Origin of the sequence: Acrocarpospora macrocephala (assembly GCF_009687865.1) — a bacterium.
Classification (GTDB): Bacteria; Actinomycetota; Actinomycetes; order Streptosporangiales; family Streptosporangiaceae; genus Acrocarpospora; species Acrocarpospora macrocephala.
Genome location: NZ_BLAE01000019.1, coordinates 1 through 55,539, shown reverse-complemented (window position 1 = coordinate 55,539; position 55,539 = coordinate 1). Strand labels below are relative to the sequence as shown.

At 67.9% G+C, this 55,539-nt stretch carries 58 protein-coding genes and 1 tRNA gene (1 of these 59 only partly in view); 27 read left to right on the top strand and 32 right to left on the bottom strand.

Annotated elements, in window-relative coordinates; all coding sequences use genetic code 11:
• The 6 genes from Amac_RS18200 to Amac_RS18170 form a co-directional block, all read left to right on the top strand.
• On the top strand, positions 1 to 1,230 hold the 3' portion of the coding sequence (locus tag Amac_RS18200) for a hypothetical protein (RefSeq protein ID WP_155355576.1). The gene continues 684 nt to the left of window position 1, outside the view; 1,230 of the gene's 1,914 nt are visible here — the last part of the coding sequence; its start codon lies beyond the left edge, outside the window; the stop codon is at positions 1,228 to 1,230.
• A gap of 89 nt (positions 1,231 to 1,319) precedes the next feature.
• Positions 1,320 to 4,364 (top strand): ATP-binding protein, encoded by a 3,045-nt coding sequence (locus tag Amac_RS18195; protein ID WP_155355575.1) that lies wholly within the window; start codon positions 1,320 to 1,322, stop codon positions 4,362 to 4,364.
• Positions 4,365 to 4,419: 55 nt separating this feature from the next.
• Complete coding sequence (locus Amac_RS18190) at positions 4,420 to 5,649, top strand: MurT ligase domain-containing protein (protein WP_155343227.1); 1,230 nt, start codon at positions 4,420 to 4,422, stop codon at positions 5,647 to 5,649.
• Entirely contained in the window at positions 5,639 to 6,343 is a 705-nt protein-coding gene (locus Amac_RS18185; protein ID WP_155355574.1) for a type 1 glutamine amidotransferase, read from the top strand. Before Amac_RS18190 ends, Amac_RS18185 begins: the two co-directional genes overlap by 11 nt.
• 92 nt (positions 6,344 to 6,435) lie before the next feature.
• A complete protein-coding gene (locus Amac_RS54905; protein WP_218041148.1) occupies positions 6,436 to 6,765 on the top strand; it encodes a hypothetical protein in 330 nt (109 codons plus the stop codon).
• A 209-nt stretch (positions 6,766 to 6,974) separates the two neighbouring features.
• A complete protein-coding gene (locus Amac_RS18170) occupies positions 6,975 to 7,403 on the top strand; it encodes a hypothetical protein (protein WP_155355573.1) in 429 nt (142 codons plus the stop codon).
• 248 nt (positions 7,404 to 7,651) lie between these two features.
• Here Amac_RS18170 and Amac_RS18165 read toward each other — a convergent pair whose 3' ends face one another.
• The 5 genes from Amac_RS18165 to Amac_RS18140 form a co-directional block, all read right to left on the bottom strand.
• On the bottom strand, positions 7,652 to 8,278 hold the full coding sequence (locus Amac_RS18165; RefSeq protein WP_155355572.1) for a dihydrofolate reductase family protein: 627 nt from the start codon (positions 8,276 to 8,278) through the stop codon (positions 7,652 to 7,654).
• The gene (locus tag Amac_RS18160; protein WP_155355571.1) at positions 8,275 to 8,751 is read right to left on the bottom strand and encodes an SRPBCC domain-containing protein; all 477 of its coding nucleotides are present in this window, start codon (positions 8,749 to 8,751) and stop codon (positions 8,275 to 8,277) included. Before Amac_RS18160 ends, Amac_RS18165 begins: the two co-directional genes overlap by 4 nt.
• Positions 8,752 to 8,778: 27 nt before the next feature.
• Complete coding sequence (iscB, locus tag Amac_RS18155) at positions 8,779 to 10,131, bottom strand: RNA-guided endonuclease IscB (protein WP_155355570.1); 1,353 nt, start codon at positions 10,129 to 10,131, stop codon at positions 8,779 to 8,781.
• 337 nt (positions 10,132 to 10,468) lie between these two features.
• Positions 10,469 to 10,822: an ArsR/SmtB family transcription factor gene (locus Amac_RS18150; RefSeq protein ID WP_155355569.1), complete on the bottom strand. Its 354-nt coding sequence runs from the start codon at positions 10,820 to 10,822 to the stop codon at positions 10,469 to 10,471.
• A gap of 329 nt (positions 10,823 to 11,151) precedes the next feature.
• Entirely contained in the window at positions 11,152 to 11,514 is a 363-nt protein-coding gene (locus Amac_RS18140; RefSeq protein WP_155355568.1) for a DsrE family protein, read from the bottom strand.
• Positions 11,515 to 11,551: 37 nt separating this feature from the next.
• On the opposite strand from Amac_RS18140, the gene Amac_RS18135 reads away from it, so the two are divergent.
• Entirely contained in the window at positions 11,552 to 12,049 is a 498-nt protein-coding gene (locus Amac_RS18135) for a heme-binding beta-barrel domain-containing protein (protein ID WP_155355567.1), read from the top strand.
• A gap of 22 nt (positions 12,050 to 12,071) precedes the next feature.
• Positions 12,072 to 12,365 (top strand): DUF2470 domain-containing protein, encoded by a 294-nt coding sequence (locus Amac_RS18130; RefSeq protein ID WP_155355566.1) that lies wholly within the window; start codon positions 12,072 to 12,074, stop codon positions 12,363 to 12,365.
• 352 nt (positions 12,366 to 12,717) lie between these two features.
• On the opposite strand, the gene Amac_RS54900 is transcribed toward Amac_RS18130, so the two are convergent.
• Positions 12,718 to 15,633, bottom strand: a complete 2,916-nt coding sequence (locus Amac_RS54900; protein WP_218041147.1) for a poly(A) polymerase — start codon at positions 15,631 to 15,633, stop codon at positions 12,718 to 12,720.
• A 2-nt stretch (positions 15,634 to 15,635) separates the two neighbouring features.
• Entirely contained in the window at positions 15,636 to 17,336 is a 1,701-nt protein-coding gene (locus Amac_RS18120) for an RNA ligase family protein (RefSeq protein WP_155355565.1), read from the bottom strand.
• Between the two features lie 349 nt (positions 17,337 to 17,685).
• Here Amac_RS18120 and Amac_RS18115 point away from each other — a divergent pair, with 349 nt between their 5' ends.
• Positions 17,686 to 18,096 (top strand): Fur family transcriptional regulator, encoded by a 411-nt coding sequence (locus Amac_RS18115; protein ID WP_155355564.1) that lies wholly within the window; start codon positions 17,686 to 17,688, stop codon positions 18,094 to 18,096.
• A gap of 55 nt (positions 18,097 to 18,151) precedes the next feature.
• Here the strand turns inward: Amac_RS18115 and Amac_RS18110 are convergent, their stop codons facing one another.
• Positions 18,152 to 18,562, bottom strand: a complete 411-nt coding sequence (locus tag Amac_RS18110) for a VOC family protein (protein WP_155355563.1) — start codon at positions 18,560 to 18,562, stop codon at positions 18,152 to 18,154.
• Positions 18,563 to 18,793: 231 nt separating this feature from the next.
• Here Amac_RS18110 and ygfZ point away from each other — a divergent pair, with 231 nt between their 5' ends.
• Positions 18,794 to 19,999: a CAF17-like 4Fe-4S cluster assembly/insertion protein YgfZ gene (gene ygfZ, locus Amac_RS18105; RefSeq protein WP_155355562.1), complete on the top strand. Its 1,206-nt coding sequence runs from the start codon at positions 18,794 to 18,796 to the stop codon at positions 19,997 to 19,999.
• A gap of 106 nt (positions 20,000 to 20,105) precedes the next feature.
• On the opposite strand, the gene Amac_RS18100 is transcribed toward ygfZ, so the two are convergent.
• Complete coding sequence (locus Amac_RS18100) at positions 20,106 to 20,375, bottom strand: hypothetical protein (protein ID WP_155355561.1); 270 nt, start codon at positions 20,373 to 20,375, stop codon at positions 20,106 to 20,108.
• Between the two features lie 259 nt (positions 20,376 to 20,634).
• Positions 20,635 to 21,060, bottom strand: a complete 426-nt coding sequence (gene dtd / locus Amac_RS18095) for a D-aminoacyl-tRNA deacylase (RefSeq protein WP_155355560.1) — start codon at positions 21,058 to 21,060, stop codon at positions 20,635 to 20,637.
• Positions 21,061 to 21,162: 102 nt separating this feature from the next.
• On the opposite strand from dtd, the gene Amac_RS18090 reads away from it, so the two are divergent.
• Positions 21,163 to 22,077: an asparaginase gene (locus tag Amac_RS18090; RefSeq protein ID WP_155355559.1), complete on the top strand. Its 915-nt coding sequence runs from the start codon at positions 21,163 to 21,165 to the stop codon at positions 22,075 to 22,077.
• Here Amac_RS18090 and Amac_RS18085 read toward each other — a convergent pair.
• The gene (locus Amac_RS18085) at positions 22,064 to 23,650 is read right to left on the bottom strand and encodes a DUF2207 domain-containing protein (protein WP_246268440.1); all 1,587 of its coding nucleotides are present in this window, start codon (positions 23,648 to 23,650) and stop codon (positions 22,064 to 22,066) included. The genes Amac_RS18090 and Amac_RS18085 overlap by 14 nt on opposite strands.
• Positions 23,651 to 23,706: 56 nt before the next feature.
• Here Amac_RS18085 and Amac_RS18080 point away from each other — a divergent pair, with 56 nt between their 5' ends.
• A complete protein-coding gene (locus Amac_RS18080) occupies positions 23,707 to 24,693 on the top strand; it encodes a magnesium transporter CorA family protein (RefSeq protein WP_155355558.1) in 987 nt (328 codons plus the stop codon).
• Between the two features lie 41 nt (positions 24,694 to 24,734).
• Positions 24,735 to 25,445: an SGNH/GDSL hydrolase family protein gene (locus Amac_RS18075; protein ID WP_155355557.1), complete on the top strand. Its 711-nt coding sequence runs from the start codon at positions 24,735 to 24,737 to the stop codon at positions 25,443 to 25,445.
• Here Amac_RS18075 and Amac_RS18070 read toward each other — a convergent pair.
• The 7 genes from Amac_RS18070 to Amac_RS18040 form a co-directional block, all read right to left on the bottom strand.
• On the bottom strand, positions 25,430 to 25,786 hold the full coding sequence (locus Amac_RS18070) for a DUF2516 family protein (protein ID WP_155355556.1): 357 nt from the start codon (positions 25,784 to 25,786) through the stop codon (positions 25,430 to 25,432). The two genes, Amac_RS18075 and Amac_RS18070, sit on opposite strands and share 16 nt — an antisense overlap.
• Positions 25,787 to 25,946: 160 nt before the next feature.
• On the bottom strand, positions 25,947 to 26,345 hold the full coding sequence (locus Amac_RS18065; RefSeq protein ID WP_155355555.1) for a hypothetical protein: 399 nt from the start codon (positions 26,343 to 26,345) through the stop codon (positions 25,947 to 25,949).
• An 8-nt stretch (positions 26,346 to 26,353) separates the two neighbouring features.
• On the bottom strand, positions 26,354 to 26,776 hold the full coding sequence (locus tag Amac_RS18060) for a helix-turn-helix domain-containing protein (protein WP_155355554.1): 423 nt from the start codon (positions 26,774 to 26,776) through the stop codon (positions 26,354 to 26,356).
• Between the two features lie 60 nt (positions 26,777 to 26,836).
• Entirely contained in the window at positions 26,837 to 27,739 is a 903-nt protein-coding gene (locus tag Amac_RS18055; RefSeq protein ID WP_155355553.1) for a M56 family metallopeptidase, read from the bottom strand.
• Positions 27,739 to 28,092, bottom strand: a complete 354-nt coding sequence (locus Amac_RS18050) for a BlaI/MecI/CopY family transcriptional regulator (protein ID WP_155355552.1) — start codon at positions 28,090 to 28,092, stop codon at positions 27,739 to 27,741. The genes Amac_RS18055 and Amac_RS18050 overlap by 1 nt, the downstream gene beginning before the upstream one ends.
• Positions 28,093 to 28,167: 75 nt before the next feature.
• Complete coding sequence (locus Amac_RS18045; RefSeq protein WP_155355551.1) at positions 28,168 to 28,953, bottom strand: class I SAM-dependent methyltransferase; 786 nt, start codon at positions 28,951 to 28,953, stop codon at positions 28,168 to 28,170.
• Positions 28,950 to 29,687, bottom strand: a complete 738-nt coding sequence (locus Amac_RS18040) for an SDR family NAD(P)-dependent oxidoreductase (protein WP_174900184.1) — start codon at positions 29,685 to 29,687, stop codon at positions 28,950 to 28,952. The genes Amac_RS18045 and Amac_RS18040 overlap by 4 nt, the downstream gene beginning before the upstream one ends.
• 69 nt (positions 29,688 to 29,756) lie before the next feature.
• Between Amac_RS18040 and mshA the strand changes: the two genes are divergently transcribed.
• The 3 genes from mshA to Amac_RS18025 all read left to right on the top strand — a co-directional run bounded on the left by mshA (position 29,757) and on the right by Amac_RS18025 (position 32,350).
• The gene (gene mshA, locus Amac_RS18035; RefSeq protein ID WP_155355549.1) at positions 29,757 to 31,040 is read left to right on the top strand and encodes a D-inositol-3-phosphate glycosyltransferase; all 1,284 of its coding nucleotides are present in this window, start codon (positions 29,757 to 29,759) and stop codon (positions 31,038 to 31,040) included.
• Positions 31,037 to 31,525, top strand: coding sequence for a type III secretion system chaperone family protein (locus tag Amac_RS18030; RefSeq protein ID WP_155355548.1), 489 nt, complete (start codon positions 31,037 to 31,039; stop codon positions 31,523 to 31,525). The genes mshA and Amac_RS18030 overlap by 4 nt, the downstream gene beginning before the upstream one ends.
• 87 nt (positions 31,526 to 31,612) lie before the next feature.
• Positions 31,613 to 32,350, top strand: a complete 738-nt coding sequence (locus tag Amac_RS18025) for a phosphoglyceromutase (RefSeq protein ID WP_155355547.1) — start codon at positions 31,613 to 31,615, stop codon at positions 32,348 to 32,350.
• A 75-nt stretch (positions 32,351 to 32,425) separates the two neighbouring features.
• On the opposite strand, the gene phoU is transcribed toward Amac_RS18025, so the two are convergent.
• Complete coding sequence (gene phoU / locus Amac_RS18020; protein WP_155355546.1) at positions 32,426 to 33,073, bottom strand: phosphate signaling complex protein PhoU; 648 nt, start codon at positions 33,071 to 33,073, stop codon at positions 32,426 to 32,428.
• A gap of 184 nt (positions 33,074 to 33,257) precedes the next feature.
• Between phoU and Amac_RS18015 the strand changes: the two genes are divergently transcribed.
• Positions 33,258 to 34,370 (top strand): sensor histidine kinase, encoded by a 1,113-nt coding sequence (locus Amac_RS18015; RefSeq protein WP_246268457.1) that lies wholly within the window; start codon positions 33,258 to 33,260, stop codon positions 34,368 to 34,370.
• On the top strand, positions 34,367 to 35,059 hold the full coding sequence (locus tag Amac_RS18010; RefSeq protein ID WP_155355545.1) for a response regulator: 693 nt from the start codon (positions 34,367 to 34,369) through the stop codon (positions 35,057 to 35,059). Before Amac_RS18015 ends, Amac_RS18010 begins: the two co-directional genes overlap by 4 nt.
• 357 nt (positions 35,060 to 35,416) lie before the next feature.
• Here the strand turns inward: Amac_RS18010 and Amac_RS18005 are convergent, their stop codons facing one another.
• Positions 35,417 to 36,010: a copper chaperone PCu(A)C domain-containing protein gene (locus tag Amac_RS18005; RefSeq protein WP_246268438.1), complete on the bottom strand. Its 594-nt coding sequence runs from the start codon at positions 36,008 to 36,010 to the stop codon at positions 35,417 to 35,419.
• A 253-nt stretch (positions 36,011 to 36,263) separates the two neighbouring features.
• Between Amac_RS18005 and Amac_RS18000 the strand changes: the two genes are divergently transcribed.
• Positions 36,264 to 36,746 carry a CarD family transcriptional regulator gene (locus Amac_RS18000; RefSeq protein ID WP_030451583.1) on the top strand — a complete coding sequence of 161 codons (483 nt, stop codon included), beginning with the start codon at positions 36,264 to 36,266 and terminating at the stop codon, positions 36,744 to 36,746.
• 17 nt (positions 36,747 to 36,763) lie between these two features.
• Positions 36,764 to 37,252: a 2-C-methyl-D-erythritol 2,4-cyclodiphosphate synthase gene (gene ispF / locus Amac_RS17995; protein WP_155355544.1), complete on the top strand. Its 489-nt coding sequence runs from the start codon at positions 36,764 to 36,766 to the stop codon at positions 37,250 to 37,252.
• Positions 37,253 to 37,384: 132 nt separating this feature from the next.
• Here ispF and Amac_RS17990 read toward each other — a convergent pair whose 3' ends face one another.
• The gene (locus Amac_RS17990) at positions 37,385 to 38,035 is read right to left on the bottom strand and encodes a class I SAM-dependent methyltransferase (protein ID WP_155355543.1); all 651 of its coding nucleotides are present in this window, start codon (positions 38,033 to 38,035) and stop codon (positions 37,385 to 37,387) included.
• 282 nt (positions 38,036 to 38,317) lie between these two features.
• Between Amac_RS17990 and Amac_RS57705 the strand changes: the two genes are divergently transcribed.
• On the top strand, positions 38,318 to 38,866 hold the full coding sequence (locus tag Amac_RS57705; RefSeq protein WP_307729732.1) for a GlsB/YeaQ/YmgE family stress response membrane protein: 549 nt from the start codon (positions 38,318 to 38,320) through the stop codon (positions 38,864 to 38,866).
• A gap of 92 nt (positions 38,867 to 38,958) precedes the next feature.
• A complete protein-coding gene (locus tag Amac_RS17980) occupies positions 38,959 to 39,228 on the top strand; it encodes a GlsB/YeaQ/YmgE family stress response membrane protein (RefSeq protein ID WP_155355542.1) in 270 nt (89 codons plus the stop codon).
• Between the two features lie 6 nt (positions 39,229 to 39,234).
• On the opposite strand, the gene Amac_RS17975 is transcribed toward Amac_RS17980, so the two are convergent.
• Together Amac_RS17975 and Amac_RS17970 are read right to left on the bottom strand one after the other, a co-directional pair.
• Positions 39,235 to 40,410 (bottom strand): fumarylacetoacetate hydrolase family protein, encoded by a 1,176-nt coding sequence (locus Amac_RS17975; protein ID WP_155355541.1) that lies wholly within the window; start codon positions 40,408 to 40,410, stop codon positions 39,235 to 39,237.
• Positions 40,411 to 40,781: 371 nt separating this feature from the next.
• Entirely contained in the window at positions 40,782 to 42,329 is a 1,548-nt protein-coding gene (locus Amac_RS17970; RefSeq protein WP_155355540.1) for a DUF2637 domain-containing protein, read from the bottom strand.
• A 71-nt stretch (positions 42,330 to 42,400) separates the two neighbouring features.
• Here Amac_RS17970 and Amac_RS17965 point away from each other — a divergent pair, with 71 nt between their 5' ends.
• The 4 genes from Amac_RS17965 to Amac_RS17950 all read left to right on the top strand — a co-directional run bounded on the left by Amac_RS17965 (position 42,401) and on the right by Amac_RS17950 (position 45,447).
• The gene (locus Amac_RS17965; protein ID WP_155355539.1) at positions 42,401 to 42,796 is read left to right on the top strand and encodes a PPOX class F420-dependent oxidoreductase; all 396 of its coding nucleotides are present in this window, start codon (positions 42,401 to 42,403) and stop codon (positions 42,794 to 42,796) included.
• 86 nt (positions 42,797 to 42,882) lie between these two features.
• A complete protein-coding gene (gene cysS, locus Amac_RS17960) occupies positions 42,883 to 44,277 on the top strand; it encodes a cysteine--tRNA ligase (RefSeq protein ID WP_155355538.1) in 1,395 nt (464 codons plus the stop codon).
• A 90-nt stretch (positions 44,278 to 44,367) separates the two neighbouring features.
• Positions 44,368 to 45,333, top strand: a complete 966-nt coding sequence (gene rlmB, locus Amac_RS17955) for a 23S rRNA (guanosine(2251)-2'-O)-methyltransferase RlmB (RefSeq protein WP_155355537.1) — start codon at positions 44,368 to 44,370, stop codon at positions 45,331 to 45,333.
• Positions 45,334 to 45,374: 41 nt separating this feature from the next.
• Positions 45,375 to 45,447 (top strand) — tRNA-Thr (locus Amac_RS17950).
• Between the two features lie 733 nt (positions 45,448 to 46,180).
• Here Amac_RS17950 and Amac_RS17945 read toward each other — a convergent pair.
• The 8 genes from Amac_RS17945 to Amac_RS17910 form a co-directional block, all read right to left on the bottom strand.
• On the bottom strand, positions 46,181 to 47,038 hold the full coding sequence (locus Amac_RS17945; RefSeq protein ID WP_507762645.1) for a PI-PLC domain-containing protein: 858 nt from the start codon (positions 47,036 to 47,038) through the stop codon (positions 46,181 to 46,183).
• A 343-nt stretch (positions 47,039 to 47,381) separates the two neighbouring features.
• The gene (locus tag Amac_RS17940) at positions 47,382 to 47,714 is read right to left on the bottom strand and encodes a hypothetical protein (RefSeq protein ID WP_155355535.1); all 333 of its coding nucleotides are present in this window, start codon (positions 47,712 to 47,714) and stop codon (positions 47,382 to 47,384) included.
• A 56-nt stretch (positions 47,715 to 47,770) separates the two neighbouring features.
• Positions 47,771 to 48,454: an HAD family hydrolase gene (locus Amac_RS17935; RefSeq protein WP_155355534.1), complete on the bottom strand. Its 684-nt coding sequence runs from the start codon at positions 48,452 to 48,454 to the stop codon at positions 47,771 to 47,773.
• Positions 48,451 to 49,536 carry an ABC transporter ATP-binding protein gene (locus Amac_RS17930; RefSeq protein ID WP_155355533.1) on the bottom strand — a complete coding sequence of 362 codons (1,086 nt, stop codon included), beginning with the start codon at positions 49,534 to 49,536 and terminating at the stop codon, positions 48,451 to 48,453. Before Amac_RS17930 ends, Amac_RS17935 begins: the two co-directional genes overlap by 4 nt.
• A 2-nt stretch (positions 49,537 to 49,538) precedes the next feature.
• Positions 49,539 to 50,840 (bottom strand): extracellular solute-binding protein, encoded by a 1,302-nt coding sequence (locus Amac_RS17925; protein WP_170322544.1) that lies wholly within the window; start codon positions 50,838 to 50,840, stop codon positions 49,539 to 49,541.
• Between the two features lie 65 nt (positions 50,841 to 50,905).
• Positions 50,906 to 51,727, bottom strand: coding sequence for a carbohydrate ABC transporter permease (locus Amac_RS17920; protein ID WP_218041145.1), 822 nt, complete (start codon positions 51,725 to 51,727; stop codon positions 50,906 to 50,908).
• Positions 51,724 to 52,623 carry a carbohydrate ABC transporter permease gene (locus tag Amac_RS17915; RefSeq protein WP_218041144.1) on the bottom strand — a complete coding sequence of 300 codons (900 nt, stop codon included), beginning with the start codon at positions 52,621 to 52,623 and terminating at the stop codon, positions 51,724 to 51,726. Before Amac_RS17915 ends, Amac_RS17920 begins: the two co-directional genes overlap by 4 nt.
• A gap of 14 nt (positions 52,624 to 52,637) precedes the next feature.
• Positions 52,638 to 53,513 carry a MurR/RpiR family transcriptional regulator gene (locus tag Amac_RS17910; protein ID WP_155343442.1) on the bottom strand — a complete coding sequence of 292 codons (876 nt, stop codon included), beginning with the start codon at positions 53,511 to 53,513 and terminating at the stop codon, positions 52,638 to 52,640.
• 147 nt (positions 53,514 to 53,660) lie between these two features.
• Here Amac_RS17910 and Amac_RS17905 point away from each other — a divergent pair, with 147 nt between their 5' ends.
• Positions 53,661 to 54,800, top strand: coding sequence for a CehA/McbA family metallohydrolase domain-containing protein (locus Amac_RS17905; RefSeq protein WP_155355530.1), 1,140 nt, complete (start codon positions 53,661 to 53,663; stop codon positions 54,798 to 54,800).
• A 522-nt stretch (positions 54,801 to 55,322) separates the two neighbouring features.
• Here Amac_RS17905 and Amac_RS17900 read toward each other — a convergent pair.
• Positions 55,323 to 55,539, bottom strand: a 217-nt coding sequence (locus tag Amac_RS17900; protein WP_155355529.1) for a tyrosine-type recombinase/integrase, incomplete at its 5' end; no start/stop codon positions are given.

The following is a 55,539-nucleotide window of genomic DNA, read 5'->3' as shown; positions in this document are numbered from 1 at the left end:
GGCGACGACCCGCTCGTCTGGGTGCTCCCCTCCGACCTGCCCAAGCTGGACCTCGGCGCCACGCTCAAGCCGGAGGCGTTCGCGGACGTGCTCGCGCACGTGGTCAGCGTCAGCGAGGAGACCAGCCGCGACATCGGCTTCGACAACGCCATCCTGGAACGTGTCCTGGAGGTCCTCGGCGACACCGCCACGATCAGCCAGGTGACGGCCGCGCTGCGGGCGCTGGCCCAGGTCGGGGATCCGCGCGACGACCTCAGGTTCGGGCTGCTCACCGCCACCCAGCTGGAACGGATCGGCACCCTGTTCGGCCGGGGCGTGGCCGACCGGGTGGTGATAGAGCGCGCCTGGGCGCTGGAGTCCCAGTTACGCAAGCTGGAGACGCTCGGCACCGAAGCCGTCCGGCTGCCGCCCGCCCGGCTCCGGGTGGTCAGCATGGACCGGCAGGCGGGCGTGTTCGGCAACCGGGTGCTCGGCACGTACGTGGCGACCGCGCTCACCCACATCCTGCGGCAGTCCCCGGCTTCGGAGCGGCCCTGGTATCACACGATCATCGTGGCCGGGGCGGACAAGCTCCGCGGCGACGTGCTCGACCGGCTGATGGACGCCTGCGAGACCTCGCAGACCGGGCTCGTGCTGACCTATCGCAGCCTCACGGCGACGGTCAGGGAGCGGCTCGGGCGGGGGCACGCGGCGGTGGCGTTCATGCGATTAGGCAATGCCGAGGACGCCCGGGTGGCGAGCGAGCATGTGGGGACCGAGCATCGGCTGGAGCTGGCCCAGCTCACCGAGTCGGTGAGTTCTGCGGTCAATGGGGGTAGCGGGGTCTACACCTCGACTGTGGGCGCGAGCCGTACCGAATCGGAGCCGAAGGACCGGGGGGACCTGCGGGCCGGGATCACCGAATCCACTGAATGGGGGCGCAATGCGGGAACGGTCACGGAAGGGGTTATGCATCGTTCCAGGGAGTTCCTGGTCGAACCCCACCAGTTGCAGCAGCTGCCGACCACGTCGGTGATCGTCACGCACGCGACCGCGGACGGCAGGGAGGTCCGGCTCGCTGACGCGAATCCGGCGATCCTCACCTTTCCCAAGACGACGTTGCAGGAGGTTCGGGCGATCCGGCCGTCCACGACGACGCTGCCACCGGTGGAGGCGCTGGATGAGGACGCGCCGCCGCCCAATCTGGGGCCGCCGCCTCCTCGGCTGGATTGGCGCAAGCCGGGGCGCTGATCGTCTATAGGCACGGTAACGGGTTCGCCAACATGGGCGTGGGACCATGATCAGCAAAGCACCTTGAGAGCCTGTGAGAGAGGGGTCTCATGCAACCGTTCCCCCTGAGCGGGCCGTGGTACCGAATTCAGGCGATCACCGCACCGTCGCGTACGTCGTCGGCGGAGTGGGACTTCGTCAACGTCCTGCCGGCGGTTCTCTCCGCCGCGCAGCGGGACCGGCCGTTCGTGATCGGCTGGCTGTCCCGGGGTTCCGGGGCGCCGCTCGAACTGATCACCAACGCCGGGCCGCTGACGCCGCCACGCCCGCCGCGCCGGGCCGCCACCACGATCGAGGTCGTGCCCACCGGGCCGCAGCCGCTGCTGTTCCCCGGCGGCGCCCGCGGCGTGGAGATCGGCGACGACTGGCTGGCCGACCTCGCCGACCTGGTCTGGACACCCTGCCCCGGCCGCCAGGCGCCGCCGCTGGCCGGCCGCCGTGAACCCGAACCCGACGACTCCAAGCAGCCGACGCTGTTCGAGTCCACCCTGACCACGCTGATGTCCCGCCCGTTCGGCTGGGTGGTCGTGGCCGAGCCCACCGACCTGCTCGACGCCGAGGTCGCCCACCTGCGCACCCAGCTGAACGTGCTCCGCCAGTACGGCGACGCCTCCGAACGTTCCCGCTACGACGCCGAGCGCGCCGAGCGCCGCATGCAGGAGCTGGACGCCTTCCGCGAGGCCGGGCTGTGGAATGTCCGGGTTCTGGCGGGAGCGGCAGGCCCCGAGGAACTCCGGCAGATCGCTCCGGTTCTGGTGGGGTCGGTGGAGATGAGCCACCATCCGTACCGGCTGCGCAGCGCCATGGCGGGCCCGGCCCGGCCGAATGCCGTCGAGCCCGTCTACGGCTTCAGCGAAGCCCTCAACGTCAACTTCCAGGACCCCACCGACAGCGCCGCCGCGCCCTTCGCCGCCACGGCGGGCGCGCTCGCCGCCCTGGCCGGGCTGCCCCGGCGCGAGGTCCCCGGCGTACGGGTGCTGGACACCGGCTTCTTCGACGTCACCAGCGAAGCCGACAGCACCACCGGCGAGATGATCGACCTGGGTGCGATCATGGACGGCCAGGAACGCGCGGTCGGCACCTTCCGCGTCCCCCTGGCCACCCTGAACCGTCACGCCTTCGTCACCGGCGCGACCGGCTCCGGCAAATCCCAGACCGTACGGCACCTGCTCGAACAGCTCACCAGAGCCGGAATCCCCTGGCTGGCCATCGAACCCGCCAAATCCGAATACTCCGCCATGGCCGGCCGCGTCGAGCAGTACGCTCCGCTGACCGTGATCAACCCCTCGTCCCCCGACAACGTGCCGTTCAGCGTCAACCCACTCGCCCCCGAGCCCGGCTACCCCGTGCAGGCCCACATCGACATGGTCCGCGCCCTGTTCATGGCCGCCTTCGACGCCGAGGAGCCGTTCCCGCAGATCATGTCGCTGGCCCTGCAGCGCGTCTACGAGGCCAACGGCTGGGACGTCGTCACCGGCGGCGGCATCCCCGGCGCGGCCGTGCAGCCCGCCATCCCGACCCTGGAACAGCTCCAGCAACACGCCCTGGAGGTCATCCAGGAGATCGGGTACGGCAACGAGGTCCAGGCCGACGTGGAAGGCTTCATCACCCTGCGGCTGCGCTCGCTGCGGGTCGGCTCCGCCGGGCGGTTCTTCGAGGGCGGTCACCCGGCCGACATCGGCGGCCTGCTCCAGCGCAACGTGGTGCTCGCCATCGAGGACGTCGCCAACGACGAGGACAAGGCGTTCCTGATGGGCACGCTGATCATCCGGATCGTGGAGCACCTGCGCATGCGGGCCCGCCAGGAGAAGTCCAGCGGCCTGCAGCACGTGATCGTGATCGAGGAGGCGCACCGGCTGCTCCGCGACCGGGGCGCCCAGCGCGCCTCCACCCACGCCGTCGAACTGCTGGCCGGCATGCTGGCCGAGAGTCGCGCGTACGGCGAGGGCATCATCGTGGCCGAGCAGATCCCCACCAAGCTGGTCTCCGACGTGGTCAAGAACACCGCGCTGAAGGTCATGCACCGGCTGCCCGCCGAGGACGACCGGCAGCTGGTGGGCGCGGCCATGAACCTGAGCGAGGAACAGTCCCGGCAGGTCGTCTCGCTGCAGCCGGGGTTCGCCGCCGTGTTCGCCGACGGGATGGACCGGCCGCTGCGGGTCCAGGTGCCGCTGGGAGAGGACCGGGAGCAGGTGCTGCTCGGGCCCACCCCGCCGATCTGCGGGCGGCGGTCGGCGGCGTGCGGGCGCGAATGCCGTACGGGGAAGGCGTGCACGCTGTTCGAGGTGCGCGAGGCCGACCTGCTGGCCGGGGCGCCGGAATGGGCGTGGCTGCGGATCTGGACGGACACGGTGCTGCTGTCGTTCGTGGCCAACCGTTCGCTGCCGGGGGTGCCGCGCATCCTCGCCGACATCTGGGCGGAGCTGCCGCCGCGGCGGCGGGAGTGCCTGCTGGCCACGCTGGTGGAGCGGAGCGTGGCGCGGCGGGCGTGGTCGCTGCGCACCTGGTTCGACCCGACGCTGCTGACCGAGAAGGCCGCCGAGGTGGCCGCCGGGCTGCTCGGGGCCGCGACCGAGACGCCGCCGATGGCCGCCGGGGACCGGCCGGGGCCCGCCTGGGTGATCCCGCAGATCCGGTGGCTGCACGAGGTCGACCGGCTGTTCCCGTTCGGGCATCCGGCGCCGAACCTGCGCAGCCCCGCGCCGACCATGGAGTACGCGCTGTTCGGGACGGACGCGTCGGGCCGGCCGTACGCGCATCAGGGGGTGAACGGCGGGATGGAGACCTCGGGGCGGACCGAGCTGCTCGGGCATCGGGCCAAGGCGTTGCGGCACCATCCGCTGTCCATGGAGGTGGACCGGAACCGGGCGCTGGCCTGGCGGGTCATCCTCGGCGACGACGAGCACGAGGGCATCCAGAAGGACATCGTCACGGTCGCCATCGGGGTCGAACCCCGGGAGCGGATCCGGCACGTCGCCCAGACGATGGGGGCGGGCTGGCTGGAGACGGTGCTGTCCTGGCCGCGCCGGTTCGTGCTGCCGTTCGACGGGGACACCCCCGCCGAGCTGTCCTTCGCCGAGGCACCCGTTTCTTGACCTTCTGGCGCGGCTAAGATCTCGGCATGAGCCAGCGCGATGAGGAGAGGGCCCCGTGAGCCAGTTGCCGCTGCGGGCGCAGCTCGCCAGTGCCCTCGGGCGGACGGCCGCGACCCTGTCCCGGGCCACCGGGCGCGGCGACGGATCGGTGATCGGGGGCCGGGTGGGGCTGCTGCTCGAACCCGACCTGCTGCGGAAGCTGGCCGCCGACCGGCGGCTGGCCCTGGTCAGCGCCACCAACGGGAAGACCACCACCACCCGGCTGATCACCGCCGCCCTGCGCGAGCTGGGCGATGTGGCCAGCAACGCCTTCGGGGCCAACATGCCCGCCGGGCACGTGTCCGCGTTGTCGTCGAACAAGGCGGCGCCGTATGCGGTGCTGGAGGTGGACGAGAAGTACCTGCCGGAGGTGCTCGACACGACCGAGGCCGGGGTCGTGGTGCTGATGAACCTGAGCAGGGACCAGATGGACCGGGCGGCCGAGATCTGGCTGCTGGCGCAGAAGTGGCGGCGGGCGCTGGACGGGAAACCGGCGCATGTGATCGCCAACTGCGACGATCCGCTGGTGACCTGGGGGGCGTCCACGGCGGCCCGGGTGACCTGGGTGGCCGGGGGGCAGCGGTGGCGGGAGGACTCCTGGTGCTGTCCCGAATGTGGCGGGCCGCTGGATCGTAAGGCGGCGGACTGGGCCTGCCGGGAGTGCACGTTCCACCGGCCGGAGCCCAACTGGGTGCTCGACGACGAGGACGTGATCGATCCCCGGGGGGAGCGCTGGCGGCTCAACCTGAAGCTGCCCGGGTTGGCCAACCGGTCCAACGCGGCCATCGCGCTGGCGACCGCGGAAGCCTTCGGGCTCGCGCCGCATCAGGCGCTGCCCCGGCTGCGGGAGGTCACCTCGGTGGCCGGGCGGTACACGACGGTGGAGCGGGACGGGCGGTCGTTGCGGCTGCTGCTGGCCAAGAATCCGGCCGGGTGGCTGGAGGCCTTCGACGTGTCCAGCGCGGCGCGGCCGATCATCCTGTCGGTCAACGCGCAGGGGCCTGACGGGCGGGACACGTCGTGGTTGTGGGATGTGGACTATCGCATCCTGAACGGGCGTCCGGTGCAGGTGACCGGGGAGCGGCGGCTGGATCTGGCGCTCCGGCTTGACGTGGCCGAGGTGCCGTTCACTCTTCGTGACTCCTTTACCCAGGCGGTCGACGCGTTGCCGCCGGGGGAGATTGACGTCATCGCCAACTACACCGCCTTCCAGGCGATCCGGACGGAGTTCGGCCGTGCAGAGTAGCTTGCGAATTGTCTGGATTTATCCAGATTTGTTGAGTACTTATGGGGATCAGGGGAATGTGCTGGTGCTGGAGCAGCGGGCTCGGCGGCGGGGGATCCCCGTTGAGACCGTGCACGTGCGCTCCTCCGACCAGGTGCCCGAGCAGGGCGACATCTACCTGATCGGCGGCGGCGAGGACCGGCCGCAGATCCTGGGCGCCGAACGCCTGCGCCGCGACGGCGGCCTGCACCGCGCCATCGAGCGCGGCGCCGCCCTGCTCGCCGTCTGCGCCGGCTACCAGATCATGGGGTCGGTCTTCGGCGGCGAGGAAGGCCAGCCCGTGCCCGGCATCGGCCTCCTCGACATCAGCTCCAGCCGGGGCGAGCGCCGTTCCGTCGGCGAACTCGCCGCCGACGTCGACCCCGAACTCGGCGTCCCCACCCTGACCGGCTTCGAGAACCACATGGGCGTCACCCATCTCGGCCCCGGTGTGAAACCCCTCTCCAAGACCATCGTCGGCACCGGCAACGGCGACGGCACTGAGGGCTGCCACGCAGGCAAAATCATCGGCACCTACCTCCACGGCCCCGCCCTCGCCCGCAACCCCGGCCTCGCCGACCTCCTCCTCCGCTGGGCCGTCGGCCCCCTCCCCACCATGGACGACACTTGGTACGACCGCCTCCGCCAGGAACGCCTCTCAGCGGTCCTGCCCTAACAGACGCGGCTTTGCCCCACTAGTGCGGTGACTTTGATGCCTGCCTTCACTGTCGGTACCGGCCCGATCGGTACCGACACATGGAGGAGCGCATGGCTGAGCCCGTCAGAGCCCGGCGATTAACCGACGCCGGAGGACAGGCGCTGCAACGCCTGGTTCGGCGAGGTAACCATGACCAGGATTCCAACGAGCCGCGTCGCATCCTGTCATTGGGCGAGGCCAAGTGGGGCGAGGTGATGGGACACGGTCATCTCCAGCGGCTGGCCCGGGCACGCGACCTTCTCGCGGTCAAAGGCTTCGACACTCGGGACACCGTTCTCGCGTGTCGTTCCAGAGCGGGATTCACCGAGGAGCTCCGCGTCGACGTCCGGACCGGTGTGGCCCTGATCGGGCTGGACCAGCTCTACCCCGGCAGGTGCTAGCGGCCTGCGGTTTTCCGCCCACTAATGCAACTCCCGAGGATTGCGCAACCTGGCTCCCTTCGAATCCAGGACGGTTTCAGCGTCACTTCAGAGCCGCTTCAGCCAGCTTTCGTGTAATGGGCATGTCCAACGGTGCGACCAAATGACGACTGTTGGCGAAACGTCCCAAAGGGGCGCTCAACCAAAGCGCAAGACAAACAAGGGGAGTCATGAAAAGAACTAAGCTCTTTGGGCTGTTCATGGGCGCGGCTCTGGGCATCACGGCGATGTCCGTGCCCGCGATTCCGGCGCACGCGGACACCACCATCACCTACCGGCAACTCTGGGAGAACGGGGGGAGGGGAACTCTCGCCGGTTCGGGGGTGACGGCCGTGTATGCCGTAGACGACAGCAGGACGATGTCCGCTGAAGAATTCGCCAGGCGGGTCATGAGGGGGGAATTCGGCGACTACGACGGGGAAGGCGCCTTCGAGGTGACACACACGCTCGACGCCTTTCTCTCCAGTATATACACGGTCTACATTGGCCCAGATTTCAAAGTCGGGGTGGAGGTAAACGGTAACGGCACCTACACGGTCACAACCTGCGTGAACAATAACGGCTCATGGAGCTGCACGTCAGAGACCCGCCCCGCCTAATACGTCAGTCGCCAATCGCTACAGTAGGTGGACTCCTTCCAGGTGCGGGTCCGCTGGAAGGAGATCTTGCCGCGGCGCAGGATCTGCCTGTCCTTCGGCGTCGGTTAATCGCCGGGCTCTGACGGGCTCAGCCATGCGCTCCTCCATGTGTCGGTACCGATCGGGCCGGTACCGACAGGGAAGGCAGGCATCAAACAGCGCAGGCCATACGGCCTGCAATGACCCGGTGAACCTAAGTAGTCACCGCACTAGACAAAGGCCGTGACGCCCTCGTATTCCCCCACCGGGGCGGCGCCGACGGTCTCGTACTGGAGCAGCAGCAGGCCATTCGCCGTCACTTCGTGGCGGACGAGTTGGAGGCCGACGGGTCCGCTCGGGTGGTCGAGCAGGCGCCGCCCGGAACCGATCACGGTTGGGGCGACGACGAGCCGGAGCGTGTCGACGAGGCCCGCCGCCAGCAGGGCGTTGCCGAGTCGCGCGCTCCCGTGGATCTGGAGTTCCCGTCCTGGCCGCGCCTTGAGTTCCCCGACGGTCTGGATCGGGTCGCCGCGGAGCACGGTCGTCGGGTGCCAGCTCCCCTCGGTGAGGGTGTTGGTCACCACGTATTTCGGTAGTGAGTTCATCCGCTTGGTGAACGGGTCGTCCGGGTCGGTGATCTGCGGCCAGTCCCGGGCGAACGCCTCGTAGGTTCGCCGCCCATGCAGCAGACCGTCGGCGAGATCCAGCCACTCCGAGGTCCGCCGGACGAAGAGTTCGTCCAGGTAGGGAACGAGCCAGCCGCCCCGAGTGAAGCCGTCGCTCGTATCCTCGGTCGGCGAGCCGGGGCCCTGGCAGACCCCGTCGAGGGTGACGAACTCCATGAGAGAGATCTTCATCGCACGGCCTGGCTCTCCGCGACCCCGGCGAGTTGCTTGGTGACCGAGCCCCAGCCTTCGGCGAAGCCGAGTTCCTCGTGGCGGGCGCGGGCGGCCGGGTCGCCGTGCCGGACGATGACCCGGTAGTCCGTTCCGTCCGGGTGATCGCTCAGCGTGATCTCAGCAGTCATGGGGACCGGCGCGGGATTCGCGGGGCGCCAGGCGCTGTCGATCGCGTTCGTGAACACGATCCGCTCCAGTTCGTCGACGACGAGGAAGCTCGCGTTCATGTGCGGAACGAACTCCCTCCCGTCCTCGCTCAGCCGCGTCACGAACGCACCGCCGGGCCGGACGTCCAGCCGGTCCACGCGGCACACGGCCGGAGCAGGGACCCACCACTTCTCAAAGCGGGACGGATCTGTCCACGCGCCCCACACAACGGCCCGCGGGGCGCGGATGACCCGCTCCAGGGCCAGATCAAGATCAGGGTTCATCAGAACCTCTCGTGGATACTCCGGGCTTCAGCCTGGGGAGGAAACGGGAGCGGGAGGGCCTTCAAGGCCCGAGCGTCCAGTGGCATGCGTCTCCCCTTGGCTTGTGTAGGCGTAGCCGTCTGCTCGCTGAAGCAGGCGAACGTGGCGGTGATGGGTGCCCTGGCGGGTGCCGTGGGCGGTAGTGATGTTGAACTTGCCGGTGGAGCGAACCGCGACCCGTCCGACGTGTGTTCCGGCGTTCTTGCCAGACGGCACGACAGCGCGGACCAGGTCCCCGGTGGCGTAGCCGTGGACCTGCTTGACGCGCGGCAGGCGCAGCCGGGGGAACCCGTACTTGTCGGTGCGGGTCCGGCAGTAGGTGCCGCGCCCAGTTGCCTTCACCACCAGGACCACGCTCGGCCAGCCGGTCACCGCGTCCAGGTGGCCGACGTGCAGCGCGTCCAAGGTGTGCGACTTCGGGGCACCGGTGCGGGACCGGTTCCATTTCGTCCGCCCGCCTGAGCTGGTGGCCACCGGCAGCCCGGTCGCGGCGAGGGTCCGCCACAGCGCCCACCTGGTGGCGTTGACCGCCGCCGCGTCCCGCAACGGCGCCTTGGCGTGCTTGAGAAGCTTCGCCAGGAGTGCGGGTTTGCTCTTGAGGAATTCCTCGATCGGGGTGGCGTTCTTGGTCTGGTTGCAGGGGATGCAGGCCAAGGTGAGGTTGCCAACCCGGTCGGAGCCGCCGCGGCTGCGCGGGTGGATGTGGTCGATGTTCAGCGGCACACCGGTCGCGCCGCAGTACGCGCACGTGCGCCCCCACTTGGCCAGTAGGTACTCCCGCACCTCGTACCCGGCGAGGGTGCCCTGCTGGTACTCCACCCCTTGCAGTGGCCGTCCGGCCGTCAGGGTGTGCGTGTCGAACGCGACCCGCTCCACGTGGACGGCGCGGACGGGCGCCCAGCGGGACAGCCGGGTCACCCACGACATGGTGGTGTCGACGCGGTGCCGCAGGGACGGCGCAAGCCACCCCTTCGGCTTGGTGCGGTTGTTGAAGCGGGGGGCGCGGTAGCGCAGTGTCCGGGAACGGCGCCCCCCGCGCAGCGCGGCCCGTGCGGTGAGCTTGTCGCGGATCTGTCCGCCCCGGTGATCGAGTTGGATGCTGTACTTCCCGGCGCGATCCTCGCCGCGTTCGGTGAAGACGGCGATGCCGGTGTGCTTGCTGCCGGGGTCGATACCGACCTGCACGCCCTGCACGGTGGAGTCAGCGGCCACCCGGTCGCGCAGCCGGATGACGAACGGGGTATGGCGGACCACCACCGCCTGCCCTGCCGCCAGCAGGCGGCGGGCGCGGGCCGGGTGGCACGGGTCAAGCGGGTGGCCGTGCTTGTCCAAGACGAACACGACCGGATGTGTGGCGCCCTTACGGGCTGCTCCCTTACCGTCCGAAGACGGCTCGGGGTGACGCCGGAGCAGACGGGTGCCGCCCGATCCGATCTCCCCTCGCCCATGTTCCACGCCAGCGCCCGGCAACGTCGGGAGTCGGTAAGCCGTTTCGTCCCCACCCTCGGGGTTGTCTGCTCCCACCGATTCCAGAGCAAGCCGCTGAGGAAGCACGGCTTGGTGGGTCTGCTCACTTACGTGAAACGTAGTCAATCGAATGCACCTCCTTCTAGGTGATCGACTAGGGCTGGTCGACGCGGGGCTTCAAGGCGCATCGCTGCACCTCAAGCCCTCTCCTTCAGGAGGGGGTCGTTGACTGGTGCTTCTCCTTCGGATCGGTGACGAGGCGTTCGAGCCGGTCGGTTCGTTCCTCCCAGATCCGGCGCTGCTCCCCGAGCCAGTCGTCCACGAGAGCGAGACGGTCGCGGTTGAGCACGCAAGTGCGCACCCGGCCGACCTTGACCGTGCGGATCAGGCCGTTCGCCTCGAGTGTCCGCACATGCTTCATGAAGGAGGGAAGGGTCATCGGGAACTCGCGGGCGAGATCGCCCACGCTCGTCGGGCCGCGGCCAAGACACCGGATGACGCCACGCCGAGTCGGGTCAGCAAGGGCGACGAACACACCGTCGATCTCCGCCGAATACTGTGCCATACGGCTAAGTATAGCCCGCCAAAACACTTAGCACAAAGGCAAAGTATTGAGGCGGCCCAAAGGCGCCCGCCATGTCCCTGGACGGGTTCGTGGCCGGGCCGAACCACGAGATGGACTGGATGATGACCGGGATCTCGCCCAAGCCGGGCCTGATCGAGGGGTACGTCGCGACTACCGGCGCGGTCCTGGGCGGCTGGCGCGGCTGGGACCACTTCCCGGATCCCCGCATCGTGTACGGCGGCGCCGATACGGCGAGAACCGTCACCCTGCGTGAACGGCGCCGGATAACGGCGAGTAACTCGGCGGCCTGCTCATTCTGCTGGGCGCTCTCAGTACACGAGTGCTTGTGCGCCTTCGTGGAGGACTTCTTCCACGAAGGTGGGCGCGCCGGCGATTCGGACGCCGGGTAGGACGTCGTCCGGGGTGATGCCGCGGCGGGCGGCGCATTGGGTGCAGAGGGTCACCTGGCCGCCGGCCAAGACCGCGTTGAGCAGGTCCTCGAGTGGGGCCGCCTCGGGCAGGTCGAACTCTTTGGCCCGGCCCGGCAGGGCGAACCAGGCTGACTCGCCCGTCAGCCAGAGCGATACCGGAACCCCGCTGACCAGGGCCGCGGTCGCGACCGTGAACGCCTGGTTGCACCGCTCGGGTGCGTCGGTGCCCGCTGTAACCTTGATCACCAGTTGGCGTGTCATGGGGAGAGCCTACGCCCGGGCACTACGCTTGACTTCCATGGACGTACATCCCGATCTCGAACCGATAGCCTTCCTGCTGGGCCGCTGGGAGGGCGCGGGCGTCATCGGCTATCCGACGATCGAGAGCGCGAACTTCGGCCAGGAAATCCTTTTCGGCCACAACGGCAAGCCGTTCCTGACGTACGAGAGCCGGAGCTGGCTGCTCGACGCCGACGGCAACAAGGTCCGGCCGCTGTCCCGGGAGGCCGGGTTCTGGCGCATCCAGCCCGAACGGCAGCTCGAAGTCTGCCTGGCCCACCCCACCGGCATCGTCGAGATCTACGTCGGCGAGGTCGTCTTCCACAAGATCGAACTCCAGACCGACGTGGTCGCCAGAACCGCCTCCGCCAAGGAATACTCGGCCGGCCGCCGCCTCTACGGCCTGGTCAACGGCAGCCTTATGTACGCATACGACATGGCCGCCGTCGGTCAGCCACTCCAATCCCACGCCTCGGCCGAACTCAAGAAGGCAGCCGAGTTCACCGGCGAACCGTGACGGAAATTTTAGGATCTGCCACATGAGCAACCCCTTCACCGACGAGGCCATCGCGGCGATCAAACGCCACATGAACGACGACCACGCCGCCGACGCCCTCCTGATCGTCCGCGCCCTGGGCGGCCGCCCGAACGCCACCAAAGCGATCACCACCAACGTGGATGGCGAAGCAATCTACTTCGAAGCGGACGGCGACGAAATCCGAGTCCCCTGGAGCACAACCCTGACCGAACGCGCCCAGGTCCGCGCCGAGGTGGTCAAACTTTACGAACAGGCCTGCGCAACCCTTGGAGTACCCGCCCGGGAGGCTCACTGATCCGGTCCTGGCGGCCCCGATCAGCGGGATCGATGCTGACCGGCTTTGGTGCCAGAACACCTGACAGGATGCCGCTGCCATTCTTGGCGCCGGTGCGGCGAGGACCACTGCCAGCGTGAACGGCGCCGAATAACGTTTCGCGGCCATCCTCGACGCCCTCGAACGCGCCGGACTGATGGAATTGGCCGCAGCACGATATTCCGGTTCGAACCAGTCAGGTGCGATGCCCACGACAGTAGGCGATGCCCATGACCGCTGCTTGGCCAGATGCCCGCGTTCCGAGGGTGAGCGGCTCGGCGACCTGGTCATCTGTTGGGTGCGCCTAGTCGGGTCTATGGGCTTCTTGGCTGGGTCAGTTGAGTGTGGGGACTTCACCGCATTCTGCGCGGTTGACGGTGACGCCGGGTAGGCCCTCGGTCCAGCGGGCTGTGATCTCGGTCAGGGTGGTGGCGTTTGGTGGCGTGTGGCCGAGGCCTATCGCGAAGCGGGTCGGTTTGGGTTCGGTTTCGAATGGGCGGGGCCAGGCGTGTACGTCTGAGGCTCCTGCGCGTTCGAGGGCGGCGATGAGGGCTCGCATTCGGCCTCGGGCTTTGCCCATCTCGCCCTTGATTGTCACGATTGCCCAGGCTGTGTGGCGTCGGTGCATGGGTGGTGGCGAGAGTAGCTCGTCGGTGCCGGTCGTTTCCCAGGCGCGATAGAGCTCCTGGGTCAGGAGGTCGCGTCCGCCTATGGTCACCTGATCGCTGCATGGGCGTACGGGGGCGGTTGGGGTCATGATCTGCACGGGTGCGTCGGAGAAGGCAACTGGGCCGAGGGTGATTGGCTCGCGCCAGTCCCATGCGGCCCAGGTGGCGAAGAATGTGCGCAGCAGGTCGTCCGATGGGAGGTTGGGCGTCTCGCGTACCGTCTGGGCCGCAAGGATGGTCCAGGCCAACCCGGAGAGCCCACCAAAGGGCGCTGAGTCCAGTCCTTTGGCCCGTGCCCACGCCTTCACCTGGCGAGCTAGCCCGACAAATCCGGATTGATTCCCATCGACCGCAGCAAGGATCGCGTCTGCGTCACTAACCGCACTCAATGCGATCGCGGAACCCGCATCCAACTCGCCACGACGAGAAACCGCCTCCTCGGGAGCGATATCCCCGACTCCGACAACAACCAGATCGATCTCCAAATCTTCCACTCGCATCCGCAGTCCCGGCACGCGCGCACCTACTACCCGCCGCATCCCCTTCACCTGGGGAAACGCCTCCACCACACGCTCCTCCACCCGTCCAAGATCGACCACCCCAGGCAGCACCGCGACCAGATCCAGATCCGCCCCAGCTAGCTCACACCTCAACCGCCGCGACCCGACAACATGAACGACCCCTTCACCCAGACAATCCCGAAGCCGTGTCACCGCCTCCTCAACCGGCAGTTCCCGATGGATGTCCGGCATAGGTGGCTCATTGATCCACCGGAGTTCGCTGGTACCCAAAGCGATGGTCGCGCGGGGCCGCATGGGTTCTCCGGCTCGGCGGGAAAGCAGGACGATTTCACCGACTCGGGCGGTCATCGGGCTAAGGCGAGCTTGGCATTCCGCCACCAGAACCTCTGGCAGTCTGCCGCTGCCTTTGGCCAAGGTCAGATGCGGGGTGAAGGTCTCGTGGTGGGCTTGGTGGGTGGGGAAGGTGTGTTTGAGGGCGTGGTGGAGGGAGGCCCATGATTCGGGGGCGCCTGGGTTGAGCCAGATTGTGGTGTTGTCGCGGTGATGGAAGGTGTGGATGCCGTGGAGGGGGGCGGTAAAGGGGGTGATGGTGGAGGCAGCGGTCGTAAGGAGAGGAGCGGCTGCTTCGAATGAGGATTCTGGGATAAATCCTGAAATCAGGGTGACGTGGGGTGGCCAGCGGTCGACTTGTGGATCATGTTTCTTGCGGATTTCCTGGATGGGGGGCCAGAGTTCCTTCGGAGGGATCCAGACGACCGCCGTTCGGGCGGTTGACGGCGCAGCTGGGGTGGCCTGGCCAGCGGTGATATGTGTCCATGTGAGCGCTCCAGTAGTGGCTTTTGCCCTTGCGTGCGCTTTGGTGGTGATGCCTGCTTGTGCGTGCGCTTCGGGGGTGATACGTGCCTGTGCGTGCGCTTCGGAGGTGATATCTAGCCGTCTGTGCGCTCCGGATGGGGTGTTCCCCAGGGTGTCCTGGTCGACAGTGATTTCTACGGCGAGGCCGTAATGGTCGGAGATGAACAAGTTGTCGTTGGTTGCGGGGGAGTCGCCTAGGAGGGTGGCGGTGGTTGGGTTTAGGGCGGGGGAGCGGAGTAGTACGCGGTCTATTCGGGCGGGGCGGCCGCCGAGGGACTGGATGGCGGCCAGGGGGTTCTTGGTGGGGTCGAAGGTTGGGGTTTTGTCGGAAGGGCCGTGGACTTCGGTCCAGGCGTCGCGCATGGTGAGGGTTTTTTCGGGGTGGCCGTCGTCGTTGAAGTCGCCGATCAGGATCAGGTCGGCGTCCACGGGGAGTAGGCCTTCGGCGATGGTGGCGAGTTCTGATTCGCGTTTGGTGGGGCCGTTCTGGGCGTAGTCGCTGGTCAGGTGGGTGGTGGCGAGCACGACGCGGCCGGTGGCGAGTTCGAGGGTGATGGCGGAGAGGGCCTTGTAGGGGCCGTAGGCGTGGATGCCCGCTTCGCGGACCGGTAGGCGGCTGAGCAGGAGAAGTTTGTTCTTGGCGATGTTGTCGGCGCAGAGGGTGTAGCTGTCACGGATCCATGGGGTGCTCTGGATGAGGTCGAGTAGTTCGGGTTCGACCTCCTGGAGCGCGATGACGTCGGCGTCGGCTTGTTCCAGGGCGTCCACCAGGAGCGGTCTGCGGCGGGCTGTTTCGATCCGGTCGCTGAAATACCGATCCCAGAGGGTGTTCCAGGTCAGAACGCGCAGTGTCGTCGGTGGCCAGGTGACCGTGACGGGTTCCGCTGGAGTCCAGCCGAGGTTCGCATCCCAGGTGAGCGGTGTCGCCGCCGTGAAGAACGGCGCGTTCAGCTTGCGGGGATCCTGGGCGCGGCCGGCCGGGGAAGTGTTGACCACATCCAGCCCGCTCGCCCGATCCCATACCGTTTCGCCGTCCGCTTCGACGAATATGACCCGATGCCATGGGATGTCTCCGCCAGGGACGAAAGCGGGCAATGGCACCCGTTTAGGGGCGGCTCCGCGCACGTTCACCCCGAGCACGAAACGCGCCGGGTCGAACCGCGGATCCCAGCGGATCTGGTGGTAGATCTCCTCGCTTGTGCGCATGGTCAATCCTCCCCGTCGAGGGTTCCGGCTGTGTCGAGTACGGTCCCCTCCTCCCCGATGTACCAGATCCGGTGTGCTTCGCCCGGAAATGGAGGGCCAAAGCGGCGAAGCTGGCTGGTGAGGACGTTCGCGGGGACGGGGTACGGGCGATTGGCGTTGCGCTGCACGACCACGTCCTCGCGAACCAGCATGACCGCGTAAGTCGTCAACGCGTCCCGGCGCTGGGCCGCTTTGAGAAGCACCGAACGCTGGCGGCGATTCAGCGCGGTTGCGTCCCAGATGACCGTTCCGCCACCGGCGAGGAGCGTGTCGAGCCTCCGCAGGGCGTCACGGTAGACGGCGGGGTTGGCCTGCTGATCCGAGCGTGACCCGCGGGCTTCGCGGAGATCGTCGAGTGAGACGATCGGGTCGCCGCGACCTGCGGCGAAGGTGCTCTTTCCGCTGCCGGAAGGCCCAACGGTGACGATCAACCGGGGGAAGTCGCCGGAAAGCCGGCGCCAGTTGCGCGCGATGCCTTCCTCGGGCGTGCTGATCCGTCCCATGGCGTACGCCTCCCGCGTCTCCGCCCAGCATCGGTCCGCGATGTCGCCCTTTTCGCCGAACTTTTCGCGCAAGGCCGTACGCAATGCGGCGAAGGGTGCTTCACCGAGGAGGCCGGATTCTTCGGTGTGGAGTTCTGACCATTCGACCTGTTCGCGGGCTTCCGGGGTGGTTGCGAGAGTGGCGGCGATGGCGTGGAGGATTCCCAGGTCGGTGGCGAAGGCCAGCCGTATCAGGCCGGAGCGGCGGGATTCGTCCGGGAAAGGGTCGTGGAGTTTGGTGTGCAGGCCGACGAGGTCGGCGATGCGTCGGGCGAGGGGCATGCCGAGTGGTGCCACCAGGTGGGGGGCCAGCCAGGCTCGGCGGGTGGCGTGGAAGAGGGTTGCGAGGACTCCCGCCAGGCGGGCGTCGCCGGTGCGGCCCAGCAGGTCGAGCCGGGTGGAGATCTCGGTCAGGTCGACGGGTTCGGGGAGGTCTATCCCGGTCGCGGTGAGCAGGGCCTGCGCGTCTGGGGATGATCCTGATCGCAGGTCCCATAGTGCGGCGGTAGGGCTCAGGCCGTTCTCGACGACGGGTGCCAGCATCCAGTGTGCGTCGGTTTGTACATGGTTGGGGCGGACCCATTTGGCGACACGATCGGCGAATTCGTCGCGGGTGAAGGCGTCGGCGGTCCGTACGACATAGCCTTCCTGGCGAGTTTCGTCCAGGCGGAGAGCGTGCAGCGCCTGCTCGTCGAAGATGCCACGCCAGAGGACGCGTGGAACGGGGATGCCGAGCTTTCTGGTGAAACGTACGGTCTGGTCCCAGTCCAGGCATTGGTTGCCGTTCCAGACGGAGAAGGCGTAGAACCAGCTTTCCAGGTCCTGGTAGAGGATCGAATGGCGGGCGAAGAGGTTTTCTCCGCAGATGCGCCAGCCTGGTGGGATTGATCGGGCTATCCGGGCGTGCAGGCCTTTGATCCACGTTCGGGAGGGGTGGTGTGCGGAATCCAGTGAGCGGGCGTGCAAGCCGTCGGCGTACATCGTCGTGTTCTCGCCGTCGAGTTTCTCGGTGACGACGATCTCGCGGCCTTCGAAGGCTGTCAGGCGGGGGATTCGGATGTCGTCGGTGACGGCTCCCGGGGACCAGGGGAGGTGAGGGGTCCGGGGGTAGGGGATTCGCATGACCATTCCTGCGCGTACCGTACATGACTGGATACTGGGCGGGATGGGTGCGAGGCAGAGAAGAACCCCGGGCGCGCTCCGCGTCGCGGCTGGTTGCAACCTGTCGACGTGGGTCGGCTGGACCAATGGCGGAGGATCATGTCCTCGGCCGCCGACTGCCCGGGGTTCCGGTGTCTGTCTGGATTTACGCTGAACGGCGTAATCCGGAGCTGGTCCGGTTCGCCAGTCCTAGCGGACAGCCACCTCGCTAGCCCAACTATGATCAACCATTGTTCGGACCACCTCCTCTCTGCGTGATTCGCAGGCTATGCGAGCTCTGCGAGTCGGGCAAGCGAATAAACTCGCTGCTATGACCGAGACGTGGCACGAAGAACTGCGGGCTAAGGGATACCGGGTCACGCCGCAGCGCCAGCTCGTTCTGGAGGCGGTGAGCGCCCTCGGTCATGCGACCCCAGAGGACATCTGTAGCAAGGTCCAGCAGACCGCTCGGGGCGTGAACATCTCCACCGTCTACCGGACGCTCGAACTCCTCGAAGAGCTCGGCCTGGTCACACACACCCACCTGAGCCACGGCGCGCCCACCTACCACCTGGCCGCCGACGCCGACCATGTGCACCTGGTCTGCCGGGGCTGCGGCGAAATCGTCGAAGCGCCTCCGGGCCTGGTTCAGGGCATGGTGGACGGTTTGCGCACCGAACTCGGCTTCGACACCGACGTCCACCACCTCACCATCTTCGGCCGCTGCCGCGACTGCCGCTGACATCGGCCGATGCTCGGCCCACGACGCGCCCAAACCGCCGACTTCGAAACAGGCTCTAAGCGCGCTTGGGCCAGATGAGGCCCTGGTCGGTCCAGATGACACCCTTGTTGTGGCAGAGGCAGAAGGGGTGGCCGACGGGGTCGGTGTAGACGCGCCAGCCATAGCCGTCGGAGCCGATGGAGTCCTGCTGCAGAGACGCCCCGAGGGCCAGGACGCGGCTCTGTTCGGCCTCGATGTCGTCGACCTCGAAGTCGAGGTGGAATTGCTTGGGGTGCTCGCTGTCGGGCCACTGCGGGGCGTGGTAGTCCTCCACCGGGTTGAAGGCCAGCTCGATCTCGCCGAACTGGATACCGGCCCAGTTCTCGTGGCTGCCCTCCTTGACCGGGCGACCCGTCACCTCGGAGTAGAAGGCCGCCAGTTTCATCGCGTCCGGGCAGTCGATGATGAAGTCGGTGAGTCGCAGCATCCCGGAATCTTGTCACAAGATCAAATAAGCCGGGACTTTGAGACAGGGCCCTAGGCCGATCCGTAACCCGTGCCTTTCCTGGTCACTACGGCCACTTCAGTCTTGTGTCTTTCCGTATCACTATGGCCGCTTCGCGACCCGCGCTCCTCAGTCGAGACACAGGCGGCGGTCGAGCCGTAATTGGCTGCCCTTGGGCGCGGCCGGATGCTCGATGGACATAGCCTTGGAGGTATGCGCAGCCCGTTGCTGAACACTCCCGGAGCCGTCCCCGCCCTTGCCCCTGACGACTCGGTGGCCGCCCACTACGGCGACCCATACGCGGAACAACGCGCTCTCCTCCAGGGCACGGCACTGGTTGACCGCAGCAACCGCGATGTCCTGCGTGTCTCGGGCGTCGATCGGCTGTCGTGGCTCAACGACCTGAGCTCCCAGAAGGTCGACACCCTTGCGCCCGGCACGGACACGCAGACCTTGATCCTTGACCCCCAAGGCCGAGTTGAACACCACCTGACGCTGGTTGACGACGGCGACGCCACCTGGATTCATGTCGAACCGGGCACTGGGACCGAACTGGCGACTTATCTCGAAAAAATGCGCTTCATGCTGCGGGTTGAGATCACTGACCTGACCGCCGAATACGCGGTCGTTTCCACCGCACCGACGGCAGCGCCTTCCGCGGCATCAGCGGCTGGGCCTTCCAAGGGATCAGCGGCTGGGCCTTCTGCGGGGCTGGCGGCGGTGCCCTCCGCGGAGCCAACGGCTGGGTCCTCCGCAGGCACGAATGCGGCTTCGGACGCTTCCCCTGGTGTGGTCGCCCTCCGCGCTCTCGCCGAGAGAACCCCTGGCGCGGTCGTCATCGGCACCGACCTCCTCGTTCCCCGCCCCGCCCTTGCCACGGTGATCACCCGCCCCGCCGGCCTCTGGGCCTACGATGCGCTCCGCATCGAAGCCCACCGCCCCCGCCTGGGCTTCGACACCGACCACAAGACCATTCCCCACGAGGTTGGCTGGATCGATTCCGCCGTCCACCTCACTAAGGGCTGCTACCGAGGCCAGGAAACCGTCGCTCGCGTCCACAACCTCGGCCACCCGCCCCGCCGCCTCGTCTTCCTCCACCTGGATGGCAGCGTCGACACCCTGCCCCCACACGGCACCCCCGTCACCCTCGGCGTCAGCACCCCCGCCGAAGGCGACCCCACCGCTTCCATCGAAGGCGCGACCGAAGGCACCGCCACCCCCGGCCAGATCGGCTTCATCGGCTCCTCAGCCCGTCACCACGAACTAGGGCCCATCGCCTTGGCCGTCGTGAAACGAACCGTCCCGGTAGACATCCCCCTGCTCGCTGGAAACGTCGCCGCCACCCAGGAAGTAATCGTCCCTCCCGACGCGGGCCGTAACGTGACCATCGACCCCGCCCTTCGCCGCCGCCTCCGCTAGAGACGGCAAAGCCTGAACCTCGTAGCGGAACGTAGTTCATCATGAGCGGATCGTGTAGCTGAGACACCCCGAAATCGGGAGGTAGCGTCCGTAGACGTACTACCTTTCAGGGGGAAAAATGAGCGTTCACACCGAGCAGCACCGCACGCACGTAGCCCATGATCATGTACACGGAGTGGGTTGTGGTCACGTCGCCGTTCCGCATGGCGACCATGTCGACTACGTTCACGACGGACACCTCCACCGCACGCACGAGGATCATGTCGATGAGTGCTCCTTGGCCACTCATGTCGTGCATGAGGGCCACGTCCACCAGCATCGGGAGGGTTGCGGTCACGTCGCCGTCCCGCATGAGGATCACGTCGACTACGTTCACGACGGACACCGTCACGCCTCGCACGACGGACACTGGGACGATCACTGAGAATCCCGTGGATAACCGACCGGCTAGGGCCATGGTCGTCAGATAGGCAGTGATGGTCTCGCCGTAGAACGCCACTGGTCCGCAGCGGCTGGCCCTGGCTGGTACATCCGATGGACAACTGCCGTCCGCCCAGCCGCTGCGACCGTTTCGTCACGCGCGGAGCAGGTCAAGCAAGGCGTGCCCCGGCTGGGTCAGCGCGCTCGGATCAGCGCTAGACGTCGATGATCAGGGTGATCGGGCCGTCGTTTACGAGGGAGACCTTCATGTCGGCGCCGAATTTGCCGGTTTCTACGTGGGCGCCGAGGGTGCGGAGGGTGGTGATGACGGTTTCGACCAGGGGTTCGGCCGTGGGGCCGGGGGCGGCGGCCTGCCAGGTGGGGCGGCGGCCTTTGCCGGTGTCGGCGTAGAGGGTGAACTGGCTGATGACGAGGAGAGGGGCGGCGGTGTCGGAGCAGGACTTCTCGCCGTCGAGGATGCGCAGGTGCCAGAGTTTGGTGGCGAGTTTGGCGGCCTGGGCGGGGGTGTCGGTGTGGGTGACGCCGACCAGGACGAGGAGGCCGGGTTCGTGGATGGCTCCGATGGTGGTGCCGTCCACGGTTACCGAGGCTGAGCTGACTCGTTGGACCACCGCGCGCATGGGGTGGATTCTGCCATGAGGCGGGGTGGTTCGTATTGACGAGGAACCCATCCCACAGCCGGTTGTCCAGATCACGACTTTCTCATCAATAGACTCGCGGGCATGTCCGAATTGATCGTCGAGGTGGTCCGCTCCGGGTTCGTCGAGTCGACGCACCGGGCCCGGATGATCGCCGTTGATGGCGATGGCAAGCCCGTCCGGGTGCACGGTGAAGTGCAGACCCCGGCCTCCCCTCGTTCCTCTATGAAACCCCTCCAGGCGCTCGGCATGCTCACCGCCGGTCTCGCCCTGGATCACGAACTGCTCGCGCTGGCCTGCGGCAGCCACGCAGGCGAGCCCTTCCACGTCGAGGGCGTGCGAGCCATCCTGGCGGGTGCGGGCCTGGACGAGAGCGTCCTGCGCTGCCCCGAGGACTTCCCCCACGACCGGTCGGTTCAGAAGCGCGCCCGCATCTATATGAACTGCTCCGGCAAACACGCCGCCATGCTCGCGACCTGCGCGGCCAACGACTGGCCGCTGGACGACTACCGCGACCCGTCCCATCCGCTCCAGAAGACGATCCGCTCCACCGTCGAGGAGTTCACCTCGGAGCGGGTGCCCGCCACGGGTGTGGACGGCTGTGGCGCGCCGCTGTTCTTCTGCTCGATGACCGGCCTGGTACGGGCATTCCGCCGCATCGTCCAAGCCACCCCCGGCAGCCTGGAACGCCGGGTCGCGGACGCGATGCGCGCCCACCCCGAGTTCACCAGCGGCACTCATTACCCGGAGGCGAAGCTGATGCGCGCGATCCCCGGCCTGATGCTCAAGGCCGGAGCCGAGGCGTTCGACGCGTTCGCGCACGACGACGGCCGGGCCGCGGTGATCAAGATCGTGGACGGGAGCCAGCGGGCCCGGGTGCCGGTCACGATCGCCGCGCTGCGCGCCCTCGGATTCGACGCGCCGGAGCTGGACGAACTGGCCGTCCCAGTGCTCGGTGGCGGGCGGGCAGTGGGAGAAATCCGGGTTAGAACGTCCTGAACTGGCGGGAAGAGGAGATCGCTCCGGAGGTGGTCATCGTGAAGGTGCGCATCGAGTCGGCGAACTTGGACAGGTCCCATTCGGCGGGGCCGTGGTACCAGTACAGGTTGTCGCCCTCGCCCTTGATCGAGGCCACCACCCGGGCCCAGCGATCCACGCTGTCGAAGATCACCGCGTACGGCAGGTAGCGCGAGAACAGCTCGGCCCGCTGCCCGGCCGGAATGTCGCTGATATCGCCCGCGGCAAGGTATTCCCGGAAGCCGAGCGTGTGCGCCAGCGCCGTGGCCCCGCTGGCCGTCTTCGCCGGCATGAACTGCCCGCCCACGGTGACCGCCGCCCCCAAAATGATCACCGCAAGCCCCACCAGCCCGTACGTCGTGAACATCGCCAGCGCCACCGTCCCCGCCACCCCGAGCACGGTCACGACGATCCCGAGAACCGTCCACAGCGACCGCACCGAATCGGGCCGCCGAGTGAACCACCCCTGCTTGACGACATCACGGTAGAGCGCATCCCGTACCCGCCCAAGACCGGTCGTGAATCCCCCGTGCAGCTGCGACAGCAGCACCTCGTCCCGCAAATCGAAGATCGAGTCATACAGCGCCCGCTCGTATGGCAGCAGGCTCGCGACCGGCGCCTTCGGCAGTTTCACCAGCAGCCAGTCCGGCGCGTCATACGTCTCCCGGGGCTGCTCATCGATCCGCATATATCCCCGCACCGCCAGATCCACGATCGTCGCGGTCACATCGATCACGTCGGCCTGCTCGTCGATGAGCGTCCCGATCTGCCCGGGACGCACCCCGTCCGGCGGCGCGAACTGCCCGTTCTCATGCCCCCCGCGAACCCCGGACTCGGCCCCGATCACCCGTGCGTCCCGCCCCCGCGTCCAGTAGACCAGCCAGAACCCCCCGAGCAGCAGCACCAGCAGCAACGCCAGCGACCCCCCGGTGATCGCGTTCACCGTGAACGCGGCGCCCAGGCTGAACCGATGTTCCAGCGTCGGCGCGGCCCCGGTGGTCCCGGCCGGATACCCGACCACGACGGTCAGCACCTGCCCGGCCGCGAGCCCTTGCTGTTCGAACTCGGCGGTTTCGCCGGTCTCGTCCATGGCGGCGGTCGTGCACCCGAGCGCGGCCCCGACATCCCCGGCGAAACATGCCAGGTTCTGCACCTGCCCCGGCCCGACCACCTTCACCGTGACCTGCTCCAGCGGCCCGGAAACCGCGAACCACCGCAACTCCTCGCCGCCCGCGATAGGCGACACCGCGCCGATCACGTCGTACTCCACGGTCCCACTGGCGGAGATCGTCAGCTCGGCCCCATCGAAGGCGGCGCCCTTCACGTTGGCGATCCGGTAGACGCGATCGTTGGCGTCATCGTGGCGGGTCCTGAGCACCGGAGTCCTGGTCACCGGCCCGCCGCTGAGGACAACCTCCTCCTTGACGTGCAGCACGCCGTCCTTGCGCAACTCCATGGTGAGCGCGCTCTGATCGGCGTACGCGGGGGAGGCGAAGACGAGGAGCGTCACCACAGCGGCGACCATCGGCCCGAGCCGACGAACGAGACTCACCATGAGCCGCCACGATAGCGGTCCGACTTGTCCTGTGCGCCCCGGAGTACGCTGGTGCGATGGCCCAGCCCACCCCGGCGAACACGCGCCTTTACCGGCACGGAAAGCTCGTCTCCGAAGGCTTTCCCATCGCCGACGTCTCCGATCACCTGGACGAGGACGACGCGGTCATCTGGTTCGACCTGTGCAGTCCGTCCGAGGAGGAGCTGGCCGCCATCAGCGAGGAGCTCGGCCTGCACGAGCTCGCGATCCGGAGCGTGCTCACCCCCAACCAGCGTCCCAAGCTGGACATGTTCGACACGCACATGTTCCTCAACGTCTTCACCGCGCACTACGACGGCGACACCGGCCAGCTCGACCTGACCGAGGCCTCGGCCTTCATCACCAGCAACGCCCTGGTCACCGTCCGCACCTCGGACCGTTTCGACCTTCAGGAGATCACCAACCGCTGGGACTCCTCCTCCGGCCTGGCCGAACACGGCGTCGCGTTCCTGCTGCACGGCGTGCTCGACTACGTGGTGGACACCCACTTCGAGGTCGTGCAGGCCATGGACGAGCAGATCGAGGTCCTGGAGGACCGCCTGTTCGACGAGCAGATCCCGGACCGCGACCAGCAGCGCCGCACCTTCGGACTCCGGCAGAGCCTGGTCACCTTCCGCCGCGTGGTCTCCCCGATGCGGGACATCGTCAACGCCCTGTTCCGCCGCAACGACGTGATCAGGGACAGCTCCATAACCCCTTATTTCCAGGACGTGTACGACCACGTGCTCCGGGCGTCCGAATGGACGGACTCCCTCCGCGACCTGGTGGGCAACATTCGCGAAGCGCACATGACCATGCAGAGCAACCGGATGAACCTGATCATGAAGCGGGTGACCAGCTGGGCCGCCATCATCGCGGTCCCGACGGCGATCACCGGCTTCTACGGCCAGAACGTGCCCTACCCCGGATCCCAGCAGATGTGGGGATTCTGGACGTCCACCGCGATCTGGGCGATCGCCGCCCTGGTCCTCTACTTTCAGTTCCGCAAACGTGACTGGCTGTAATCGATAGACTTCCGGCCTGCGCTTGGAGACCGGGGGTGGGCATGCGCGCGCCGTTGCTGGTGTCGTGGTTGTCGATCTGCGGGCTGGTCACCGGATGCGCGAGCGCCGTCGGGGAGGCTGGCAGCACTCCGTCGCCGCTCGTTCCGCTCCGGGCCCCCGTGGTGATGTTCATCGGCGACAGTTTCGCCGTGGGCTCGGGCCCGGTGCCCGCCTGGAAGAGCTACGCGGCGGAGACGGCCCGCCTGCTCGGCTGGCAGCTGATCACCGCGGGCGGCCGGGGCGCCGGATTCGTCGCGACGGGCAAGGTCCACCGCACCTTCAGCCAGTCGTTCACACGGGAGCTGTCCTGGCGGCCCGAGCCCGACCTGGTCGTGCTCGCGGGCGGCCACAACGACCGCAACGCGGCCAAGGACGTTCAGCGCGCCGCGGTCAAGCTGGTCGGCCGGGTCAAACAACGCTGGCCGAGGGCCAAGGTGGTGCTGGTCGGCCCGATCTGGGTGAAATCACCGCCGAAGGCCGCGTACAAGATCAGGGACGCAGTCGCGAAAGCCGCCTGGCTCACCGGGGTGCCGTTCGCCGACCCGCTCCCGCAGAAGTGGCGCAAAGGCGACTCGCTGCCCGACGGCACCCACCCCACCCTGGCCGGTCACGACCGGCTGGCCCGCTGGCTGGTCGCCACCCTGCGATCGCGCGGCGTCGCCCCGGAAGAGGGAGGGCCGAGGCCACTGAGCGGCCCTTACCAGGGGCCGTAGGGGCCCTGGTTGCTGCTGCCGCCGCCGCGATACTCGTTGACGGCCGGTTTCACGTCGGCCAGGTAGATGCCCGAGGCGATCACAGCCGCGATCGTGAAGATGTTCAGTCGGCTGAAGTCGAAGAGGTGGATGCCGAAGAACGAGCCGAACGCTGCGACGAACGTGAAGAACGTCGCCAGACCGAGGAAAAGCGTCCACAGGTTCTTGGTGAGCTTGCCCGCAGACTTGAACGCAGGGGCGGGGATCCTGATCGCGTGCAGGAGCGCCCATCCGGACATCCCGAGCGCGGCGAGCGAGATTGCCCAGAAGACCAGGTCGAGGGGGCCGTTGAAGAGCATCATCACTCCCGGGGAGGATCACTTCGGTTGCACCCAGCCTAACGGGTCAGCACAGAACGCGACCCGCGTAGAGCGTGTCGTCGCCGTCGCTCTGGACATGACGTCGGCACCGGCGCAGCAGAACGGCCCGCATCCTGGCGGGACACGGGCCGTTCCTTCAGGCTCAGGCCTTGGTCTTGGCGCGCGGCGTGACCGGCTTCTTGGCCGGGGCACGGCGGGCGCCCGCGGACTCGGCGACCTCTTCCAGCTCGATTGCGGCGCCGCCGCTGACCTTGCGAACGACCTTGCGGCCGCGCTTGGCGAGGTCGTCGTAGAGCTCGTTCAGCCGCGAGCTGATCGTCTCCGCATACTCCCTGGTCTTGCCGGGGAGTTCGCGGGCGTAGCTCCCGGCCCGGTCCTGGACGCGCTCGGCGTATTTCTTGGCGTCGCCCTGGCGGTCCTGCAGCTTGGACAGCTGCTCCGGCAGTTCGCGGATCTTCTCCATGGCGAAGTCGCCGGCGCCGGTGATGGCGTAGAACGGCTTCGACTCGGTGAGCTTCTTCACCTCGGTGGCGAGGGTCATGATTGGCGTTACCCTTCTGGTGTGGCGTGACCGTTTTGCGAGTTGACCGCCCCCAGAGGCTCAGCCGGTGTCGTCGGCTGGGCCTCGTCGGTTGCTGCCGCACGGTTCTCGCGCCGGAACGATTCGTAGATGTCGATCAGCACTTGACGCTGCCTTCCGCTGATCGTCACATCGGCCCGGATCGCGCTCAGGACGTCGCTGTCCGGCTCGCGCTCCTCGATCAGACCGGCCTGCACGTAGAGCGCCTGAGCGGAGATCTGCAGACCTTTGGCGATCTGGTTGAGGATCTCCGCGCTGGGCTTGCGCACCCCGCGCTCCACTTGGCTCAGGTAGGGAAAGGACACCCCCGCCTGAGCGGCGAGCTGGCGCAGGGAGATCTTCGCCTGCTGCCGCTGCTCGCGGATGTACGAGCCGATCTTGGGCAGTTCCATACCCCCCAGTCTGCCAAAGGGTGTATGCAATTGCAAACGGGGTGGATAACGGCGGCTAACTCAGTTGGGAAGCAACCAGAGCATAGGGGCGGACGCGGTAAGGATCACCGATCCGGCCACGATAGCGAACCGCACGTGGGCCGGGAGTTCGGCACGTGGCTTGACCAGGCGATTCACCCGCGCCATTACATTCTCACCCGTGCTCGCGCCGAGGGCGCCATGGGGGGTGGCGAAAGCGGCCGCCGTACCGAACCGGAGCAGGGCGGTGGCCAAGCGCTTCGGCGAGCACTGGCGGCGGGCCCGGTCGTCGGCGGCCATCTCGATCAGCAGGGCCACCGAGGCATGCGCGTCGTGCACGGTTTTTGACCAGGGCAGCACCCAGCGCAGCGCCGCGAACGGCAGCAGCACCAGATCGTGCCGCTCCCGGACATGAGCGGTCTCATGCGCCAGTACGGCCGTCAGCTCGTCGGGGCTGAGCAGGCGGAGCGTGCCCGCGCTGACCACCACCTGGGAACGCAGCCCGGGCAGGCAGTAGGCCGCGGCCCCCGGGTGATCGACGACTCGGACGCCCGGCACCCGGGGCTCGTCCCGCGCGATCAGCGCCAGCAGCAGCCGATGCCGCCGCCGCGCGCTCAACGTCTGCGCGCCCGCGGCGACCAGGACCATCGACAACACCGAGAACAGCGCCAGACCGGCCATCAGCGCCCCGATCCGCAGGAAGTCATGCGGTTCCCGCAAATGCAGCCCGATGTACGCCAGGCCGTGCACGACCCCGCGCCCGAACGGCTCCAGCGCGTACGCCAGCAGGGCGCCCGTGCTGGCCAGGCCCCACGTCACGCCGAGGGACTGCCACAGCAGGATGGCCGCGCGCGGGGCACGCCAGGTCCAGCGGGCCGCGGTGAGCCGCCAGGCGCCGAGGGCACAGACAGTGGCAAGCGCCGCGAGGGTCGCCGCCGCGATCATTACTCCTCCAGCTCGGTGAGCGCGCGGCGGAGGATCTCGGCTTCCGAGCCGGACACCGCCTGGGCGAAGCGTTGCAGGGCGGCGCTGCGGTCGCCGGTCATCTCCAGGGCTTCGAGCATGAGCTCGGCCACGTACGCATCACGGCTGGCGGCGGGTTCGTAGCGCCAGGCGCGGCCGTCGCGGACACGGGTGAGGAAACCCTTGCGGGTGAGCCGGTCCAGGACGGTCATGACCGTGGTGGGGGCCAGGTCGCGGTCCGCGATCAACCGGCCGACCTCGCGCGCGGTCATCGGACCGCGCTCCGCCCAGAGGATGTCCATGATGCTGCGTTCAAGCTCGCCAAGACCCTTCACGACATCAGCCTACCTGGCGTAGTACTACGTCTTGTAGAGAGGTACCCAGCCTCGACGCCAGGCCAGCAGCTCAGCTTAGGCCACGGCTGACCAAGGGAGGGTAAGTTCGCCCAGCCGCCATCGGGTTGGTCCGCCGAAGGGGGGCGTGGTGTGGACTGGCCAGGTTTGGGAGAGCAGGTGGGCGGTGCGGATCCAGCGCTGGCGGGTGCCGTACGCGGCGAAGGGGGCGCAGGTCGCCCAGGCGCGGTCCCAATCGGCGAAGAGGCGATTTATCGGATGGCCGGGGATATTTCGGTGGATGAGGGTTTTGGGGAGGCGGGGGGCGAGGTCGGAGGGGCGGTCGAGGCCGCTGAATCGCGCGGCGAAGGTGATGATTTTTGGTGATTTTTCGTCCAATGTTGCCCAGACTGCGCGGTGGCCGGCTTCGGAGCAGGTGCCTTCGACGAGGATGCCCCTGGGGTGGAGGCTTTGGCGCAACATTTCCCAGTATCGCCAGGCCTCGGGCTCGCCGTACTGGCGCAGGACGTTGAAGGCCCGCACCAGCATCGGCGGGCGGGTGACGGGCAGTTCGAAACCGCCTCTGATAAAGGTCAGTCCTGGCCGTTCGAAGGGCTTCGCGGCGGCGACCCGGGCCGGGTCGATCTCCACGCCGATCACCTGAACGTCTCTGGCGACACGTCTCAGCCGGGTGAAAAGTTCATATGTCGTGATGTGGGAGGCGCCGTAGCCGAGATCCACCACCAGCGGTTCCGCCACCGAGCGCAACAATCCGCCATATCCGGCGGCGATCCAGCGGTCGGCGCGGCGCAGCCGGTTGTGGCCGGTGGTGCCGCGGGTGATCTCCCCGACCGGCCGCCTCACACCCGATGGACCTTGTGCTGCGCCGCCTGCGCCCGCGGCCGGATGACCAGCCGATCGATGTTCACATGCGCCGGCCGCGTCACCGCGAACGCGATCACGTCCGCCACGTCATCGGCGGTCAGCGGATCCGGCACACCGTCGTACACTTTCGCCGCCGCGCCCGCATCCCCCCGGAACCGGGTCAGCGAGAACTCCTCCGTCCGCACCATCCCGGGCGCGATCTCGATGATCCGCACCGGCTCGCCGCACAGTTCCAGCCGCAACGTCTCGGTCATGGACGTCTGCGCGTGCTTGGCGGCGCAGTAACCCCCGCCCCCCTCGTACGAGACGAGCCCCGCCACCGACGTCAACATCAGCAGCACCCCGTCCCCCGATTCGATGAGTTTGGGGAGCAACGCCCGGGTCATCCGCAACGAGCCGAGCACGTTCACCTCGTACATGCTCTGCCAGTCCTCGACCCGCCCGGCCGACACCGGCTCAAGCCCGACCGCGCCGCCCGCGTTGTTGATCAGCACGTCACAGCGGTCGAGCGAGGCGGCCAGCGCGTCCACCGACTCCGCCGACGTCACGTCCAGCGTGGCCGGGCGGATCGACGGCACCTCGGCCGCCAGCCGGTCCAGCCGGTCCCGCCGCCGGGCCGCCGCGACCACGTCATACCCCTCGGCCGCGAGCCGCCGCGCGGTGGCCTCGCCGATCCCGCTGCTCGCCCCTGTCACCACTGCTGTCCTCGCCATGGGGGTCATCTTAGGGGTGGGAATCTGTCGTAGTTATTCGTGGTTAATACCCGCTTGGAGGTGGTGTGGGTGACGCTCGGACGGCGACGACTGAACCGGGTCGCGACGATCAGCATGCATACGTCCCCGTTGGATCAGCCGGGCACCGGCGACGCGGGCGGCATGAACGTCTACATCGTGGAGGTGGCCAAACGACTGGCCGCGCTCGGGGTCGAGGTGGAGATCTTCACCAGGCAGACCGCGCGCGATCTGCCTCCCGTGGCGGAGATCGTTCCGGGCGTGTCGGTGCGGCACGTGACCGCGGGGCCGTACGAGGAACTCGACCGGGGCGACCTCCCCGGCCAGATGTGCGCCTTCCTGTCGGGCGTGCTGCGCACGGAGGCCATGTACGACCCCGGCAGGTATGACGTCATCCACTCGCATTACTGGCTTTCCGGGCAGGTCGGCTGGCTGGCCAAGGAACGCTGGGGACTGCCGCTGATCCACACCATGCACACCATGGCCAAGGTCAAGAACCTGCTGCTGGCCGAGGGCGACCGGCCGGAACCCCCCGTCCGGGTGATGGGCGAGGAGCAGGTCGTGGACATCGCCGACCGCCTGGTCGCCAACACCGTCGCCGAAGCGGATGAGCTCATCTCGCTCTATTCCGCACCGCCGGAGAAGGTCTCGGTTGTCAATCCCGGCGTGAACCTGACCGTCTTCCAACCGGCCTCCCAAGGCGCGGCCCGGCACCGGCTCGGCCTTCCCCAGCACGCGGTCGTCCTGCTCTTCGTCGGCCGGATCCAGCCCCTCAAAGCCCCCGACATCCTGCTCAAAGCCGCGGCCCGGATGATCGCCGCCGACCCCTCGCTCCGCGACCGCCTCGTCATCGCCTGCGTCGGCGGCCCCAGCGGCAACGGCCTCGCCCGTCCTTCCCTGCTCACCGACCTCGCCATCGAACTCGGCATCACCGACGTGGTACGGCTCGCGCCCCCCGCTCCCCAGCACGAGCTGGCCGACTGGTACCGCGCCGCCGACCTGACCGTCGTGCCCTCCTACAACGAATCCTTCGGCCTCGTCGCCCTGGAGTCCCAGGCTTGTGGCACGCCTGTCGTCGCCGCGTCCGTCGGCGGCCTCAGAACCGCCGTCAAGGACGGGGTCTCCGGCCTGCTCGTCGACGGTCACGACCCCCAGAACTGGGCGAACGCCCTTTCCGGCCTGATCAGGCAGCCCGCCTGGCGGGACTTACTGGCCGCCGGGGCACCCCGGCACGCGACCGCTTTCGGGTGGTCCGCCACCGCCGCGCGGCTGGTGGAGGTGTATACCGGAGCTATGGCCAAGCTGCATCGTGTGCCCGTGGCGGTCAACCTGTGATCGCCGCGGTCGAGGAGGCTTTGAAGGCCGGGGACCTGCCGTACGAGCAGCCCCGGCCGGGCGCTTTCCTCGTCAAACTGCCCGGCCAGCACAAGCTCGCCACCATGACCTGGCTGATCGTCGGCGACCAGGCGCTGCACGTGGAGGCGTTCTTCTGCCGCCGCCCCGACGAGAACCACGCCGACTTCTACCGCTGGCTCCTCACCAAGAACGGCTCGATGTACGGCGTGCACTTCGCCCTCGACCCGATCGGGGACGTCTACCTGGTGGGCCGCATCCCGCTGCAGGCCATCTCCGAGGAGGAGATCGACCGCATCCTCGGCTGCGTCCTGACGTATGCCGACGAGTGGTTCGATCGCGCGCTGGAGCTGGGGTTCGCGTCGTCGATCCGGCGCGAGTGGGAGTGGCGTCTCAAACGCGGCGAATCCACGGCGAACCTCGCCGCGTTCGCGCGTTTCGCGGATCCCGGGCGGGAATCCGCGTAGCCGTGCGGGTGATTTCGCATAGCGTTCGCCAGCGGTTCGCGGACCGGGCGGAAGTCGGCGGAGCCGTACCCCGTTAGGATTGCGGCCATGGCGACTTTGGTGCTGCTGCGGCACGGCGAGAGCGAATGGAACATCAAGGGCCTGTTCACCGGATGGGTGGACGTCACCCTCTCGGCGACCGGTGAGGCCGAGGCCCGGCGTGGCGGGCACCTGCTCATCGAGGCCGGAGTGCGCCCCGACGTGGTGCACACCTCCCTGCTGACCCGGGCGATTCGCACCGCCAACCTCACCCTCGAAGCGGCCGACCTGCTCTGGCTGCCGGTCCAGCGGTCCTGGCGGCTGAACGAGCGCCACTACGGCGCGTTGCAGGGCAAGGACAAGGCGCAGACGCGGGCCGAGTTCGGCGACGAGCAGTTCATGTTGTGGCGTCGTTCCTACGACACCCCGCCGCCGCCCATCGCGGACGACGACGAGTTCTCCCAGGCGGGCGACGCGCGTTACGGGCTGCTTCCGCCGGAGCTGCTGCCCAGGACCGAGTGCCTGAAGGACGTCGTCGACCGCATGTTGCCGTACTGGTATGACAAGATCGTCCCCGACCTGGCCGCGGGCAAGACCGTCCTCGTGGTCGCCCACGGCAACTCGCTCCGCGCCCTGGTCAAGCACCTGGACGGCATCAGCGACGCCGACATCGCCGCGCTGAACATCCCCACCGGCATCCCGCTCCGCTACGAGCTGGACGCCGACTACAAGCCGATCAGCTCCGGCTACCTGGACCCCGAAGCCGCCAAGGCCGCCATCGAAGCCGTGGCCAACCAGGGCAAGTAGCTGTGCTGATTGCGATGCTGTGCATCGCGTAACCCCCCGGCCCCCCGAGGACCGGGGGGTTACGCGTGTTTCGGGTCAGGCCTCCTGGCGGGAGCCGGTCACCAGATAGACGACATCGTGGGCGACGCGGACCGCGTGGTCGGCGTAGCGCTCGTAGTAGCGGCCCGCGAGGGTGATGTCGATGGCGGCCTCGATGCCGTACTTCCAGTCGGGGGAGAGCAGGATCCGGAAGAGGCGGCGGTGGAGTTTGTCCATCGCGTCGTCGTCGGATTCCAGTTCCTTGGAGAGCTCGACATCCCTGGTGGCGATGCAGGTGCCGGTCTTGGTGATCAAGCGCTCGGCGATCTGGCCCATTTCGAGGATGATGTCGCGCAGTGACGCGGGGATCGCCGATTCGGGGTGCCGCAGTCTGGCGATCTTGGCGATGTGTTCGGCCAGATCGCCCATGCGCTCCAGGTCCGAGGCCATCCGCAACGCGCTGATCACGGTGCGCAGGTCGACCGCGACCGGTTGCTGGGTGGCCATGACCTCGTAGATGGAGGTCTCCACCTCCGCGTACAGCCGGTTGACCTCCTCGTCCTGGGAGATCACGCTCTCCGCCAGGTGCAGGTCGGAGTCGAGCAGCGCAGTGGTCGCCCGCGACATGGCCGACCGGACCAGGCGGGTCATTTCGACCAGTCGGTCGGTGAGGGTATCCAGCTCTTCGTGATAAGCGTCGCGCATGCCGTTACCGTATGCGCGCGACTATGAACGAACCTCGACCGGCAAGTGAACTCTTCTGGAAAGGCCATGGTCATGCCCTATCAGGCAGTCGGGCGCACGGAGATTCCCACCTAGCATCTAAGTCGTGAACGAGTTGCTGGCGAGTTTCGCGGCGATGGGTGGCTTCCTGGTGGGCACCCTCGTCATGATGGCGATCCGGCGGCAGTCGGAGCCGGTGCGGGAACCGGAACCCGTCGACGACAGCCTGGCCCCCGGGGTGGCGTCGGTGCTGGCCGTGCTGCCGTCCTCGGCGGTGGTGCTCGACCGGGAGGACCGCGTGTTGCGGGCCAGCTCGGCCGCGAGGGCGTACGGGCTGGTGCGGGCGGATGCCCTGATGGCGGCGGAGCTGCTCGCGCTGGCGCGCAAGGTGCGGCGGGACGGCGAGATCAGGGAAGGCGAGATCGAGGTGCCGGGCCGCAAGTTCGGCCAGGAGTCCACCACGTTCGCGGTCCGGGTGGCGCCGCTCGGCTCCACCGGCCAGGTGCTGGTGCTCGCCGAGGACCAGACCGAGCGGCTCAGGGTTGAGGCGGTTCGGCGGGATTTCGTGGCCAATGTCAGCCACGAGCTGAAGACGCCCGTCGGCGCGCTCAGCCTGCTGGCCGAGACCATCCAGGACGCGGCCGACGACCCGGAGGCGGTCACCCGGTTCGCGGGTCGCATGCAGCACGAGGCGGCCCGGCTCACCTACCTGGTGCAGGACCTGATCACTTTGTCCAGGATTCAGGGGGCCGAGGCGATTCCGACCCCCGGGCCCGTGCCGGTGGACGAGGCCGTGCACGAGGCCATCGACCGGTGCAACACCAAGGCGGCGTCCAAGGACATCACCCTGGTCGCCGGGGGCACCGAAGGTTTAAACGTCTGGGGCGACGACGAGCTCCTCGTCACCGCGCTGCGTAATCTGATCGACAACGCGGTGGCGTACAGTCCCGAGCACACCAGGGTCGTGGTGAGCGCGCGCCCGGCCGGGGAAGCGGTCGAGGTCAGCGTCAGCGATCAGGGGATCGGCATCCCCGAAGGCGCGCAGGAGCGCATCTTCGAACGATTCTTCCGGGTCGACGCGGCCCGGTCGAGGGCGACGGGCGGCACCGGACTCGGGCTCGCCATCGTCAAACACGTCGCCGTCGCGCATGGCGGCGAGGTCACGGTGTGGAGCAAAGAAGGCTCCGGATCGACCTTCACCCTCCGTCTCCCCGCCTTCGGCGGCGTGGCGGTGGCGGTACCACGCACCACGTCAACCCCGCTGGAGGCGGCCACATGACCCGGGTACTCGTCGTAGAGGACGAGGAGTCGTTCTCCGACGCCCTGTCCTACATGCTTCGCAAGGAAGGCTTCGAGGTTGCCGTCGCGGCCACCGGGCCCGAGGCGCTGGAGACCTTCGACCGTAACGGCGCCGACCTGGTGCTGCTTGATCTGATGTTGCCCGGGCTGCCTGGCACGGAGGTGTGCCGCTCGCTGCGGCAGCGCTCCAAGGTTCCTGTGATCATGCTGACCGCGAAGGACAGTGAGATCGACAAGGTGGTCGGGCTGGAGCTGGGCGCCGACGACTATGTCACCAAGCCGTTCTCGTCGCGGGAGCTGGTGGCCCGGATTCGGGCTGTGCTGCGCCGGCAGGGGGATGTCGAGGAGCTGGAGTCCGCGATACTCGCGGCGGGGCCGGTGCGGATGGACGTGGATCGGCACATCGTCGCGGTGCGCGGGCAGCAGGTTCAGCTGCCGCTCAAGGAGTTCGAGCTGCTGGAGGTACTGCTCCGCAACGCCGGCCGCGTCCTCACCCGAGGCCAGCTGATCGACCGGGTCTGGGGCGCTGACTATGTGGGCGACACGAAAACCCTCGACGTCCACGTCAAGCGCCTCCGGGCCAAGGTCGAATCCGACCCCGCCAACCCGCGCTGCATCCTCACTGTTCGCGGGCTCGGCTACAAGTTCGATCCCGTCGTGGAGGACTGAGCCGGATTCGCGCTCACGACCCCTGTTCCAGCACTTCGGAACAGGGGTCTTCGTGGTCTTTGTCGGTTAACGTGGGATTCCGGGTGATCGGGCAGTGCGCGCCCGGTGAGGTGATTCGCCCTGTTTTCTGCGTTGCCCGGGCAGGGTGGTGCTGGACGACAACCGCCTGCAGGCCAGCACCCACGACGATCCGTCTGCTGATTGCTGGACCCGATGTGTACCCGACGAGGTCCAGGGGTTGAAACTCTAGGATGATCGTTCGCGTTGAGGGACGTCCAGGGCGCGAAAGTCTGCCGGTCAAAGAGGAGCTGGGCCTCCGGCGCTCTTCGCGGCAGCGCCGGATCCCGATGTCGTGTTTTAGTGGCCGGTCGTCGCGGCGGGGGAGGCGGAGGCGACCGGGCTGGGGGCCGGGAGGGCGCCGGGGACCGGGGGCAGCGTCGCGTATTCGCGGCTGCGGGTGATCACGGGGACGTCCATGGTGATGTCGCCCGCGGTCTGGAACTTCAGGGTGAGCCGCAGGGTCTCGCCGCCGCGCAGCGCGTTCTTGAGGCCTTCGACGGCGAGCTGCGGTGTCGGCTGGCCGGTGTTCACCAACGTGTGCGGGGGCACCTGGACGGGCGCGGTGACCTTCACCGAGGTGGCCTGGTCGGGGAGGGGGGTGACGCTGACCAGGCTGTCGGGGGCCGGGTTCTCGTTGGTGAGGACCAGGTAGAGCGGAGCCGCGCCGCCGGAGGGGATCTGGCCGCCGGAGTCGGGGCCGAGGACGAACGCTTGGCTGACCCGCATGCCACGCTCGCCGTACACATTGTCGGTGATGAGGACCTGGGCGTCGGTCGGCGCGTAAGGCTGCGTTGTGTTGGCCTTGTCGCCGGCGCCGCACGCGGCCAGAACAGGGGCGGCGGCGAGGAGCGCGGCAACGGCGATCACCCTGCGGCGGCTGGTGCTGGTCACGGCTCGGGTCTCCTTGTTACGCGGCTAGATAGAGCTGGGGATCACCCTATCGATGGGGGGCACCACTCCCCGCACCGGGCCGGTTTCCCCTGATTCGGCAGGTCATCCGGTATGTCGGAGTTGCTCATTCACAGAGTCGACTGCTTGTCAAGTCCCAAAATGAGGCTTTGACCTGCAGTTATGGTGATTTCACTGTTCCGGGAGGCTGTTGGCGCGTGGTACCCTGGAGTACAGCGGAAGGGGTACTTGTCACATGACTTTCCAGGTCGGCGACACGGTCGTCTACCCCCATCACGGGGCTGCTCGGATCGAAGCCATCACCACTCGGACCATAAAGGGTGAGGAAAAGACCTACCTGGTGCTCAAGGTCGACAAGGGCGACCTTACCGTCCAGGTGCCAGCGGAAAACGCCGAACTTGTCGGTGTGCGCGATGTTGTCGGCCAGGAAGGCCTTGAGCGCGTCTTCGACGTGCTCCGCATGCCGCACACCGAGGAACCAACCAACTGGTCCCGCCGCTACAAGGCCAACCTTGAGAAACTGGCGTCCGGTGACGTCAACAAGGTGGCCGAGGTCGTTCGTGACCTCTGGCGTCGTGACCGGGAGCGCGGTCTCTCGGCGGGTGAGAAGCGGATGCTCGCCAAGGCTCGGCAGATTCTGGTCAGTGAGCTCGCTCTGGCGGAGAAGACCAACGAGGACAAGGCAGAAGCACTGCTCGACGAGGTGCTGAACTCCTGAACACGTTTTTTCCAAGGGTGGGCGTCGGAGTCGACGTCCACCCTTTCGCTTCCGGCCGGGAGCTTCACCTGGCGGGCCTGCACTGGCCAGACCAAACGGGTCTGGCCGGGCACTCCGACGGTGACGCCGCCGCGCACGCCTGCTGCGACGCGTTACTTTCGGCCGCCGGTCTGGGCGACCTCGGCGGCCTGTTCGGCACCGCCGACCCACGCTGGGCGGGCGCGTCCGGCACGACCCTGCTCACGGAAACCGCCAGACGGGTACGCGAGGCGGGCTTCGATATCGGCAACGTGGCTGTTCAGATCATTGGAAACCGGCCAAAGGTGGCGCCACGCCGTACCGAGGCGGAGAAGGTGCTGAGCGCGGCGATCGACGCGCCGGTGAGCGTGAGCGCGACCACCACCGACGGTCTGGGTCTCACCGGGCGCGGCGAAGGTGTCGCGGCGATGGCCACCGCGCTGGTCGTTGGCCCGTTCCAACGGGGTTCGAACACCTCGCCAACCTGAGCGGCCGGCCGCGCGTCTCACATACATGCGGCGGCAATCTGTGACCAGGCGCGGTAACAGATTGCCGCTGTGCTTATTTCTGCGACCTGCGCTCCTCAGTCCAGGCGGTGAAGACTGTCTTGGAGCAGGGAGTCAGGCGGACTTGGCGGTCAGCAGGAATACGCTCGGGAAGCCGCGCTTCGGATCATGATGCCCGGGGAAGACCAGCCGGGCAGTCTCGACGATGTTCCGTTCACGGAGCATGCCGGAGATCATGTCGGTGGACCATCGGTAGGCCAGCGAGACGGCATGGTCGTACGGCTCGGCCAGCTGCGACGGCTCTTCAGTCGCGGCGAAGGCAAGCAGGACATGCCCGCCGGGTGCGAGCACGCGGGTGAACTCGTCGAACAACTCGTGCACCCGCTCGGGCGGGGTGTGAATGATCGAGTAGTGGCTGAAGACGCCACCGACACTGCCGTCCGCCAGCTCCAGGGCGAACATCGAGCCGATCTCGAACCGGAGGTCTGGATGCTCCTGGCGGGCCTGTTCGATCATCCCCGGCGACAGGTCGATCCCGAACACGGGGAGCCCCCGCGCGTGGAGGTAAGCCGTGAAGTGTCCTGGCCCGCAGCCGAGATCGGCGATCGGCCCGCCGCCCGCCGCCTTCACCAGGTCGGCGAAGGTGTCGATGAGGGCCCGGTCCAGCGGCCTGTCCGCCAGAGGATCGCGGAATAACTCGTTGTACTCGGCTGCCCTCGCGTTGTAGGCGCTGCGGGTCGCTTCGAGAAAACCGGCTTCGGTCATAGTCGATCAAAGTAGCCGAACCGATCTCGCCTCATCCACAGGGGAAACTGTCGGCCATCGCGATTGGCGTGGGGAAGGGGAAGGGCGAGGGACCCGGGGAAAGCCGAGGAAGGCGAGCAACCCGGGGCGAGCCCCTACGTGGCCCGACCAGCCGGGGAGGAGCGCACGCTACGGACCGGACCTGTCCGCTACGGCCTCCGGCCTTCGCAAGGCCAAACCAGCCCGGACCTCGCAGTGCACGCCACCATGATGACGCCGCTGTTGCTGGCCACCCGCTGAACGGTGACCGGCGTGGTGGACGGGCGCGGGGGCCGCTCGTCCTCCGCGGGCGGCCAGGTCGGCTTGGGACAGATGCGAACGGAAGCGCACTCCGGCGACCAGCAGGTGAATGACGTCAAGGTCGGCCCAGAAGGTGACGGTGACCCCGGCCCGGGCCGGGCCAGAACTGACGGCCTGCCCGCTTCCGAGGGTGATATAAGTCCTTTTGTGGTGACAACTATCCGTATGTTCCGATTACGGGTTGCGACGACGCTTGTGGGGTATTTCTTCCCTCAAGGGGGGAATATCATGATCGGATCCATCATCAGCGCCGTGATTATCGGGGCGATTATCGGAGGGCTGGCGCGGTTGATTCTGCCGGGGCGGCAGAACATCAGCTGGTCTCTCACGGTCATCGTTGGTATCGTCGCCGCCCTGATCGGGACGCTGATCGCGTACTGGCTGGGCTTCGCCAACACGCGCGGCATCGACTGGTGGGAGCACATCCTCCAGTTGGTCCTCGCCATCATCGGCGTGGGGGCCGTCGCGTCCAGGCGGCCGAGCAGCCAATGACACGAAATTTCGGGCGCTGAGGACTAATTTTCCAGCACGGGGTATTTGCCGTCCCTTGAGGGTGCAAGTGACACCCTCAAGCGGAGGTCGATATGTCCATCGAGACCATTCTCGGCGCCATCGTCATCGGTGCGGTCGTCGGCGTGCTCGGACGGCTGCTCCTGCCCGGTCGCCAGCCAATCGGCTGGATCCTAACCGTCGTCGTCGGCATCATCGCGGCCCTCATCGGTACGGCGATCGCCCAGGCCCTCGGCGTCGCCACCACCCCCGGCATCGACTGGATCGAAATCGTCATGCAGGTCGTGCTGGCGGTGGTTGGTGTGGGTGCCGTCGCCGCGCTGCGCGGCCGAACGCGCGTATAGCAGGATTCAGGGCGAGCGCACCGTTCCCGTGACCTCGCCAAGCCCGACTCCGAGGGCGGACTTCGCGGTGATCGTCACCGTGTCACCGTCCTCAAGGAAGACCCGCTCGGCATCCTTGGGAAGCCGCAGCGGGTTCTTCCCGTTCCAGGTCATCTCCAGGAGCGTGCCCGGGTCTTCTGGGCCGGAAATCGGGCCTGATGTCAGCAGATCTCCCGTCCGTAGCTGGGCGCCGCTCACCGTCGTGTGGGTGAGCAACTGCGGGCCCGTCCAGTAATGCAGGCCGTACGGCGGGCGAGAGATCACCTCGTCGTTCAGGCTCACTTCGAGCGCCAGATCCAGCCCCCAGGGTTCAGTCACCGTGAGGTAGCCCGGCGGCGAGGGCTGTTGCGGCGGCTGGGTCGTCCTGGCGTGCTCCAGGGCGTCCAGCGGCACCACCCAGGGCGAGATCGTGGTCGCGAACGCGCGCCCGGTGAACGGTCCCAAGTCCTGATATTCCCAGGCCAGCAGGTCCTGCGCCCGCCAGGTGTTCACCAGCACCACGCCGAACACATGATCGCGGAAGGCCTTGGTCCCGACCGGATGGTTGGCCGGCACCCCGACCACATATCCGATCTCGGGGCCGATATCCAACTTCATCGACGGCCCCACATCCGCCTCACCGCGCTGGCCGCTGGGCCGCATGATCGGCGTCCCGGACACCACGACACTCCCCGCTCGGCCATGGTGCGCCACCGGCATCTGCCGCCAGTTCCGCCGGACGGGATCCATCGTGGGCGGGCGGAACATGCGTCCCATATTCGTGGTGTGGTCCAGGGATCCCTGGAAACACGCCAGGTCGGCCACCGCGAACGGCAGATGGAGCAATACCTCGCTCATCGGTACGAGCGCGGGCATCACCGCCGGTCGATGTTGCTCATCACTCAGCAACTCGATCAGCCGTTCCCGAGTGGAACGCCACGCCTCCGGCCCCGCCGCCAGAAACCAGTTCAACGTCCCCGCCGCGAACCAAGCCGAATTGGGCAGTACGCCCGTCGCGCGCAGAAGATCCAGATCTACTACGTGATCGCCAATAGCGACCCCCACCCGAGGCAACTCCCCGCGCCTCGAAAACACCCCAAAGGGCAAGTTCCACCCAGGAAACCCGCTCCCACCAGGAACCCAAACCCAGGACGTGATCGCCATGCCTCCCCCCTTCCCTTGTTCGAGTCAGGAGGCGGCACGTCCATGGTCATTTTTCTCAAGGGTGCAGGTCAGCGAAGGGTTTAGGGGGGTGAGATGGGTCGCCCGAGGCGGTGGGTTGTCGGCGGGCTGGGTGGAGAGCCACGGCAATATCACCGTCGTTCCTTTGGGCAGCCACGGTGACTGTCCTTTGGGCAGCCACGGTGGCGGTGGGGTCGGGCGGAGCTCGAGGGGATCAAACGGGTTGGGTGGGTGGGAGAGCCACGGCAATGTGACCGTCGTTTCCTTCGGGCAGCCGCGGTGATGGCGGGGTCGGGCGGAGCTCGAGGGGATCAAACGGGTTGGGTGGGTGGGAGACCCACGGCAATGCGACTTCAGGTGGGTGGGAGGGGTGTGCTTCGCATTCTTCCCGAAGGAGGGGCTGGGGGTTCTTCGCCGTGATGGAGGCGGCGGGCGGTGGTGTTCAGTTCTTCGGGGTCGGCGGCGTCGATGCCGTGCTCGGGGTCGGGGGAGTCGTGGAACTTGCGCATCGGCTGGGTGTCGATGCCTGATTCCTCGTTCTCGTCGAGTTCGCTCTGTGCCTGGCCGGAGTATCGTTCGGCGATCTGGGCGGCGGCCTCGTCGTAGCGGCGGGAGAGGGCTTCGGATGCCGCGTCATCCGAGGCGACCAAGGGGACGATTGGCGGGATCGTCTGGGCGGAATTGTCGCCTTCGGAGGCTTCTCGGGCCTCAGGCGTGCCGATCTCGTCTGATGTAGCCGCGCTCGGGGAGATCTCGTCCGCGGTTCCCGCCCAATAGGAAACGTCCGGATCGTCCTGAGCCTGGCTTGGCGCTTCGGCGTTGTCAGTCCGGCTCGATGTCTCGATGGTCTGGGCTTGGTCGGACGCATCCTCGGCCTGGTCTGACGTCCCGACGGTCTGTCCCGGCGTTTCCGAGTCATCGTCTGTGGACGGTTTGCTGGGTTGGGTGTCGCTCTGGCCGGAGTAGTCGGCGAAGGCCGGGTCGTCCGGAGTCGCCTCAGGGTCGTCGTCGAGTTCGGGGGCCGTACGCGAGCCTGGGCGTGGATGGACCAGGACGTCACCGACGTTCGGGCGGATCAGGTCGCCCCAGCGGGTCGGGCGCTTCGGTCGTTCCGCTGCGGGGGCCGGTTCCCCGTCGTGGGGGAGTGGGGGCGCGAGTTCGGGTGGGGCGACGGTCTCGGTCACCGTGCTGACCGGGACCGGAGGCGTGTAGTCGGGTGGGGCCGCTGATTCGGCGGATTTATGGGGTTCCGGAAGCGCATGCCGTACCGACGGGAGAATGACCGGGTAGGGGTCGGTGGACACACCGACCGGGTCGATGGTTCTGGGCGCGGCCGAAACAGGACGGGAATGTTCCTCGTCGAAGGGAACGAGTTCTTCCACGTCATTGTCGCCGTTCAGGTCGGCGCGCTTGCTCTGCGTGTGTTTGACCAGGACCAACAGGAGCCACAGACCGATCACCAGCATGACCCACGGCACCAGCGCGACCGTGATCGCGGCCTGCCGTGGCTCGAAGGTGGCGCCGGTGGCGGTGGCCACAGCGGCGGCGGCCGCGGTGGCCAGGAGCAGCGCGAGGATGAGGCCCACCTGCAGGCGCACCAATAATCGCCCCGACCGCAACAGCGGCACGCCGATCAGCGCGACGATCAGAAGCGCGTCGAACCCGGCCGGGTAGAGATACGCCAGACGCGGCTCGACCTGGCCTTGAACGGCGAGTCCACGCAGGTCGTCGAAGGATAGTACGCAGGCGGCACCCGCGAGGATGGCAAGCGCGAGCCCGGCCAGGCCAATGGCCAGCCGGCGCAGCACCAGCGGAATTCCGGCCGGGCGGGAAGCCGGGGCGGTACGGATGGCTGACGGGCGGGAGGTCGGACCTGCCGCCGCGGGGGGAGTCGCGTCCATGGCATTTCGAGCCTACCGACTCACCCGCCGCACATTGATTTATGACACGGGCGAAATGGCATGATCGACACATGGGGAATACATCATTGCCGGAACGGGTCCGCGACCTGTTCGACGGAGTCAACTTCGCCACCGTGTCCAGCGTGAACCAGGACGGTAGCCCGCAGACGTCGGTCGTGTGGGTGCGCACCGACGGCGACGACATCCTGTTCTCAACGGTCAAAGGCCGCCGCAAGCACCGCAACCTGGAGCGCGACCCCCGCACCTCCATCTTGATCGTCGACCCGTCCGACCCCTACGTGTACGCCGAGATCCGTGGCCGGGTGACCCTCATCGACGACCCCACCGGCGCCCTGATCCAGGAACTTTCCCAGAAGTACTACAAAAGGCCCTTTGTCGAGTCAAACCCGGACAATGAACGAGTGATTGCCCGCATCACTCCGGAGAAGGTGTATCTCCGGGGTTAGTGTGGCGTGCACCACGGTCGAAATGGCGGGGTTCACGCCCCGCCAAGTCGGCCTGTGCTGGCGCGGAAGGCGTTAGCCTTGCATTCGTGAGCCTGAACCTCTATGACACCAGCACGCGTACGGTCCGTGAATTCGTGCCGATCGAGCCCGGCCGGGTCTCGATCTACCTGTGTGGTGCGACCGTTCAAGCTCCGCCCCATATCGGGCATATCCGCTCAGGCGTGAACTTCGACGTGCTCCGCCGCTGGCTGACCCGCCAGGGCTACGACGTCACGTTCTGCCGCAACGTCACCGACCTGGACGACAAGATCATCCGAGTCGCCGCCGACGAGGGCGTGCCCTGGTTCGTCGTCGCCGAGCGTAACCAGCGCGCCTTCACCTGGGCCTACGACCAGCTCGGCTGCCTCCCGCCCACGGTCGAACCGCGCGCGATGGGCCACGTGCCCGAGATGACCGAACTGATGCGCCGCCTGATCGACAAGGGCCACGCCTACGCCTCGGGCGGCGACGTCTACTTTGACGTCCGCTCCTACGCCGACCATTACGGCAAGCTCTCCAACCAGAAACTGGAGAACATGCTCGCCGCGGGCGACACCGACATCGACTCCGCCAAACGCGACCCCCGCGACTTCGCCCTCTGGAAGGGCGAGAAGCCCGGCGAGCCCACCTGGCCGACCCCATGGGGCCGCGGTCGCCCCGGCTGGCACCTGGAATGCTCCGCGATGGCCACCAAATACCTCGGCGGCACCTTCGACATCCACGGCGGCGGCGTCGACCTGATCTTCCCGCACCACGAGAACGAGATCGCCCAATCCCAGGCGGCCGGCGACGGCTTCGCCCGCTACTGGATGCACAACGGCATGCTCCAGCTCGGCGGCACCAAGATGAGCAAGTCCCTCGGCAACTCGCTCCTCATCCCCGAAATGGTGCGCAAAGTCCGCCCCGTCGAGCTGCGCTACTACCTGATCGCCGCCCACTACCGCTCCTCGATCGACTACTCCGACGAATCCCTGCAGGAATCGGCCGCCGGCTACCGCCGCCTCGAAGGCTTCGTCTCCCGCGCCGCCGAGGTCATTCACGACGTCGACGCCACCGCCCCCCTGCCCCAGGCCTTCGTCGACGCCCTCAACGACGACCTCAACGTCTCCCAGGCCCTCGCGGTCATCCACGAGGTCGTCCGCGAAGGCAATGTCGCCCTCGCCCAGGGCAACAAGGAGCAGGTCGCCCGCCACCTCGCCGAAACCCAGACCATGCTCGGCGTGCTCGGCCTCGACCCCCGCTCCGAGCAGTGGCGCAACACCGGCGACTCCGGCCTCCGCGAGGTCGTCGACGCCCTCATCGCCGTCGCCCTCGAACAACGCCAGGCCGCCCGCGCCCGCAAGGACTACGCCGCCGCCGACTCCATCCGCGACCAGCTCGCCGCGGCAGGCGTCGTCGTGGAAGACACCCCGACGGGGCCTCGCTGGGAGCTCGCTCGCTGACGGTTTTGTATACGGGATTCGAGCTGGTCAAGCGGTTGCGCCTTCTTTTGCTGGGGAGAGCGTCTCGTACATACGGATAGGCTTGTCGTCATGGGTGCTGGGGGACGGGCTTCGGGAAAGCCCGCAAAGAAGCAAGGCGCGACCAGAGGCACCGGCGGCAAGGTCCGGCGATCCCTTGAAGGCAGGGGCGCGACCCCACCCGCCGAGATGCGTCACTGGTACAAGGACAAGGCACGCGCCGAACGAGTCGCCCGCGAGGAGCGCGGCGGCACTTCCGGCCGCCGCCCCGCGCCCCGCCCCCGCAAGAGCGAGGACGCCCCCGAATACATCGGCGGCCGCAACCCCGTCGTCGAGGCCCTCCGCGCCGGCGTCCCCGCCTCCGCTCTGTACGTCGGCCAGCGCCTCGACAACGACGACCGCGTCAAAGAGGCCATCAAAATCGCCGCGGACAAGGGCATCGCCCTCCTCGAAGTCTCCCGCGAGAAACTGGACCGCCTCACCGACGGCGCCATCCACCAGGGCCTGGCCCTCCAGGTCCCGGCGTACGACTACCGTCACCCCGACGACCTGATCGGCTACGCCCAGGAAGCCGCCGAAGCCCCCCTCATCGTCGCCCTGGACAGCGTCACCGACCCCCGCAACCTCGGCGCCATCGCCCGCTCCGCCACCGCCTTCGGCGCCCACGGCCTCCTCATCCCCTCCCGCCGCTCCGCAGGCGTCACCGCAGGCGCCTGGAAGACCTCCGCGGGCACGCTGGCCACCATCCCGGTCGCCCGCGCCAGCAACCTCACCCAAACCCTCCAGGCGTACCGGGAATCCGGCCTGTTCATCATCGGCCTGGACGGCGACTCCCGCCAGGACATCGCCACCACCACCCTCGCCGCCGACCCCCTGGTCATCGTGGTCGGCTCCGAAGGCAAAGGCCTCTCCCGCCTGGTCCGCGAATCCTGCGACGAAACCGTTTGCATCCCGATGACCACCGCCACCGAATCCCTCAACGCCGGCGTAGCCGCAGGCATCGCCCTTTACGAAATCTCCCGCCTCCGCCGTCAGTGACGCCCCATCGCCAGGCCCGCTAGACTTGTCAGGCTTGACAAGCCGCCTTAGCTCAATCGGCAGAGCATCTGTCTTGTAAACAGAAGGTCTGGGGTTCGATTCCCCAAGGCGGCTCCCAGTTCAGAGCCCCTTCCCATGATCGCGAAGGGGCCTTTCGGCGTTCGTACAGCAGCTAAGTACAGCAACGCCCTCAGTCACCACCGTCGAGGCTCTGACTCAGCCGGTCGAGGGCCTCGGCTCGAAGGCAGGCCGCCGGGCGTCCATGCCCGCCCGATAGGTGTGCGATCCGATGCCTACGCTTCACCTGCTGCCCGCCTCTACGGAATTTCTATCGCTGCTCTAAGAATCGAAGGTGATCTCCACGCTTTCGATCTTGATGAACCGTCCGCCCTTCCCGCGTGGAGGTGCCTCCGAGAGCTCCCCCTGAGGCCAGCCGTCAGGGGGCATCACGAGGACCTGCCGCGACTCCGCCCACCAGCGCTTGACCGTGGAGAGCTTCCAATAGTTGCGCGTCCGCCACTTGAGGTCTGCCCTCGGGAACATGTTGCGGGAGACCATCCCACTCACACTGTTCGGCTTGATGAGAAGATCGTCCGCGACCTGTTCAGTCGTAAGCCACCTATCCCCTTCGGGTAACGCGGGGAGATCGACAAGCGCGCTCGGATCGACGGAACGTAGGCGGCGTAGAGGGGGTCGTCCACAATCCGGAGGTGCTCCAGGAAGCGCCGCGCCTCGTCGACAGACCAGGTGGTGTGTTGCCGCTTCTTCTTGGTCTTGCTCCGAATGGTCCCGACCGGCCACGATGTTCTTCACATGTACGCTCCTTGCAGTGAAGAGACCAGTCCCGCTACCGGAAGATTCGGTCGCTGGGAGTCGCCATACGGTGGGTGGAGCTGTGCTGGCTCACCCAGGTACGGATGGCGGCGATGGATTGGGCGCACTCCCAACCGTCGTTGTATTCCGTCACCTGGTTCTTGGCCCAGCCTGCGATGATGCCGTCAACCCGGGCCTCACCGAGGAGCTTGCCGACGTACCAGGTGTCGTTGTAATCGATCGTCCATGAGAAGGTCGCGGCAAACGCGCCCGCGTCGCGAGCTTGGGCGGCCTTCTTCAGTTCGGCACAGGTGTACCAGCTGGCCTCGGTGCAGTTGCCGAACCCGCTGCGGATGTCGGAGTCGCCGTAGTCCATCAACCGGTGGCCGTTCGGCAGCCCCGACCCGTGCGTGGCGTAGGTGTTCTGTACCGACGACAGTGAGCCGGTCGTGGTGATTCCCTCCAGCGGGCCGAGTCGACCCTGGAGACTCCTCCAGCCTCGCCCGCCGACATCGGGGTCGCTGCCAGCGTGGTATTCGTAAAATCCGTAGAGGACCTGAATGCCGGCGGAGACAAGTCTCTGTGCCTTGTCGCGTAGGCCGGCCACGCTGCAGGTACGGTTCTGCTGCTCGCCGCAGTAGTTGGGGTCCTTGATGTCGAGCCAGATCAGTGACAGTCGCCGACCGGCCCAAGCCTCGGAAACGATCTTATCGAAGATGCTGTCGATGCTAGGGCCGAGGCGGTTGTTCCCGGCGGTGGAGCAGTCGTGCCAGGCCCGCCACTCGTTCGGGTTCCACCAGGCGCACACATCGATCTCGATGGCGTTGGCGCCGTGCTTGATGGCAGCACTCACACCGTCGAGGGTGTTAACGCGGTGGGCGATGGCGTAGATCGGCCGCTGCCCGGCGGCCGACGCCGTCGGGACGCCGACGAAGCACGCTGCGGCGAATGCACACAGCGCGACGACAAACCCTGCCGCTCGGCGTGACGGACGGGACCGGAGTCGCCCATTCGACGGTGGCGAAGCGCCCTCCGTTTCTGAATGCGGTAACTGTTCATTCCTGAAGGAGCGGGGCCGGTCAAGTCTCCGGGCTGGGGAGTTGTGGCCGTTCTTCCCGGGCAGATGCGAGCGGGCGCCATCGAGGGGTCAGGGTCAAGGCTCGACCGCAGGCCGACCCGTCAGGGCTTGGTCTTGACGCCGACTTCGGGTGGCGCAGACTTGTGTGCCGGGACGCTTAGGTGCCAGCGCAGCAGGTCGTGGGGCAGTTGACATCGGCGACGCTGAAAAGATTCGTCTCATTGAGACCGCACTGACGATCAGCCCGCATCTGCCGATCGACATCATCCCACTGGCTGATGCGCCCGGATCGCTGCGCGGCGTCTTCATGATCATGGTTGGCCGAAGCATCGCGTCCCCAGATGCCGTTCGGTTCGTCGGGAAGGGTCGACTGGACAGTGGCGCCCAACCGCCTGGTGGCCGCGGTTCGATTCCCCGAGGCGGCTCCGCCTGCCAGCCCCGGGTCATGTCGGTTGACCTGGGGGATCTGCACTCGGTACGCCAGGTTCACGACGCGGTGCTCGCTGCGGCGATTGAGTGCTACGGCTGAACGCGGGCGGCCCAGCGCTAGCGCGCCGCGCCGCCTTCCGCCGCACCGCCAGGATCGCGGAAGATCAGGCCGATGAGTTCGCGCAGGTCACCGACGATCGCGGTCGCGCCAGCCGCCACCAGCCGCGAGACGCCGGTGTATCCGTCGGCCACGCCGATCGGGACGTAGCCGGTGACGAGCGCGCTATGAATGTCGTGAACGGTGTCGCCCACGTAGTACGCCCGCTGGGCCGTCCCCCGCCGTGCGCGCAGCGCGCGGGCCTTGTCCGGCACCGCGGTGTCGATCGTGGCGAACGGCGTGGGCACGCCGATCCGCAGCAGATCCGTCTCGATCACCTGGGCGGCGGCCGCGGACACGATCCCCAGGGTGGCGCCCCGGGAGGCCAACTGCCCGAGCCCTTCCACGAGGCCATCGCGCGGCCGCGCCACCCGCCGGGCGACCGCGGCGTTCCACTCCGACTCCGCGTCGGCCGCCTCCGACCGCCGGACCCCGAGCGCGGCGAACATTTCGGCCATCGGTAGCCGGAATCGTATGGCGAAGTCGCCCGGACTCAGGGCCGCCAGCCCTCGCGCGCGCAGCACGTCGTTGAGCGCGTCGCGGGCTCGCGCGGTGTCGAGCACCAGCGTCCCGTTCCAGTCGAACAGCACCAGTAGCCCAGCCGCGGGTACAGGCGTAGGGACGGGCGCGGGCGGCTCGGTCATCGGCGGCACACCGCGACCCCCGCGTCGTCCAGTCCCCCCAGGTGTCGGCCGGTCCGCTGGGAGAACACGCGCACGGCCCCCGGCGGCGCCGATGCGGTGATCCGCGTCCCCGGCGCCGGGGTGGCGGTGCCGGCGGGGCAGCGGATCGCGATCGCCTCGCCCCGATCGGTCCTCATCCGTACGACCCGGTCGACCCCAGTGGGCTCGACGAGCACGACGAGCCCGCTCACCGGCCACGCGTCGGCGGCCGGCTCGGCGAGGGTCAGGTGCTCGGCGCGTACCCCCAGGGTGACACTCTCGCTCGCCTTGACTTGGACCGCGTCGAACGAGGACTCGCCCTCGGACTCGACGGGCAGCAGGTTCATCGGCGGGCTGCCGACGAACCCGGCGACGAACAGCGAGTCCGGGTGGTCGTAGAGATCGTCCGGTGTGCCGACCTGCTCGATCTTCCCCTCGTTGATCACAGCGATCCGGTCGGCCATCGCCATCGCGTCGAGCTGGTCGTGGGTCACGTTGAGGGCCGTGGCGCCCACCTGCCGCAGCATGGCCGCGATCTCCACCCGAAGCGCGGCATGCAGTTGCGCGTCCAGGCCGGACAGCGGCTCGTCGAGCAGGACGACGCCGCTGCGCCGAGCCAGGGCACGGGCCAGGGCGATGCGCTGCCGCTGGCCGCCGGACATCTGGCGCGGCTTGCGGGCGAGCAGGTGCTCCACTCGCATCACGGTGGCGACCTCGCGGGCCCGCGCCTCGGCGGCGCTCTTGGACAGGCCGAGCCCGTACCGGAGGCCGGTGGTGATGTTGCCCATCGCCGTCATGTGCGGGTACAGCGCGAACTGCTGGAAGACGATCGCGCAGTCCCGCCGGTGCGCCGGGATCCCGCGCTGGGAGACGCCGCCGAACGCCACGTCGCCGGCGTCCGGCGTCTCCAGGCCGGCGATGATCCGCAGCAGCGTGGACTTCCCCGAGCCCGACGGGCCCAGGACGGCGACGTTCTCGCCGTCCTGGACGGTGAGGCCGATGCCGTCGAGGGCCAGGACCTCGCCGAAGGTTTTGCGGATCGCGGTGATCTCGACCGTGGGCATGGCTACCCCGAGACCAGGCTGTCGATGGCTCGTACCGCGGTCTGGATCGTCGGCCCCGCGTCGGCCCCGGACTGCAGCCGCTGCGCCATCGTGCGGAAGGCGTCCACGATCTGGCCGGTCACCTCGCCGCGCCGCCATCCGCCCCAGGGCGTCAGCTCGCGGTCGTAGCCCCAGGCGTACTTGGTCTGAGGGGTCGCCGCGTCGCTGGCGAGCAGCCGTTCGGCGGCGGCCGAGTCGACCGGGATGTAGCTGTAGGACGTGCCGCTCGCCGCCATCACCCCGTCGGTGGACAGCAGGTCTCCGATCATGGTGTTGGCGAACGCGGCCCGGCACGGGTCGTCGCTGAGCACGAGCCACCCGTTGCCCCCGGCGGGCATGGGACCACGCTGCCCGTTGACGGTGGGCAGGTCCACCGGCATCCACTCGAACGAGTCGCCGATGCTCTTCTGCAGCCCCGCGATGCTGGCGCTCGACGTCATCAGGAACGCCGCGGTCCCGCCCGCGAACGCCGCCTGGCTGTCGGCGTCCATGACGATCCCCAGTTCGAGGTCCTCTCGCTTGAGCCGGCTCCACAGGGAGATCGCGTCACCGCCGAGTTTGTCCCCGAACGCGGGGCGGCCGTCGCCGGTGACGAACGTTCCGCCCGCACCCTGTACGAACCCCTGGCTCAGCCAGTCCGGGATGTTGTACGTCGCCACGGTCACCGACGGACGGCGGGTCATGGCGGTCACCTTGCGGGCGGCCGCGATCAGGTCGTCGTAGGTGCGGATGCCGGCGGCGTCGCCCGCGCCCGCCTTGCGGAGCAGTGTCTGGTTGACGGCCATCATCGGCACCGAGACCTGGGCCGGAGCCACGTACACCTTGCCGTCGAGGGTGCCCGCGCTCAGGAACTGCTTGCGATATGTGGCCGGAAGCGCGGCGGCGTCGATCGGCGCGGGCTTGTACTGCTCCATCCAGAACCGGATCTGGCCGAGCCCCGAGATGATCAGGTCGGGACGCTTGCCCACCGCGATGTCGGCCACCACAGCCCGGGTGAACTCGTCGTACGTCTTGGTCTGAAGCGCATTGACATTGATTTTGAGGTTCGGGTACCGCGCCGCCATGCGCTGCTTGGCGACGGCGACCGCCTCGGCGGCGGGCGGCTGGTGGCTGATCGTGAGGGTGGACTTCGCCGGGTCGCACTTGGCGACGTCCGTCGGGGCCGTCACCTGCGTCGCAGCCGGTCCGGACCCCGGACCGCAGCCGGCGAGCAGCAGCGATCCGGCGGTGAGCGCCGACAGGGCGGGTAAGAGGCGTCTGCGCATGGCGAGTTCTTCCTTGTCTGAACGGTCTGAACGATCGCGGGGCGGTGGGGTGGAGGAGTGGCCGGTCATTCGGTGATCTCGGTACCGCTCATCCCATGGACGAACTGCCGCTGGGCGAGCAGGAACAGCACGACGATGGGCGCGGTGACGATCACCGCGCCGGCGGTCAGGGCGGGGTAGTCGTAGCCAACGTCGGCCTGCTGGAAGGCGGCCAGCGCCAGCGGCGGGGTACGCAGCTCCGCGCTGCGCACCGCGAGCAGCGGCCACAGGTACTCGTTCCAGTGCGCGAACACCGAGAACACGCTGAACGCCGCGATCCCCGGGGCCGCGATCGGGATCACGACGCTGGTCAGCCTGCGTACGTGGCCGAGCCCGTCGGCGCGGGCGGCGTCGAGCAGAGCGTCGGGAATCGACATGATCTGCTGCCTGATCAGGTAGATCCCGAAGGTGCTGGTGCAGAACGGGAGGATCAGGCCCGAGATCGAGTCGGCGATCCCCAGCACGTTCACGCCGACGAACAGCGGGATCAGCGTCACCTGGCTCGGCACCAGCAGCCCGACCAGCACCATGGTCAGCGCGACGCCGGTCGCGCGGTTACGCACCTTGGCCAGCACGTACGCGGCGGGCACGCAGGTCACCAGTTGCAGCGCGAGGATGCCGAGCGTCTGGACCAGGCCGACGACCATGGCCCGCCCCAGCTCGCCGGACGTCCAGGCCCGCCCGTACCCCGACAGATCGATGCGCGTCGGCACCCACGAGATCCCCTGCGAGAAGGTCTCGTCGGCCGGCGCGACCGAGGTGCGCACCATCCAGTAGAACGGAAACAGCGACACGGCGACGGCCCCGCAGATGGCCACGATCACGGCCGCGCGCGACAGAATCCTCATCGCCCCCACCCCGACAGGGTCCGGCGCTGCAGCACACCGACCGCGATCAGCACGACGAGCAGCAGGAACGCCAGCGCGGAGGCCGTGCCGAGGTCGAAGTACCCGAAGCCGATCCGCCAGGTCATGGTCAGGACGGTCTCTGTGGACCCGAGCGGCCCGCCCCCGGTCATGACGCTGACGGTGTCGAAGACCTGTACGGAGTTGAGGATCGCCAGCACCGCCGCGAACACGGCCGTCGGCCGGATCATCGGCAAGGTGATCAGCACGAGCTTGCGCAGCCCCCGGATCCCCTCGGCCCGCGCCGCCTCGTCGATGGTGGCGGGCAGGGTGGCCAGCCCGGCGACGAAGACCAGCATGGTCAGCGACGCGGTACGCCACACCCCGACCAGCGCGACGACGTATAGGGCGGTCCCCGGCTCCCCGAGCCAGTTCACCGGTGCCACCCCCACGACGGCGAGCACCTGGTTGACGAACCCTCCGGGATGGCTGAACATCCAGGCGTACACCACCGAGATCGCGACCAGGTTGGCCGTCATGGGCAGCAGCAGCGCGGTCCGGACCAGCGGCCTCCCCCGCCCGGCGGCGTTGGTGAGCAGCGCCAGCCCGAGCCCGAGTACCAGGCTTGGCACGATGGTGATCGCGCTGTAGACGATGGTGTTCCCGATGGCCTGTCGCACGGCCGGGTCGTCGAGTACGCGGCCGAAGTTGTCCAGGCCGACGAAGGTCCACGCCCCGCCGGTGAGCGGCACCCGGAACAGGCTCGCGACCAGCGACAGCACCGCGGGGATCAGGACGAACAGCGTGACGCCCGCGGCGGCCGGGGCCATCAGCAGCATCGGGACGAGCCCCTCGCGCCGCATCGAGCGCCGGGTGCCGTCGCCGGGGCTCCGTTTCACGTTCACCCTCATCGCTAGATCCGATGCTCGATGAGGACGTCCTCGGTCATGGCCAGCCCCGCCGCGCTGCGCGGATGCTGCAGCGCGATCGCCACGTAGAGCGCGTCGAGCACGGCCAGGTGCACGATCCTGCTGGCCATGGCCTCCACCCGGTACGACGTCTCGGCGCTGCCGGCGACCAGGCTGAGATCGACGAGTTCGGTCAGCGGCGAGGACGCGAAGCTGGTGAGCGCCACGGTCGCGGCGCCGGAGTCCTTGGCGGCGCGCGCCACGGCAAGCGTCTCGAAGGTCGAGCCGGTGTGGCTGATCGCGAACAGCAGGTCCCGCGGCCCGAGCATACGCGCGGTCACGTGCTGGATGTGCACGTCGGCCACGTACGTGGCCGGGATGCCGAGCGTGGTCAGCCGGTAGGCGATGTCCTGCGCGAGGGGCGCCGACGTGCCGACCGCCCCCAGCAGCACCCGGTCGGCGTCCATGACGCGGCGGGCGATCGCGGCGAGCACGTCCGAGTCGAGGGCCTCCGCGGTACGCAGCAGCGCGGTGGACGTGCCGCCAAGGATCTTCCGGACGATCGCGTGCGCGTCGTCGTCCTTGGCGATGTCGCTGTGCATCCGCGCGGGCGCCGGGATGGACTGACTGGCGAGCGTGATCTTCAGCTCCTGGTAGCCGCGCAGCCCGAGGCCCGTGCAGAGCCGTACGACGGTGGCCGCGGAGGCGTCCGCGCTCTGGGCCAGTTGGGAGACCGATTGGTGGATGACGCCGAGCGGGTCGCGCAGGATCGCGTCCGCAACGCGCCGCTCGGCAGGGCTCAGCCTGCCGAGCGCCGCGCGCAGCCGTTCCAGGATCGGCGCGGTACGCCCGGCGGTCGGGGAAGCCGCCTCCAGCGGCATGCCAGTCACGGGACCGACGCTAAGGACCGGTTATGAACCCGGGGGAACCGGAAACCGAACGGTGAACGAAATTTCCGTCCGACACGTCGTAATGAAATTTCATACCGCCTAGATTGTGTGGCGCACCCACTCAGGAAGGCGGCTGCGATGACCTCCCCCGAACCCCCCGAGCGCTGGTACCGCGGCAACACCCACACGCACACCAGCGCCCCGCCCGCGTCGGACGCCAACGGAAGCCCGCGGTTCGCGGCCGACTGGTACCGCCGGCGCGGGTACGACTTCCTGTTCATCACGGATCACGAGCACCTCACCGACGTCTCCGCGCTCAACTCCCCGTCCGGCGATGGCGATTTCCTCGTGCTGCCCGGTCAGGAGATCACCCAGATGATCCGCGACGAGACCCACCCCCACGGCGTGCGGCAGAGCCACATCAACGGGCTCGGCACCGACCGCGTCATCCTGCCGGTGGGCTACCCAGAACTCCCCCCGGACCTGGACGCGCTCTGGCGCGCGTGCCCGCCCGGCGGCCGGGAGGCACTCTTCGAGCGCAGGCCCGACATCGCCGCCGTCTTCGCGACCTATCCGGCCGGGGGCCATTCGCTGGCGTCGACCTTTCACCGCAACGTCGCCGAGATCCGTGCTGCGGGCGGCATCCCCCAGATCAACCACCCCAACCTGCACTGGTCGGTACGCCTGTCCGACCTGATGGACCTGCCGGATCCGTACCTGATGGAGGTCTGGAATGCCTTCTCCATTGCCGGAAACCTCGGCGGCGTGAGCGACTCGGGCCACCGCGCGCCCTCCACCGAAGGCCTGTGGGACGAGCTGCTGAGCGCCGGCAAGGTGGTGTGGGCTGTGGCGAGCGACGACGTCCACGAGTACGAGGATTTCGGCAACCGCGACGCGCCCACTCCCGGCAAGGCCTGGATCGTCGTCCGGGCGGCCTCCCTCAGCCGCGAGTCCATCATGGGCGCACTGCTGCGCGGCGACTTCTACGCCTCCACCGGAATCGTGATTGACGGCTACCGCGCGGATCCCGGCGCGATAGAGATCACCCTGGCGCCTCTTCCCAGCTGGCGCGGGGTCAAGTTCCCCGCACTGACCCGCTTCACCACCCGGTTCACCGGCGCGGGCGGCCGCCTCCTGGCGGAAGGGCACGGTGCCGCCCCTCGGTACGAGATCCGCGGCGACGAGGGCTACGTCCGGGCCACCATCACCGACGGCGACGGCCGCCGCGCCTGGACCCAGCCGGTGTTCCTCGACGGGAGAGCCGCCACGACCGGATGACGCCCGCTACCGGGGAACGGTATCGGGCCGCGCACTCCTGGCTGGGACCAGCATCGGGCCCTTCGTGGCCAGGGAGGATCGCAACCGTGAGATCGCGATGATTCGCGCCGAGACCGCGTCTCCAGCACCGGCCCTCCGGGGTCGGTGAGGATCGCAACCAGCTCGTCCTGCTGTGGGGGATCTTCAACGGCCGACGGCACCGATCCTCCGGGGTCGGTGAGGCTCGAAAAGTCGAGTGCAAGAACGGCTCCGCGTACCCACTCGCCGCCAGGGTAGCCCCGCGTATTGGGGCTTGGTGGAGGGTTGCTGTACAGCAACGCCCGCTCTTATAGCCTGACAGGAACTGTCCAGAAACGACGTCTGAGCAGGACATCAAGGGCTTGACCTGGGCCGTGCCTCTCACTTGTAAACAGAAGGTCTGGGGTTCGATTCCCCAAGGCGGCTCCGCAGCTCAGAGGCCCATTGCGATCACCGCAATGGGCCTTAATGATCTCTATACAGCAGTGAAATGCGGCAACGTCGTCAGCCGGTGTCAAGGCTTTGGTTCAGCCGATCGAGTGCCTTGCGGGTCTCTGGGCTGGGGATCTGCGTGTAGACATCCATGGTCACCGAGATCTGCGAGTGGCGAAGGATGCGCATCGCTACGCGCGGGTGCACGTCGAGGGCGGCCAGCAGCGAGGCGCAGGTGTGCCGGGTGTCGTGGACTCGAATTCGAGGAACGCCGACGATGGCCTGATCA

Coding starts and splice junctions, on each gene's coding strand:
- Amac_RS18010 (WP_155355545.1), top strand. CDS start 34,367: ATGACCCGGGTACTCGTCGTAGAGGACGAGGAGTCGTTCTCCGACGCC.
- Amac_RS17965 (WP_155355539.1), top strand. CDS start 42,401: ATGGGGAATACATCATTGCCGGAACGGGTCCGCGACCTGTTCGACGGA.
- Amac_RS18140 (WP_155355568.1), bottom strand. CDS start 11,514: ATGACACGCCAACTGGTGATCAAGGTTACAGCGGGCACCGACGCACCC.
- Amac_RS17905 (WP_155355530.1), top strand. CDS start 53,661: ATGACCTCCCCCGAACCCCCCGAGCGCTGGTACCGCGGCAACACCCAC.
- Amac_RS17920 (WP_218041145.1), bottom strand. CDS start 51,727: ATGAGGATTCTGTCGCGCGCGGCCGTGATCGTGGCCATCTGCGGGGCC.
- Amac_RS18135 (WP_155355567.1), top strand. CDS start 11,552: ATGGACGTACATCCCGATCTCGAACCGATAGCCTTCCTGCTGGGCCGC.
- phoU (WP_155355546.1), bottom strand. CDS start 33,073: ATGCGCGACGCTTATCACGAAGAGCTGGATACCCTCACCGACCGACTG.
- Amac_RS17925 (WP_170322544.1), bottom strand. CDS start 50,840: ATGCGCAGACGCCTCTTACCCGCCCTGTCGGCGCTCACCGCCGGATCG.
- Amac_RS54900 (WP_218041147.1), bottom strand. CDS start 15,633: ATGCGCACAAGCGAGGAGATCTACCACCAGATCCGCTGGGATCCGCGG.
- Amac_RS18150 (WP_155355569.1), bottom strand. CDS start 10,822: ATGGCACAGTATTCGGCGGAGATCGACGGTGTGTTCGTCGCCCTTGCT.
- Amac_RS18040 (WP_174900184.1), bottom strand. CDS start 29,687: ATGGCGAGGACAGCAGTGGTGACAGGGGCGAGCAGCGGGATCGGCGAG.
- Amac_RS17935 (WP_155355534.1), bottom strand. CDS start 48,454: ATGACCGAGCCGCCCGCGCCCGTCCCTACGCCTGTACCCGCGGCTGGG.
- Amac_RS18085 (WP_246268440.1), bottom strand. CDS start 23,650: ATGGTGAGTCTCGTTCGTCGGCTCGGGCCGATGGTCGCCGCTGTGGTG.
- Amac_RS17970 (WP_155355540.1), bottom strand. CDS start 42,329: ATGGACGCGACTCCCCCCGCGGCGGCAGGTCCGACCTCCCGCCCGTCA.
- Amac_RS18055 (WP_155355553.1), bottom strand. CDS start 27,739: ATGATCGCGGCGGCGACCCTCGCGGCGCTTGCCACTGTCTGTGCCCTC.
- Amac_RS18065 (WP_155355555.1), bottom strand. CDS start 26,345: ATGACCCTCGCCACCGAGGTGAAGAAGCTCACCGAGTCGAAGCCGTTC.
- dtd (WP_155355560.1), bottom strand. CDS start 21,060: ATGCGCGCGGTGGTCCAACGAGTCAGCTCAGCCTCGGTAACCGTGGAC.
- Amac_RS18160 (WP_155355571.1), bottom strand. CDS start 8,751: ATGAACCCTGATCTTGATCTGGCCCTGGAGCGGGTCATCCGCGCCCCG.
- Amac_RS18165 (WP_155355572.1), bottom strand. CDS start 8,278: ATGAAGATCTCTCTCATGGAGTTCGTCACCCTCGACGGGGTCTGCCAG.
- Amac_RS18025 (WP_155355547.1), top strand. CDS start 31,613: ATGGCGACTTTGGTGCTGCTGCGGCACGGCGAGAGCGAATGGAACATC.
- Amac_RS18060 (WP_155355554.1), bottom strand. CDS start 26,776: ATGGAACTGCCCAAGATCGGCTCGTACATCCGCGAGCAGCGGCAGCAG.
- Amac_RS17910 (WP_155343442.1), bottom strand. CDS start 53,513: ATGCCGCTGGAGGCGGCTTCCCCGACCGCCGGGCGTACCGCGCCGATC.
- Amac_RS18115 (WP_155355564.1), top strand. CDS start 17,686: ATGACCGAGACGTGGCACGAAGAACTGCGGGCTAAGGGATACCGGGTC.
- Amac_RS54905 (WP_218041148.1), top strand. CDS start 6,436: ATGGCTGAGCCCGTCAGAGCCCGGCGATTAACCGACGCCGGAGGACAG.
- Amac_RS17930 (WP_155355533.1), bottom strand. CDS start 49,536: ATGCCCACGGTCGAGATCACCGCGATCCGCAAAACCTTCGGCGAGGTC.
- Amac_RS17980 (WP_155355542.1), top strand. CDS start 38,959: ATGTCCATCGAGACCATTCTCGGCGCCATCGTCATCGGTGCGGTCGTC.
- Amac_RS18170 (WP_155355573.1), top strand. CDS start 6,975: ATGAAAAGAACTAAGCTCTTTGGGCTGTTCATGGGCGCGGCTCTGGGC.
- Amac_RS18130 (WP_155355566.1), top strand. CDS start 12,072: ATGAGCAACCCCTTCACCGACGAGGCCATCGCGGCGATCAAACGCCAC.
- Amac_RS18075 (WP_155355557.1), top strand. CDS start 24,735: ATGCGCGCGCCGTTGCTGGTGTCGTGGTTGTCGATCTGCGGGCTGGTC.
- Amac_RS18195 (WP_155355575.1), top strand. CDS start 1,320: ATGCAACCGTTCCCCCTGAGCGGGCCGTGGTACCGAATTCAGGCGATC.
- Amac_RS18070 (WP_155355556.1), bottom strand. CDS start 25,786: ATGATGCTCTTCAACGGCCCCCTCGACCTGGTCTTCTGGGCAATCTCG.
- rlmB (WP_155355537.1), top strand. CDS start 44,368: ATGGGTGCTGGGGGACGGGCTTCGGGAAAGCCCGCAAAGAAGCAAGGC.
- Amac_RS17990 (WP_155355543.1), bottom strand. CDS start 38,035: ATGACCGAAGCCGGTTTTCTCGAAGCGACCCGCAGCGCCTACAACGCG.
- Amac_RS18120 (WP_155355565.1), bottom strand. CDS start 17,336: ATGCGAATCCCCTACCCCCGGACCCCTCACCTCCCCTGGTCCCCGGGA.
- Amac_RS18110 (WP_155355563.1), bottom strand. CDS start 18,562: ATGCTGCGACTCACCGACTTCATCATCGACTGCCCGGACGCGATGAAA.
- Amac_RS18015 (WP_246268457.1), top strand. CDS start 33,258: ATGATGGCGATCCGGCGGCAGTCGGAGCCGGTGCGGGAACCGGAACCC.
- ygfZ (WP_155355562.1), top strand. CDS start 18,794: ATGCGCAGCCCGTTGCTGAACACTCCCGGAGCCGTCCCCGCCCTTGCC.
- Amac_RS18090 (WP_155355559.1), top strand. CDS start 21,163: ATGTCCGAATTGATCGTCGAGGTGGTCCGCTCCGGGTTCGTCGAGTCG.
- Amac_RS18000 (WP_030451583.1), top strand. CDS start 36,264: ATGACTTTCCAGGTCGGCGACACGGTCGTCTACCCCCATCACGGGGCT.
- Amac_RS18080 (WP_155355558.1), top strand. CDS start 23,707: ATGGCCCAGCCCACCCCGGCGAACACGCGCCTTTACCGGCACGGAAAG.
- Amac_RS17975 (WP_155355541.1), bottom strand. CDS start 40,410: ATGGCGATCACGTCCTGGGTTTGGGTTCCTGGTGGGAGCGGGTTTCCT.